This is a genomic window from Vibrio sp. Isolate33, assembly GCF_022397895.1.
Lineage (GTDB): Bacteria > Pseudomonadota > Gammaproteobacteria > Enterobacterales > Vibrionaceae > Vibrio > Vibrio pomeroyi.
In genome coordinates this window covers 115,343-173,013 of record NZ_JAKEUP010000006.1, presented here as the reverse complement: position 1 = coordinate 173,013, position 57,671 = coordinate 115,343, and the positions used below count along the sequence as shown (strand labels likewise).

The 57,671-nt window shown below is 42.2% G+C and carries 47 protein-coding genes and 4 pseudogenes (1 of these 51 cut by a window edge); 17 read left to right on the top strand and 34 right to left on the bottom strand.

Annotated features, from left to right (window positions below):
- The first annotated feature begins 202 nt into the window (after positions 1 to 202).
- The 3 genes from L1D37_RS11910 to L1D37_RS11900 all read left to right on the top strand — a co-directional run bounded on the left by L1D37_RS11910 (position 203) and on the right by L1D37_RS11900 (position 4,812).
- Positions 203 to 1,618 carry an SLC13 family permease gene (locus L1D37_RS11910; protein WP_239848020.1) on the top strand — a complete coding sequence of 472 codons (1,416 nt, stop codon included), beginning with the start codon at positions 203 to 205 and terminating at the stop codon, positions 1,616 to 1,618.
- 296 nt (positions 1,619 to 1,914) lie between these two features.
- Complete coding sequence (locus L1D37_RS11905; RefSeq protein WP_239848019.1) at positions 1,915 to 3,795, top strand: methyl-accepting chemotaxis protein; 1,881 nt, start codon at positions 1,915 to 1,917, stop codon at positions 3,793 to 3,795.
- Between the two features lie 129 nt (positions 3,796 to 3,924).
- Positions 3,925 to 4,812: a DMT family transporter gene (locus L1D37_RS11900; RefSeq protein ID WP_239848018.1), complete on the top strand. Its 888-nt coding sequence runs from the start codon at positions 3,925 to 3,927 to the stop codon at positions 4,810 to 4,812.
- 57 nt (positions 4,813 to 4,869) lie between these two features.
- Here L1D37_RS11900 and epmA read toward each other — a convergent pair whose 3' ends face one another.
- Positions 4,870 to 5,841, bottom strand: coding sequence for an elongation factor P--(R)-beta-lysine ligase (gene epmA / locus L1D37_RS11895; protein WP_239848017.1), 972 nt, complete (start codon positions 5,839 to 5,841; stop codon positions 4,870 to 4,872).
- 468 nt (positions 5,842 to 6,309) lie between these two features.
- Here epmA and frdA point away from each other — a divergent pair, with 468 nt between their 5' ends.
- Genes frdA through frdD form a run of 4 tightly spaced genes read left to right on the top strand, consistent with a single transcriptional unit; the run spans position 6,310 to position 9,690 of the window.
- Entirely contained in the window at positions 6,310 to 8,142 is a 1,833-nt protein-coding gene (gene frdA, locus L1D37_RS11890; protein WP_050619799.1) for a fumarate reductase (quinol) flavoprotein subunit, read from the top strand.
- A complete protein-coding gene (locus L1D37_RS11885) occupies positions 8,142 to 8,906 on the top strand; it encodes a succinate dehydrogenase/fumarate reductase iron-sulfur subunit (protein WP_017631312.1) in 765 nt (254 codons plus the stop codon). Before frdA ends, L1D37_RS11885 begins: the two co-directional genes overlap by 1 nt.
- Before the next feature lies 1 nt (position 8,907).
- Entirely contained in the window at positions 8,908 to 9,291 is a 384-nt protein-coding gene (frdC, locus tag L1D37_RS11880; protein ID WP_008219063.1) for a fumarate reductase subunit FrdC, read from the top strand.
- A 12-nt stretch (positions 9,292 to 9,303) separates the two neighbouring features.
- Positions 9,304 to 9,690 (top strand): fumarate reductase subunit FrdD, encoded by a 387-nt coding sequence (gene frdD / locus L1D37_RS11875; RefSeq protein ID WP_052880182.1) that lies wholly within the window; start codon positions 9,304 to 9,306, stop codon positions 9,688 to 9,690.
- A gap of 338 nt (positions 9,691 to 10,028) precedes the next feature.
- Here frdD and efp read toward each other — a convergent pair whose 3' ends face one another.
- A complete protein-coding gene (gene efp / locus L1D37_RS11870) occupies positions 10,029 to 10,595 on the bottom strand; it encodes an elongation factor P (protein WP_017067165.1) in 567 nt (188 codons plus the stop codon).
- 33 nt (positions 10,596 to 10,628) lie between these two features.
- Here efp and epmB point away from each other — a divergent pair, with 33 nt between their 5' ends.
- From epmB to L1D37_RS11855, 3 genes are all read left to right on the top strand, one after another.
- On the top strand, positions 10,629 to 11,651 hold the full coding sequence (gene epmB, locus L1D37_RS11865; RefSeq protein WP_239848016.1) for an EF-P beta-lysylation protein EpmB: 1,023 nt from the start codon (positions 10,629 to 10,631) through the stop codon (positions 11,649 to 11,651).
- A 13-nt stretch (positions 11,652 to 11,664) separates the two neighbouring features.
- The gene (locus L1D37_RS11860) at positions 11,665 to 12,192 is read left to right on the top strand and encodes a type II secretion system protein (RefSeq protein ID WP_239848015.1); all 528 of its coding nucleotides are present in this window, start codon (positions 11,665 to 11,667) and stop codon (positions 12,190 to 12,192) included.
- A 105-nt stretch (positions 12,193 to 12,297) separates the two neighbouring features.
- Positions 12,298 to 12,786 carry an MgtC/SapB family protein gene (locus tag L1D37_RS11855; RefSeq protein ID WP_048607785.1) on the top strand — a complete coding sequence of 163 codons (489 nt, stop codon included), beginning with the start codon at positions 12,298 to 12,300 and terminating at the stop codon, positions 12,784 to 12,786.
- 100 nt (positions 12,787 to 12,886) lie between these two features.
- Here the strand turns inward: L1D37_RS11855 and L1D37_RS11850 are convergent, their stop codons facing one another.
- From L1D37_RS11850 to L1D37_RS11830, 5 genes are all read right to left on the bottom strand, one after another.
- Entirely contained in the window at positions 12,887 to 14,311 is a 1,425-nt protein-coding gene (locus L1D37_RS11850) for a diguanylate cyclase (protein ID WP_239848039.1), read from the bottom strand.
- A 281-nt stretch (positions 14,312 to 14,592) separates the two neighbouring features.
- Entirely contained in the window at positions 14,593 to 15,150 is a 558-nt protein-coding gene (locus L1D37_RS11845; protein WP_239848014.1) for a phaC PHA synthase, read from the bottom strand.
- Positions 15,151 to 15,416: 266 nt separating this feature from the next.
- A complete protein-coding gene (locus tag L1D37_RS11840) occupies positions 15,417 to 15,758 on the bottom strand; it encodes a four helix bundle protein (protein WP_239848013.1) in 342 nt (113 codons plus the stop codon).
- Positions 15,759 to 16,087: 329 nt separating this feature from the next.
- A complete protein-coding gene (gene groL, locus L1D37_RS11835) occupies positions 16,088 to 17,734 on the bottom strand; it encodes a chaperonin GroEL (protein WP_048607778.1) in 1,647 nt (548 codons plus the stop codon).
- A gap of 51 nt (positions 17,735 to 17,785) precedes the next feature.
- Positions 17,786 to 18,076 carry a co-chaperone GroES gene (locus tag L1D37_RS11830; protein ID WP_017061289.1) on the bottom strand — a complete coding sequence of 97 codons (291 nt, stop codon included), beginning with the start codon at positions 18,074 to 18,076 and terminating at the stop codon, positions 17,786 to 17,788.
- Between the two features lie 615 nt (positions 18,077 to 18,691).
- Here L1D37_RS11830 and L1D37_RS11825 point away from each other — a divergent pair.
- A complete protein-coding gene (locus L1D37_RS11825; RefSeq protein ID WP_239848012.1) occupies positions 18,692 to 20,035 on the top strand; it encodes an MATE family efflux transporter in 1,344 nt (447 codons plus the stop codon).
- A 96-nt stretch (positions 20,036 to 20,131) separates the two neighbouring features.
- On the top strand, positions 20,132 to 20,560 hold the full coding sequence (locus L1D37_RS11820) for a methylated-DNA--[protein]-cysteine S-methyltransferase (protein ID WP_239848011.1): 429 nt from the start codon (positions 20,132 to 20,134) through the stop codon (positions 20,558 to 20,560).
- 202 nt (positions 20,561 to 20,762) lie between these two features.
- On the opposite strand, the gene gpmM is transcribed toward L1D37_RS11820, so the two are convergent.
- From gpmM to L1D37_RS11740, 16 genes and pseudogenes are all read right to left on the bottom strand, one after another.
- Positions 20,763 to 22,295, bottom strand: a complete 1,533-nt coding sequence (gpmM, locus tag L1D37_RS11815) for a 2,3-bisphosphoglycerate-independent phosphoglycerate mutase (RefSeq protein ID WP_239848010.1) — start codon at positions 22,293 to 22,295, stop codon at positions 20,763 to 20,765.
- Between the two features lie 553 nt (positions 22,296 to 22,848).
- Positions 22,849 to 24,792 carry a nucleoside-diphosphate sugar epimerase/dehydratase gene (locus L1D37_RS11810; RefSeq protein ID WP_239848009.1) on the bottom strand — a complete coding sequence of 648 codons (1,944 nt, stop codon included), beginning with the start codon at positions 24,790 to 24,792 and terminating at the stop codon, positions 22,849 to 22,851.
- Between the two features lie 306 nt (positions 24,793 to 25,098).
- The gene (locus L1D37_RS11805; RefSeq protein ID WP_239848008.1) at positions 25,099 to 25,647 is read right to left on the bottom strand and encodes a sugar transferase; all 549 of its coding nucleotides are present in this window, start codon (positions 25,645 to 25,647) and stop codon (positions 25,099 to 25,101) included.
- Positions 25,647 to 26,537: an NAD-dependent epimerase/dehydratase family protein gene (locus tag L1D37_RS11800; RefSeq protein WP_239848007.1), complete on the bottom strand. Its 891-nt coding sequence runs from the start codon at positions 26,535 to 26,537 to the stop codon at positions 25,647 to 25,649. Before L1D37_RS11800 ends, L1D37_RS11805 begins: the two co-directional genes overlap by 1 nt.
- On the bottom strand, positions 26,534 to 27,346 hold the full coding sequence (locus tag L1D37_RS11795) for a glycosyltransferase (protein WP_239848006.1): 813 nt from the start codon (positions 27,344 to 27,346) through the stop codon (positions 26,534 to 26,536). Before L1D37_RS11795 ends, L1D37_RS11800 begins: the two co-directional genes overlap by 4 nt.
- A gap of 58 nt (positions 27,347 to 27,404) precedes the next feature.
- Entirely contained in the window at positions 27,405 to 28,598 is a 1,194-nt protein-coding gene (locus tag L1D37_RS11790; RefSeq protein ID WP_239848005.1) for an O-antigen ligase family protein, read from the bottom strand.
- 4 nt (positions 28,599 to 28,602) lie between these two features.
- Positions 28,603 to 29,724 carry a hypothetical protein gene (locus L1D37_RS11785; protein ID WP_239848004.1) on the bottom strand — a complete coding sequence of 374 codons (1,122 nt, stop codon included), beginning with the start codon at positions 29,722 to 29,724 and terminating at the stop codon, positions 28,603 to 28,605.
- Positions 29,725 to 29,730: 6 nt separating this feature from the next.
- On the bottom strand, positions 29,731 to 31,200 hold the full coding sequence (locus L1D37_RS11780) for an asparagine synthase-related protein (RefSeq protein ID WP_239848003.1): 1,470 nt from the start codon (positions 31,198 to 31,200) through the stop codon (positions 29,731 to 29,733).
- A gap of 3 nt (positions 31,201 to 31,203) precedes the next feature.
- Entirely contained in the window at positions 31,204 to 32,274 is a 1,071-nt protein-coding gene (locus tag L1D37_RS11775) for a glycosyltransferase (RefSeq protein WP_239848002.1), read from the bottom strand.
- A gap of 1 nt (position 32,275) precedes the next feature.
- Positions 32,276 to 33,535, bottom strand: a complete 1,260-nt coding sequence (locus tag L1D37_RS11770; RefSeq protein WP_239848001.1) for an oligosaccharide flippase family protein — start codon at positions 33,533 to 33,535, stop codon at positions 32,276 to 32,278.
- Complete coding sequence (gene murB, locus L1D37_RS11765; RefSeq protein WP_239848000.1) at positions 33,528 to 34,505, bottom strand: UDP-N-acetylmuramate dehydrogenase; 978 nt, start codon at positions 34,503 to 34,505, stop codon at positions 33,528 to 33,530. Before murB ends, L1D37_RS11770 begins: the two co-directional genes overlap by 8 nt.
- The gene (locus tag L1D37_RS11760; protein ID WP_239847999.1) at positions 34,502 to 35,758 is read right to left on the bottom strand and encodes a UDP-N-acetylglucosamine 1-carboxyvinyltransferase; all 1,257 of its coding nucleotides are present in this window, start codon (positions 35,756 to 35,758) and stop codon (positions 34,502 to 34,504) included. The genes murB and L1D37_RS11760 overlap by 4 nt, the downstream gene beginning before the upstream one ends.
- The gene (locus L1D37_RS11755; RefSeq protein WP_239847998.1) at positions 35,748 to 36,788 is read right to left on the bottom strand and encodes an NAD-dependent epimerase/dehydratase family protein; all 1,041 of its coding nucleotides are present in this window, start codon (positions 36,786 to 36,788) and stop codon (positions 35,748 to 35,750) included. Before L1D37_RS11755 ends, L1D37_RS11760 begins: the two co-directional genes overlap by 11 nt.
- Positions 36,789 to 36,978: 190 nt before the next feature.
- On the bottom strand, positions 36,979 to 38,259 hold the full coding sequence (tviB, locus tag L1D37_RS11750; RefSeq protein WP_239847997.1) for a Vi polysaccharide biosynthesis UDP-N-acetylglucosamine C-6 dehydrogenase TviB: 1,281 nt from the start codon (positions 38,257 to 38,259) through the stop codon (positions 36,979 to 36,981).
- Positions 38,260 to 38,605: 346 nt separating this feature from the next.
- The gene (locus tag L1D37_RS11745) at positions 38,606 to 38,917 is read right to left on the bottom strand and encodes a hypothetical protein (RefSeq protein ID WP_239847996.1); all 312 of its coding nucleotides are present in this window, start codon (positions 38,915 to 38,917) and stop codon (positions 38,606 to 38,608) included.
- A 128-nt stretch (positions 38,918 to 39,045) separates the two neighbouring features.
- Positions 39,046 to 39,995, bottom strand: a pseudogene (locus tag L1D37_RS11740) (helix-turn-helix domain-containing protein); the annotation flags it as partial.
- Between the two features lie 453 nt (positions 39,996 to 40,448).
- Between L1D37_RS11740 and L1D37_RS11735 the strand changes: the two are divergent.
- The 3 genes and pseudogenes from L1D37_RS11735 to L1D37_RS11725 all read left to right on the top strand — a co-directional run bounded on the left by L1D37_RS11735 (position 40,449) and on the right by L1D37_RS11725 (position 41,867).
- A pseudogene (locus tag L1D37_RS11735) lies at positions 40,449 to 40,870 on the top strand (hypothetical protein).
- Positions 40,822 to 41,334 (top strand): N-acetylmuramoyl-L-alanine amidase, encoded by a 513-nt coding sequence (locus L1D37_RS11730; protein WP_239847995.1) that lies wholly within the window; start codon positions 40,822 to 40,824, stop codon positions 41,332 to 41,334. Before L1D37_RS11735 ends, L1D37_RS11730 begins: the two are co-directional and overlap by 49 nt.
- A gap of 209 nt (positions 41,335 to 41,543) precedes the next feature.
- Positions 41,544 to 41,867, top strand: a pseudogene (locus L1D37_RS11725) (hypothetical protein).
- A gap of 206 nt (positions 41,868 to 42,073) precedes the next feature.
- Here L1D37_RS11725 and L1D37_RS11720 read toward each other — a convergent pair.
- The 8 genes from L1D37_RS11720 to L1D37_RS11685 all read right to left on the bottom strand — a co-directional run bounded on the left by L1D37_RS11720 (position 42,074) and on the right by L1D37_RS11685 (position 52,627).
- The gene (locus L1D37_RS11720) at positions 42,074 to 44,245 is read right to left on the bottom strand and encodes a polysaccharide biosynthesis tyrosine autokinase (RefSeq protein WP_239847994.1); all 2,172 of its coding nucleotides are present in this window, start codon (positions 44,243 to 44,245) and stop codon (positions 42,074 to 42,076) included.
- A 155-nt stretch (positions 44,246 to 44,400) separates the two neighbouring features.
- On the bottom strand, positions 44,401 to 44,841 hold the full coding sequence (locus tag L1D37_RS11715; RefSeq protein WP_239847993.1) for a low molecular weight phosphotyrosine protein phosphatase: 441 nt from the start codon (positions 44,839 to 44,841) through the stop codon (positions 44,401 to 44,403).
- 136 nt (positions 44,842 to 44,977) lie between these two features.
- The gene (locus L1D37_RS11710; protein WP_239847992.1) at positions 44,978 to 46,114 is read right to left on the bottom strand and encodes a polysaccharide export protein; all 1,137 of its coding nucleotides are present in this window, start codon (positions 46,112 to 46,114) and stop codon (positions 44,978 to 44,980) included.
- Positions 46,115 to 46,796: 682 nt separating this feature from the next.
- Positions 46,797 to 49,064 (bottom strand): YjbH domain-containing protein, encoded by a 2,268-nt coding sequence (locus L1D37_RS11705; protein WP_239847991.1) that lies wholly within the window; start codon positions 49,062 to 49,064, stop codon positions 46,797 to 46,799.
- Positions 49,064 to 49,951, bottom strand: coding sequence for a capsule biosynthesis GfcC family protein (locus L1D37_RS11700; protein ID WP_239847990.1), 888 nt, complete (start codon positions 49,949 to 49,951; stop codon positions 49,064 to 49,066). The genes L1D37_RS11705 and L1D37_RS11700 overlap by 1 nt, the downstream gene beginning before the upstream one ends.
- Before the next feature lie 21 nt (positions 49,952 to 49,972).
- Entirely contained in the window at positions 49,973 to 50,677 is a 705-nt protein-coding gene (locus L1D37_RS11695) for a YjbF family lipoprotein (protein WP_239847989.1), read from the bottom strand.
- 120 nt (positions 50,678 to 50,797) lie between these two features.
- A complete protein-coding gene (locus L1D37_RS11690; protein WP_102383293.1) occupies positions 50,798 to 51,049 on the bottom strand; it encodes a hypothetical protein in 252 nt (83 codons plus the stop codon).
- Positions 51,050 to 51,502: 453 nt separating this feature from the next.
- Complete coding sequence (locus tag L1D37_RS11685) at positions 51,503 to 52,627, bottom strand: Wzz/FepE/Etk N-terminal domain-containing protein (protein WP_239847988.1); 1,125 nt, start codon at positions 52,625 to 52,627, stop codon at positions 51,503 to 51,505.
- A gap of 162 nt (positions 52,628 to 52,789) precedes the next feature.
- On the opposite strand from L1D37_RS11685, the pseudogene L1D37_RS11680 reads away from it, so the two are divergent.
- A pseudogene (locus tag L1D37_RS11680) lies at positions 52,790 to 53,031 on the top strand (MATE family efflux transporter); the annotation flags it as partial.
- 317 nt (positions 53,032 to 53,348) lie between these two features.
- A complete protein-coding gene (wecA, locus tag L1D37_RS11675) occupies positions 53,349 to 54,410 on the top strand; it encodes a UDP-N-acetylglucosamine--undecaprenyl-phosphate N-acetylglucosaminephosphotransferase (RefSeq protein WP_239847987.1) in 1,062 nt (353 codons plus the stop codon).
- A gap of 414 nt (positions 54,411 to 54,824) precedes the next feature.
- On the opposite strand, the gene L1D37_RS11670 is transcribed toward wecA, so the two are convergent.
- From L1D37_RS11670 to rfbC, 3 genes are all read right to left on the bottom strand, one after another.
- Positions 54,825 to 55,991 (bottom strand): O-antigen ligase family protein, encoded by a 1,167-nt coding sequence (locus L1D37_RS11670; RefSeq protein ID WP_239847986.1) that lies wholly within the window; start codon positions 55,989 to 55,991, stop codon positions 54,825 to 54,827.
- Positions 55,992 to 56,357: 366 nt separating this feature from the next.
- Positions 56,358 to 57,419: a DUF1972 domain-containing protein gene (locus L1D37_RS11665; protein WP_239847985.1), complete on the bottom strand. Its 1,062-nt coding sequence runs from the start codon at positions 57,417 to 57,419 to the stop codon at positions 56,358 to 56,360.
- On the bottom strand, positions 57,416 to 57,671 hold the 3' end of the coding sequence (rfbC, locus tag L1D37_RS11660) for a dTDP-4-dehydrorhamnose 3,5-epimerase (protein WP_239847984.1). Its footprint extends 302 nt past the window's final position; 256 of the gene's 558 nt are visible here — the last part of the coding sequence; its start codon lies beyond the right edge, outside the window; it ends in the stop codon at positions 57,416 to 57,418. Before rfbC ends, L1D37_RS11665 begins: the two co-directional genes overlap by 4 nt.

Sequence of the window (57,671 nt, the reverse complement as noted above, 5' to 3'; positions counted from 1 at the left end):
CTCAAGATTTCAATCAATCTAACTACCGACAACCTTGCTCTCAACGATCAGTACGTTGAATTCCCCAGAAAAAAGATTGACCAAAAACAAAACAACTGTCGAAACCTTAAACAACGTTTCGATTTTATAACCCGTCTCCAAGTACCAAAAAACCAGATAACTTATTCTATTTGAAGATATTTTATTCATAGGGTCTTTGTACATGCCTAAACTCAATGTTGGCGTTCTGGTCAAGCTGTTGATTTGTTTTGCGATTCCCTTAGGCGTGTTATTCATGCCGATAGACTCCATACCTATCGATGACCTAACGTTGATTCAACACCGCCTACTGGCGATATTCCTGCTTGCAGCACTGCTTTGGGTGCTTGAGCCCGTTCCAGTTTTCGCCACCTCGATACTGATCATTGCACTGGAACTGGTGATGATTTCCGACAAAGGCTTGCATCTATTTCGAACCCCACCAGCAGGACACGATCTCGGTGAGTTAATCAAATATACCGACATATTCGGTGCGTTTTCATCGCCAATCATCATTCTATTCATGGGTGGTTTCGCACTCGCGATCTCGGCATCTAAGTACGAACTCGATAACAACCTCGCTCGAGTACTGCTGAAACCATTTGGTACAGAGCCGCGCTTCATCATGCTCGGTTTAATGCTGATCACTGCTGTGTTCTCGATGTTCATGTCGAATACCGCAACCACAGTTATGATGCTGGCACTGCTCGGCCCTATCGTGGCATCTGCACCAAAGGGCGATATGGGGATCAAAGCGCTCGTGTTGTGTATTCCAATCGCGGCCAATACTGGCGGTATCGCGACACCCATCGGCACTCCACCCAATGCCATCGCACTGCAATACCTAACCGGTGAAAACACCATCGACTTCCTGAGTTGGATGATGATGGGCTTACCCTTTGTGATCATCCAACTCACTATAGCTTGGTTTCTTCTTCAGAAAATCTTTCCTTCCAAGCAGAAGAACATGGAGCTCAAACTCGATGGGCAATTTAGAAAGAGTTGGCGTGCGATCGTGGTTTACATCACCTTCGCGGCGACCATCTTGTTGTGGATGACCACCAAACTGCACGGCATGAACACCTACGTCGTCTCTATCATTCCACTGGCTGTGTTTACTCTGACTGGCATCATGGGCAAAGAAGAACTCAAGCTAATTAACTGGGATGTATTGTGGCTGGTTGCAGGTGGTATTGCGATTGGTATTGGCTTAGATAAAACAGGTTTAGCTGCGGCGTTAGCACACGCGATTGACTATGAGTCGCTCTCACCTGCTGCCGTAGTTCTCACGCTATCTATCGTGTGTTGGTTAATGGCGAACTTCATGTCGAACACCGCTACTGCCAACTTACTGATGCCAATAGCCGCTGCGATTGGTGCATCGATGGAAAGCCTAGTGGCGATTGGTGGATTACAAGGCTTGCTGGTTGTGGTTGCCTTCTCTGCATCACTCGGCATGATTCTTCCAGTATCGACACCACCAAACTCACTGGCCTACTCGACTGGACTTATCGAAAGCAAAGACATGGCTAAGATGGGTATCATCTTGGGGATTGTCGGCTTGTTGATGGTTTACCTCGCGTTGTTCATCATCACCTAATAGACGTTCAACGATCACCCATACTCCGGACTAAGGTGCTAAATGTAAATTTAGCGCCTATTCGCGCTGCATCATGGACAATTACCCGAACAAGTAACTGATTTTTAAATCAATTAATAACTGTGATTTTACTTCACTGTTTTACAAAAAGCAGAGTAAATATATTTAGAATTTATGATTTCAAACACATTCATTCTGCCTAAGACAGCGGCAGTATACGCCTATCAAAAACACATCAATTCATTATTAAGTACGTCACCGTAGTTAGGTTTTGTCTAATCAGAGAGGAATGGACCTTGAGACATACTATTAAATTTAAAATTCAGATCGCCATTGCGATCATTATCGCCGTCGTGAGTGGTACCCAAGCTTGGATATCGGTTACCCAACTCACTCAAGAGACTGAAGTCGCGATCAACCAAGAAATGAAGAATGTCAGTGTAGGCACAACTAATTACATTGCCGATTGGCTCTCGACTCGCAGTGATATGATGCTCGCCAATGAGCCGACCATTTCAAGCAGTAGTAACTCTGACCGCGAGTTATTGATCACCAAACAAGCCGGACAATTCCTATCGGTTTACGCCGGGTTCAGCGATGGCACGATCGCTTATGGCGATAAAACGGAAAGCTGGCCTACAGACTACGATCCTCGGACACGCCCATGGTACATAGATGCCAACGCCGCATCAGACCTGATAATTACTGAACCGTATCAAGACTTCGATGGCAGCATCGTCATCAGCTTTGCTAAAGCCTTCAATGGCCAAAAACAGGGTGTGCTTGCTGCAGATTTAACCGTCACCAGCATTATCGACACCGTTCTAAACGTAAAACTGGATAACGATGGCTTCGCCTTCTTAGTCGATGGCAACAACAATATCGTTGCGTACAGTGATGAAGCGTTAAGCCAGAAACCACTTACGAGTTTAAACCCAGAGTTAACCGAAAACCGAGTGTCACAACTGATTCAAAATCACACCATCACCACACTGACGTGGCCAGGTCAGGGCGATAAGTTGGTTTACATTGCCAACGTGCCAAACACAGATTGGTCTTTGGGCATTGTTATCGATAAAGAGTTGGCATTCTCTGCGGTATCTGACGCGATTCAGTTCATCGCGATTACCTCTCTGGTTCTGTACATCGTGATTTCAGTCGCCAGTACCATGGTCATCAACCGCTTGCTTTACCCGTTACAAACCTTATCTGAAGCACTCACTCAGCTTGCTCAAGGTCGAGGTGACCTCACTCAACGCATTGATATCACACGCATGGATGAGATTGGTAAGCTTGCCGAGCTTGTAAACCAGTTCTTGAGTCAGATGCAAAGCATGCTCAAAGGCGTTATCGAGCACAGCCATGATTTAAATAATCACGCAGAAAAAGCCAACCAATTGGCCACTCAATCCTCCATTCGAGTCGAGAATCAACAAAACGATATCAACCAAATTGCCACCGCGATTCATGAGATGTCAGCGACTGCTGCCGAAGTAGCAAGCCATGCAGAATTAACCGCATCCGCTTCTCAAGCTTCGGCGACTGCTTGTAACGATGGCCAAGAGGTAATCCAACAAAACCGCGATGCTATTACTAGCCTTGCAAGCCAAGTGGAAGACGCTGCCAATGTGATCCGAGAGTTGGAAAACAACGCGCAAAGCATCAACCAGATCCTGTCCACCATTCAAGGCATTGCTGAGCAAACTAATCTGTTGGCATTGAATGCGGCAATTGAAGCGGCGCGTGCGGGAGAACAAGGTCGTGGATTTGCGGTTGTTGCAGACGAGGTTCGAGTGCTAAGCCAAAGAACGCATGGCTCCACCGAAGAAATCCGCGTGATGATTGATACGCTGCAGAAGAATACCGAACATGCCGTCGAAAGCATGACCACCAGCACTCAACTGGCAGAGAACAGTGTTGGTTTTGCAGAGCAAGCTCATGGCAGCCTCACTAAAATCACGCAAGCCATCACCGAAATCAACGATATGGCCTTGCAGATAGCGAGTGCAGCCGAAGAGCAACGCGCGGTTAGCGAAGACATCAGCCGCAATACACAAGGAATCAAAGATGCCTCTGACGATCTTGCACAACAAGCAGAAAGCAGCCGTAATAGCTCAAATGAAATGAGCAGCGCTGCTGAGTCTATGCGTCGAGATGTGGAGCGCTTTAAAGTGTAATGCGTAATTAATAACATCAAGCCGAGCTGTAAACGTTCATGATTCTTTTGTTAAGAATCACTTTGTTCTCAGTTCGGTTTGATGCATATTGATGAGCTAATTTATCCCAGACACAAGGATGTTATTCAGATGGGATTCGAATGGTTAGCTCTTGCTGCCGCTTTTCTTTGGGCTATTGCAAGCCTAATGTCCGTAAAGCCTGCTCAACACTTAGGTTCTTTCGCCTATAGCCGCTGGCGCATGGGTTGTACCGCTATTATCTTATCGAGCATGGCTTGGTTTACGGGTGGCTGGTCAAGTGTCGAAGCAGACTTAGTCACGCCGATGATGCTGTCTGGCCTGATTGGTATCTTCATTGGCGATACCGCCCTATTTGCCTGTTTGAACCGCATGGGGCCACGCCAAGCTGGTTTGCTGTTCTCTTGTCACGCCGTCTTCTCGGCAATTCTCGGTTACTTCCTGTTTAGCGAAAGCATGACTTCTGGCGAGCTGATTGGATCTGCGTTGGTATTCAGTGGTGTGTTAACCGCGATCTTCTTTGGCCGTCGAGGCCAAGCCAACAACCAACTTGAAACCATCAAAGGTACCGTTTGGATTGGCGTCGCTCTCGGAATCACGGCGGCTATCTGCCAAGCATTGGGTGGGATCATCGCCAAACCCGTGATGCAAACCAGCATCGACCCAGTTGCCGCCTCTGCTATTCGAATGATCACCGCCTTTGTCGCCCACTCCGCATTTCGTTTAACGGGCGCTAAGCTTTCACGTGCACTGAATCCAATGAATGGTCAAATATTCGCGATTACCGCAGTGAACGGCTTTCTTGCTATGGCGGTGGGGATGACTCTGATCTTGTATGCACTACAGGAAGGGAATGTCGGCATGGTTGCTCTATTATCTTCAACCACACCTATCATGTTACTGCCAATTCTATGGCTTTACACCAAGCAGAGGCCAAATGCCTACGCTTGGATCGGTGCCATTGTTGCCGTAGTGGGAACCGGTATCTTGGTCAGCTAGTGAACCGGATTAAAAGCTGAGAGTTACTAGCTATTAGCTCTCAGTAAAAACAGAAAACTAAGAACGTGGGAACGGGAAAGCGGTCACGTCATCGATGTGGTCGTAACCCAAAGCGAGCATGATCAGTCTGTCGATACCTAAAGCAACACCCGCACAATCTGGTAAGCCTGCTTTTAATGCCTCAATCAAATGATGATCAATCGGTTGAGGCGACAAACCCATCTCAATTCGTTTGGCATTGTCGTCTTCAAAGCGCTTAAGTTGCTCTTGTGGCTTATCTAATTCATGGAATCCGTTTGCCAGTTCGATACCTTTGAAGTACACCTCAAAACGGTCAGCCACTCGCGAATCGCTCGGATTAATCTTAGCTAATGCCGCCTGTGAAGCTGGGAAGTCATAAACAAATGCAGGCACGGTTTGACCAATTTTTTCCTCAACACCCACGCTGAACAGGAGTTGCAGTAAGGTATCACGATCTTGTTCAGGGTCGGCAATGTCACTCAACCCCAATTTCGCTGCCGCTTGTTTTAGGGTATCCATCGAATCTTCAAGTGGACACACACCCAACACGTCAACAAAGGCTTGTTGGTAAGTCATGCGTTCTGCCTCGCCTGACTTCAAGACTTGCTGTAATAGCAGATCCATTTCATCCATCAGGTCATGATGATCAAAACCAACACGATACCACTCCAGCATAGTGAACTCAGGGTTGTGGTAACGGCCGTTCTCTTCATTACGAAACGACTTACAAATTTGGTAAATACAGCCACTTCCTGCTGCCAACAAGCGCTTCATATGAAATTCAGGACTTGTCATAAAGAACAGTGGTTGGCCTTGCGCATAGCCCGGACCGACGAATTCAGTTTTGAAGGTATGTAAATGCACATCCGTCACCGTAGCGTGACTCATTGCTGGCGTATCCACCTCCATCACGTCTCGCTCTGCAAAAAACTGGCGGATTTGATTAAGGATATCAGCACGTTGCTTTAACTGCTTAATGGTTGCGGCAGGTTGCCATGTTGAGTGCATTACTAAGTTCCATATCACTGAATTCTAGGCGACGAAAATTATCACTTTTCGTCGCTTTTGTAAGCTTCTATCTTTGTATTAATGAGGTCATCATACGGTTTTCATGAAGCCATAAAATCACGTTCTACAATACATTTATACATATTTGACCTCTCCCAGCATTGATAACAAAAATCATACTCAACAAGCCGTTAACACGAGCCTTGTGGGGGAATCGTTATCAACAATTGATTGCCGTGATTGCAGTCACATAACCTATAAATTCTATGCCTCCATATGCATTACCGAAGCAAAAACCTAAATACATCAATTTTTCAAACACCCTCCTCTCTTACACTGAACCTACCACTTAAGGCTTAGGGGTGATGATCGGTTGATGCCGTTTACGTACTATTAATTAGTAAGTGCTACCAATAAGCTTTTTTATAATAACAAGCGGAATACTCCGCATCACACTGGAGAATAACTGTGAAGACAATTACCACAGATATCGCAGTCATCGGCGCAGGCGGCGCTGGTCTTCGTACAGCTATTGCTGCGGCTGAAGCTAATCCTGAACTGGAAGTAGCACTGATTTCTAAAGTTTACCCAATGCGTTCGCACACGGTAGCAGCAGAAGGCGGTTCAGCAGCGGTAATTAAAGACGAAGATAGCTTAGATAACCACTTCAACGATACTGTTGGCGGTGGCGACTGGCTATGTGAACAGGATGTTGTTGAATACTTTGTTGAAAACGCGACTCGCGAAATGATCCAAATGGAACAATGGGGCTGCCCATGGAGTCGTAAAGAAAACGGTGAAGTAAACGTACGCCGATTCGGCGGTATGAAGGTAGAGAGAACGTGGTTCGCAGCGGATAAAACCGGCTTCCACATGCTTCATACTCTGTTCCAGACTTCGATGAAGTACGACACAATCAAACGATTTGATGAGTACTTTGTGGTGGATTTGATCGTTGAAGAGGGCGAAGTACAAGGCCTTATCGCGATTCATATGTCTGAAGGTGAGCTTGTTACCATTAAAGCGAAATCTGTTGTTCTAGCAACGGGTGGCGCAGGTCGTGTTTACCACTGTAATACTAACGGCGGCATCGTAACGGGCGACGGTATGGCAATGGCTTATCGCCACGGTGTACCACTGCGTGATATGGAGTTCGTTCAATACCACCCAACAGGCCTTCCAGGCACTGGCATCTTGATGACCGAAGGTTGTCGTGGTGAAGGCGGTATCATCGTCAACAAGAACGGCTACCGTTACCTGCAAGATTACGGCATGGGCCCTGAAACTCCAGTGGGCGAGCCGAAAAACAAATACATGGAACTGGGTCCTCGTGACAAGGTTTCTCAAGCATTCTGGCACGAGCAGCAAAAAGGCAACACCATCAAGCACCCGCTTGGTGATGTAGTACACCTTGACCTTCGCCACCTTGGTGAAGAGTACCTGCAAGAGCGTCTACCGTTTATCTGTGAGCTTGCAAAAGCCTACGTAAACGTCGACCCAGCAAAAGAGCCAATCCCAATCCGCCCGACGGTTCACTACACCATGGGTGGTATTGAAACTAACGGTACTTGTGAAACTCGCATCAAAGGCCTATTCGCTGTTGGTGAATGTGCTTCTGTTGGCCTACACGGTGCAAACCGCCTAGGTTCTAACTCTCTGGCTGAGTTCGTAGTATTTGGTCGCGTAGCTGGTGAAGAAGCGGTGAAACGCGCTGCTGAATTCAAAGGCTGGAATGAAGAGTCTATCGCTAAGCAAGTTAAAGCGGTTGAAGATCGCATCGCTGGTCTACTAAACCAAGAAGGCGATGAAAACTGGGCTGATATCCGTACTGAAATGGGTCACACCATGGAAGCGGGTTGTGGTATCTATCGTCAAGAAGACTTGATGCAAGAGACCATCAACAAGATCACTGAACTGAAAGCGCGCTACAAGAAGATCAGCATTAAAGACAAAGGCAAGGTGTTCAACACCGACCTACTTTACGCTATCGAAGTCGGCTATGGCCTAGAAGTAGCAGAAGCGATGGTTCACTCAGCGATCCTTCGCAAAGAGTCTCGTGGTGCACACCAACGTCTAGACGACAACTGCACAGAACGTGATGACGTGAACTTCCTGAAACACTCTCTATCGTTCTACAACGAAGATGCAGCACCAACTATCGACTACAGCGGCGTGAAGATTACTAAATCTCAACCTAAAGCTCGTCTATACGGTGAAGCAGCAGAGAAAGCCGCTGCCGCTGAAAAAGCTGCAGAAGCGAATGCTAAGAAAGATGAGAAGAGCGAAGAGGAGCAAGCATAATGTCAGCGAACCGTATCCAAAAAGTAGACATTCTGCGCTACGACCCAGAGAAAGATGCAGAACCTTACATGCAGACTTTCGAAGTCCCATTCGATGAAACCATGTCAGTGCTTGATGCGATTGGTTACATCAAAGACCACCAAGACAAAGACCTTTCATACCGTTGGTCTTGTCGTATGGCGATCTGTGGCTCTTGCGGCATCATGGTTGATGGTGTGCCTAAGCTAGCGTGTAAGAGCTTCTTACGTGACTACCCGAACGGCCTAACTATCGAGCCGCTTGCTAACTTCCCAATCGAAAAAGATTTGATTGTCGACATGACGCCGTTCATCGAGCGCCTTGAAGCGATTAAGCCTTACATCATTGGTAACGACCGTAAGCCTGAAGACGGCACTAACATTCAGACTCCTGAGCAAATGGCGAAGTACAAACAGTTCGCTGGTTGTATCAACTGTGGTCTTTGTTACGCAGCGTGTCCTCAATTCGGTTTGAACCCGGAGTTCATCGGCCCAGCGGCACTGACTCTTGCTCACCGTTACAACCTAGATAGCCGTGACAACGGTAAAGCTGAACGTATGAAGCTTATCAACGGTGAAAACGGCGCTTGGGGCTGTACGTTCGTTGGTTACTGTTCTGAAGTATGTCCGAAGAAAGTAGACCCAGCAGCAGCAGTGAACCAAGGTAAAGTTGAGTCTTCAATGGACTTCGTTATCTCGATGTTCAAGCCAGACGGGTCGCAAGTAAAAACAGCAGAGGAGGCATAATATGAGCAATCGTAAGCCTTATGTTCGTGAGATGAAGAGAACGTGGTGGAGCAACCATCCGTTCTACCGCTTCTACATGCTACGTGAAGCAACTGTACTGCCTTTGATTCTGTTCACTGTGTTCCTAACCTTTGGTTTAGGTGCGCTAGTGAAAGGCCCTGAAGCGTGGGCGGGTTGGTTGAGCTTTATGGCGAACCCTATCATTGTCGGTATTAATATCGTGGCACTGCTAGGTAGCTTAATGCACGCTCAAACCTTCTTCAGCATGATGCCTCAAGTAATGCCAATCCGCCTGAAAGGTAAATTGGTTGATAAGAGAATCATCGTACTGACTCAGTGGGCAGCGGTGGCTTTTATTTCTTTAATCGTTCTTGTTGTGGTGTAAGGAGCTTTCGTTATGAACACAAATTACAAAGTGAAACCTGTTAACCACAATCCTCAACGCTCTGATGAGCCAATCTGGTGGGGTCTATTTGGCGCTGGCGGTACTTGGTTCGCGATGATCACGCCAATCACTATCTTAGTGCTAGGTATCTTAGTGCCAATGGGCATCATCGATGCGGACGCAATGAGCTACGAGCGTGTGTCTGAATTCGCCACCAGCATTATCGGTGCGCTATTTATCATCGGTACGCTAGCACTGCCAATGTGGCACGCAATGCACCGTCTTCACCACGGCATGCACGACCTTAAGTTCCACGTCGGCGTTGCAGGTAAAGTGGGTTGCTACTTCTTTGCAGGCCTAATTAGTGCGTTGTCTGTTATTTTCATCTTTATGATTTAATAGTTAAGAGCAGATTCGAGATTCGGGTAAACGAGTATCGAAGAGCTAAAAGCAGATTCGAGTATCGGGTAATCGAGATTCGAAAAGCTTAAGAGCGAAAAGACTAGAAGCAGAGCAGGGTTATCTTGTTCTGCTTTTTTGTTGCTTGTCGAATAGCACACATCTCACTAACTCGCTCTTGATCTTCCAGCTCTTCGCATCCCGTTTACTCGTATCTGCCCTTCTAGCTCTTCGCATCCCGCATCTCGTTTACGCGTATCTTCCTCTTCCACTCTTCCCCGATCTCCAGATACAAAAAAAGGCCGCCTAGGCGACCTTTTTCAGATACTTGAAGTAAATTACTTCACACGACCAACGTATTCGCCAGTACGAGTATCAACTTTAACAACTTCACCGATTGCGATGAATAGAGGTACGCGAACTACCGCGCCAGTTGCTAGAGTTGCAGGCTTACCGCCAGTACCTTGTGTGTCGCCTTTAAGGCCAGGATCGGTTTCTGTTACTGCGATCTCAACAAAGTTTGGTGGAGTTACTGTGATAGGGTTATCATTCCACAACGTTAGAGTACATACGTCGTTTTCAACTAACCATTTAGAAGTCTCGCCTACTGCTTTTGCATCAGCAGCGATTTGCTCGAATGTTTCGTTGTTCATGAAGTGGTAGAATTCGCCATCGCTGTATAGGTAGCCTAGTTCAACGTCTACAACGTCCGCTAGTTCTACTGTATCGCCTGACTTAAATGTTTTCTCTAACACTTTGCCTGACAGCAGTTTACGAAGTTTAACACGGTTAAACGCTTGGCCTTTACCTGGCTTAACGTATTCATTTTCGATAATTGAGCAAGGCTCGTTATCCATCATGAATTTTAAACCGCCTTTGAATTCATTGGTGCTTACTGACGCCATGATTTTCTCTTCCACATCTTTGAGTTAATTTCAATGCCGCATATCATAACCCGAAAAGTCGAATCTGTTGAGCAAAACTGGCTCAAACAACTATCGAATGCGATCTCTGACCCGACAAAACTGCTTGAGGCATTAGAAATAGACCCAACACTGTGGCAAGCAGGCTTTGCTGCACGTGAGTTATTTGCGCTTCGGGTTCCTCTTAGCTTTGTCGAACGAATGGAAAAAGGCAACCCACACGACCCTTTGCTGCGACAGGTTTTACCGCTAAGTGAAGAGTTTGAAGTTCATCAGGGCTATTCTGCTGATCCATTGGAAGAACAAGACAACGCTATTCCCGGGCTACTGCACAAATACAAAAATCGTGCACTGATGATTGTGAAAGGTGGTTGCGCGATTAACTGCCGCTATTGCTTCCGTCGTCATTTTCCGTATCAAGATAACAAGGGCTCAAAGTCGGTTTGGCAAACCAGTCTCGACTACGTAGCGGCGCACCCAGAGATCAACGAAGTTATCTTATCCGGTGGCGATCCTCTGATGGCCAAAGACAGCGAACTAGATTGGCTTATCAATGCCATCGAACAGATACCGCATGTGAAAACGGTTCGTATCCATAGCCGATTACCAGTCGTGATTCCAGCGCGAGTGACTGACGCACTGTGCCAAACATTAACCAACACTCGCCTTAATGTAGTGATGGTTAGCCACATTAATCACGCCAATGAGATCAATGAAGAGCTCAAACAAGCTTTCCAAAAACTTAAGCAAACTGGCGCGACTCTGCTTAATCAAGGCGTGATGCTAAAAGGTGTCAATGATAGCGCTAACTCATTGAAAAATTTAAGTGAAAAGCTATTCGATGCCGGTATTTTACCTTACTATATGCATGTACTTGATAAGGTTCAGGGCGCTGCGCACTTCTATATTTCGGATGAAGAAGCAAAGCACCACTTCAAGGGGTTGATCTCTGAGGTTTCTGGCTATCTAGTACCCAAACTCACTCGCGAGATCGGCGGTCGCACTAGCAAGACTCCACTCGACCTACACATTGAATAGAGAAGTCGTATCAATGAAACGCAATGCCTCAGTTATGCCACCAGCGATAAAACACCTTTCAAAAGGCTTCACCATTATCGAACTGGTGTTGGTGATCGTAATTCTGGGTATTGTGTCAGTCACTGCGGCTTCTAAGTTTCTCAACCTTCAAAGCGATGCTCGCATCTCGACATTAAATGGCCTCAAGGGCGGGATGGAAGGCGCAAGTGCTATGCTTTATGGTAAGACATCAGCATTAGGCTTAGATAAAGCAGCGAGTGCGTCAGTAAATGTTGAGGGCGACGATATATTAGTGGCCTATGGCTACCCTGCAGCGATGAATAAACAGACTTGGTCACAACTCATCGAATCCACCTTCTTAGATGCGGTTTGGGATACAGGTCGAGCAGACTGGTTCTTTACCAATGTAAGTGCCGGAGATGGAACAATTATCTATGCTCCTTCTAGCCGAAAAAATCAGTCTGATAACTGCTACCTGGAGTATCAAGAAGCTACTGAGACCACTACACCAGTATTCACGTTAACAACAGACGGTTGCTAGATTTTAAGTCATCTTTATCAATCGTTAAGACAAAAAGTTTTTGTTCGATCGTCCGGTCTATTATTAGCATACTCGGCTCTATTCTAAATTTTTAGGAGGGGTGATATGACACAATTTATAGAACAAACTCTCAACCTTGCCCCCTTTAGCTGGGCAGGCCTTGCAGTGTGTATGTTGTGTGGTTCGTTAATCGGCATCGAGCGACAAACACGCGGTAAACCAGTAGGCATCAGAACCTCGATTCTGATCATCAGCGGTACTTACTTCTTCCTGACCATGGCGATTAGCCTTTCCCCTAACACGCTCGATCAAGCTCGTGTGCTTGGTCAGATCATTACTGGGGTGGGTTTCCTTGGTGCAGGCGTGATGATGACGCTCGACGGCAAGATTCATGGCGTGACCTCAGCAGCCATTATCTGGGTGCTTGCCGCGCTCGGGATGATGATTGCCCTTGGCCACCTTTCTCAATCGGTCATTATCACACTAATGGCGCTAGTGATTTTGCTTGGTGTCGATAAGGTGGAAAACAGCTTTCAGAGCTTGCGTCGTGGTGTTCACCAGAAGTGGATGCGTAAAGGCCGCGTGAAGAAGTAATACCGCTCTTTATAGCCTTTTGTCTCAAGACCTCAATGCACGACCACTGATACAAAGAAGCCTAGTCAATCGACTAGGCTTTTCGTTATTTGGTGAGTTGCTAATACACCTCAATACAGACTTGATTCTTACCCGCAGCCTTAGCTTTGTAGAGCTGTTCATCAGACGAACGAATACTCTGGTTTTCCCACAAGTGTCCGACACTGTCGAATTTATACAGAGAGTAGAGCGTCGCTCCGCCAGAGACCGATATACTGATTTTATCGCCTGTTGGGCATCGGTAGCTCTGCAAGCTGATGTCGTTCTGAATTCGCTCAAAGATCGATGAAAGCAATTCAGATGACTCACCCGTGATCGCGACGACAAACTCCTCACCGCCAAAGCGAGCCACAATGTCTTGTTGCCTAACACTGTTCATCATCAGTTGAGCAACGTGGCAGATCACCTCATCCCCTACCTTATGACCATGTTGATCGTTCACCACCTTGAAGTCATCGATATCAAACACACCAACCCCAATAATCGGCTCTTCATCTTGTGCCAATAACCGAGCTTCAAAACCGCGTCGATTCAATAACCCTGTCAGAGGGTCTTGCATCGCTAAATCGTTTAAACGCTTATGTTCTTGTTTGGTATAGAAGCGCCACAGCGACAACGCGGAGACTAGATACAAAGCCAGCAATATGAACAACTGAACACGCTCCATCTCCAACACATGTAAGAAGTGCTCGCTCTTATCCTCTTCGATAGTCAGGTATAGCTGTGTGTTGATGCCATCGACATACAAAGGTCGTGAGTGGGTAAAGTCCATCAGGCCATATTTGTTGGCACCTCTGACACTCGTCACCTCATAACCATGTGTTGGATTCGATACGAGATTAGAGACATAACCATCAACGCCTAACACACCTTTGAACTCGCCGTCGACGTATATCCCCTTGGTTAAGGTCACGACTTTTTTTCCGGTCAGGTAGTCATCATATTGCCCGGTATACACCACCTGCTCTTTGCCCTGAGAGAGACCAAAGCGAATCGTATTCACCCAATAAGGACGGCTATTCACCACTGAATCAAAGGTATCGCCCTTAATGTAACTCGCAAAATCAGAAGGCGAAGAGATGATGAACTTCTCTTTCGAGATGAAGTAAATCGCAGAGATGGTCTCTATAGTATTGGCAAAATAAGCCATGGTAGGTGCGATGAATAAGCGCTTGGCCGCTTCAGAATAAAGTTCTGAATTAGGGTCACACATCTCGCTCGGGCCAGAGAACATAAAGTCAAAACGAGGGGCTTGCTGCTCGTCACTAATGAAGTAACACGTCTCACCCTCTACCTTTTTGTCATGCGAAAATACATAAGTATCTCCATGCAATGGGTAAAGCGCAGTGATGTTGTACTCAAGCGCATTAATGATCTGTGTGAGCTCGGTTAAAGAGCGTGTCACGCCTTGGTTTTCAATTCCATACTGTTTATCTGATTCTTCCGCTGAATCAACGAGCAACAAGCTCAAAACTACTAAAAAAATGGCGGTCAGGCTTAAGAAAGCCCTTTTAAAATCGACGGTATGGTGATTAATCAAAGCATATAAATCATCGTTGGGAATTTATCGAACATTGTACTTATAAATAAAAATGTCGCAACATTAAATATAAAACAACATGCTTATTGGGTAACTTGCGGGGATTGGATGAAAGTTACGACTACAACTAATCACGCCTAAGCAAAAAAGCCTAGGCGTGAGAATAGCTTTAAATCTAGATAAGAAAGTCGCTCGCCGATAGTGAAACTAAAGGTTCAGATACCGTCTTATTTAGCAAAGTTCACAATCGGGAAGCACGGGAAGAAACCGTTGTCAGCACAGTTGATCAGACCAATCTGTACGCCTTCGATTTTGTTGGTTTTGTTGAAGATACCAACCTGAACCGTAGACACTTCTGAAAGGTTAGCTGCGCCAACATCGACCATAGTGTCGCCCTCAGAGTAGTTTACGAAACTCACGTTCGCGCCTTTCACATCGTTAGTGATGTTCACGGCACCTAAGTTAAGACCCGTTGTTTGGCCTGTGTTCCAGTTGAAGAAACCCAGTGACGCACCTGTCATCTCTTGGTTCACTTTAGATGCACCAAAAATACCTAGGTTCACACCTGTTGTGGTTTGTGTTTCTGACATACCAACAACCGCAAGATCAAGACCTTTAAGATCGTTAACTTGTCCGTGAAGTAAAGCCAAGCGCACACCACCAACTGCATCTGAATCAGGTGCGTTGAAGCCGTTGATTGTTGAAAACATAACTGGCGAAGAAGCGAATGCCGCAGGTGCCATTACCGCTGCCGACACAGCAAGTACTGAAAGTAGTTTTTTCATTGGGGAGTCTCCACTGACTTATTGTTAACTTGATTTATACATTATCAATCAAGCATTTATTGTCCTTTATTCAACAGCTATCCATGTTAAATCGATGTCATAACTGTACTGTTGAATATAAGACTGTAAATCATAAAGAGCAATGATTAAGAGCAGATACGGGATTCGAGATGCGAAATGCGAAATGCGAAATGCGAAATGCGAAATGCGAAAAGAATAAGAGCGGATAAGAGATACAAGTAAAAGAGATGCAAAGAACAAAAGGTTTATTGTTCTAGTGATTTGATTAAGGCGCCTAACATGCGAGATATATGAAGTGCTTCAGATTGCCATTGTGTACCGTTCTCCTTGGAAATGAACCCAACTTCAGAGCCTATGTCAGTTTGAGTTGCAAACTCACCGATGGAGCCCTTTGCGATGGCAAAGAAGTGTTTACGCTCTTTAAGAGACTTTCTCTCACAGCCTTCAGCGATATTGCTAGGTACAGATAAAGCACTGCGAGTAATCTGATCTTTGAAACCGTAATCACGACAACAAACCATCTCCCGGTAAACAGAGATAGACAGCAGACGACTGCGCTGCCAAACATCAAGTTTTCTATAAAGCACAATTTCTACCTAAAGATCGAAAACCTAATCATCTCAAAAGCACCCAATAGAAAAGTTCTAGAAAAGTACCAAACCTAGAGACTTCTGTTCAATGGTCGCTTGTAATTTCGAACTTACTCTTAATCTTTTCGTACCCCGCTCACTCGAATCTCGTATCCGTTCTTACGCTCTTCGCATCCCGATTGCCCGCATCTCGAATCTGCTTTTCAGGCTCTTCGTATCACGCTTACTCGCATCCCGTATCTGCTCTTTAAACATAAAAAACGGAGACCGAAGTCTCCGCTTTAAAGCTTATGTATGGCTTTCTCTGCTATAAAGAAAGGGGATGATTACATCATACCGCCCATTCCACCCATACCGCCCATACCGCCCATATCAGGCATTGCAGGAGCTGAATCTTGAGGCTTGTCTGTTACCATTGCTTCTGTTGTGATCATAAGACCAGCAACTGATGCTGCGAATTGTAATGCAGAACGAGTCACCTTAGTTGGATCTAGGATACCCATTGCAATCATGTCGCCGTATTCGCCAGTCGCCGCGTTGTAACCGTAGTTACCTTCGCCAGCACGAACGTTGTTAGCAACCACAGACTCTTCATCGCCTGCGTTCTTAGTGATTTGACGGATAGGCGCTTCCATTGCACGTAGTGCAACACGGATACCTACGTTTTGCTCTTCGTTGTCACCTTCAAGGTTAGCAACTTTAGACGCAGCACGGATAAGTGCAACACCACCACCAGCAACCACACCTTCTTCAACTGCAGCACGAGTTGCGTGAAGTGCATCTTCTACGCGGTCTTTCTTCTCTTTCATCTCAACTTCAGTAGCAGCACCCACTTTGATTACTGCAACACCGCCAGCTAGCTTAGCTACGCGCTCTTGAAGCTTCTCTTTGTCGTAGTCTGAAGTTGCGTCTTCGATTTGTTGACGGATTTGAGAAACGCGACCTTGGATCATCACTTCGTCGCCCGCACCATCGATGATAGTCGAGTTTTCTTTAGTGATCGTAATGCGCTTAGCTTGACCTAGGTCTTCTAGCGTTACTTTCTCAAGGTCTAGACCGATCTCTTCAGAGATAACCGTACCGCCCGTTAGAATCGCGATATCTTGAAGCATAGACTTACGACGATCACCGAAACCAGGTGCTTTAACCGCTGCCACTTTTACGATGCCACGCATGTTGTTCACAACTAGAGTTGCAAGCGCTTCGCCTTCTACGTCTTCAGCGATGATAAGAAGTGGACGAGATGCCTTAGCAACCGCTTCTAGAGTCGGAAGAAGTTCACGGATGTTCGAAACTTTCTTGTCAATAAGAAGAATGAATGGGCTTTCTAGATCAACAGAACCCGCTTCTTGGTTATTGATGAAGTAAGGAGATAGGTAACCGCGGTCGAACTGCATACCTTCAACTACGTCTAGCTCGTCTTGTAGAGCCTGACCTTCTTCAACTGTGATTACGCCATCACGACCTACTTTTTCCATCGCTTCAGCAATGATGTTACCCACTGTCGAATCAGAGTTCGCAGAGATAGTACCAACTTGAGCGATAGCTTTTGTATCAGAACATGGAACAGAAAGGCCTTTAAGCTCTTCAACTGCAGCGATAACCGCTTTGTCGATACCGCGCTTAAGATCCATTGGGTTCATGCCAGCAGCTACGGCTTTTAGGCCTTCAGTGATGATAGCTTGAGCAAGAACGGTTGCTGTCGTTGTACCGTCGCCCGCTGCGTCATTCGCTTGCGAAGCCACTTCTTTAACCATTTGCGCGCCCATGTTTTGGAACTTGTCTTCAAGTTCAATTTCACGTGCAACAGAAACACCATCTTTCGTGATTGTTGGTGCGCCAAATGATTTGTCTAGAACAACGTTACGGCCTTTAGGACCAAGCGTTACTTTTACAGCGTCAGCCAGAACGTTTACACCTTCTAGCATTTTAATACGTGCGTCGTTACCAAATTTAACGTCTTTAGCAGCCATCTTTATTTCCTTTAAATTCTTTATTCAGTCAGTTCAGTTTTATGGGTCGGATTACTCAACGATCGCCATGATGTCGTTTTCAGACATGATCAGAACTTCTTTACCGTCGATCTTTTCTGATTTAGTGCCGTAGCCTTCAGCAAAGATAACAGTGTCGCCAACTTTAACGTCCAATGGTTGTACTGAACCGTTTTCTAGAATGCGGCCTTTGCCAACAGCTAGAATTGTACCGCGAGTTGATTTTTCAGCGGCAGAACCAGTTAGAACGATGCCACCAGCAGATTTAGATTCAACTTCTTGGCGCTCAACGATAACTCGGTCGTGTAGAGGACGGATATTCATCGGTCGTATCTCCTGATAATTTCCATTTAATTTGATAGTTGCCACGATTGGCATGGGGTTAAAGAGTATGTTGGGGCGATGCCGAAGATCCCAAGGGGTGAAAGAGAAAAATTGTGATCTAAGGGGCAGATACGGGATGCGAGTAAACGAGTAGCGAAGAGAATAAGAGCAGCGACGGGATTCGGGTAAACGAGTGGCGAAGAGCAAAAGGCAAGAGCAGGTAGAAAGTAAGATATCCTTCTTTGTTTTTGCTTTTCGTATCTCGAATCACGTTACCCTCGTCTAATTCTTTGTATCTACTCTTCAAGCTCTTCGCATCCCGAATCCCGTTTACTCGTATCTGCTCTTTCGTGTCTGGAATCTCAAACAGCACATGGATAACTAGATAGTCGCCAGAGATTCCCAACTGCGCTCGTTCCTCGCTGTAGGGAATGACGAAGTCAGTTGAGAATGCTCTAAGCGGTGTGTAAATGTCTGAATACTTTTATCAGGCCTCAAATTCGCCCTTGAGATCTTCGATACTCGTTTACCCGCATCTCGTATCTGTTCTTTAAGCTATTCCCTTCCCGACCACATCTGTTTATCCTACTCCTTTCGTTTCAGCCGGCGTTTTACATGCAAGATAAACACGGGCTTCTTACAGCCCCGATAGCAGACACTCTGCGCACTATGACAATACCGACTATCTTCGGTATGGTGGCGATCTTGATGTTTAACCTTGTCGATACCTTCTTTATTTCATTACTCGGCACACAAGCTCTTGCTGCCGTAAGCTTTACCTTTCCAGTCACCTTCGCCATCAACTGCATCACAATGGGCATCGGCATCGGCTTATCGACATGTATCGGACGGTTACTGGGTCAAGGCTGCGCGCAAAATGCAGCTCGCTTTACTTGTCATGGTTTATTACTTGCGGTGCTGCTTGTGGGTTTTGCATCAACACTGGGGCTCGTAACGCTAGAGCCTATGTTTACACTGTTGGGAGCAGAACCTGAGTTACTGCCATTAATATCCGAGTACATGTCGGTCTGGTATTTAGCGATACCACTGCTTGTCATTCCTATGGCAGGCAACAGCTCAATACGAGCCAGTGGTGATACCAAAACACCCGCCAAGATCATGATGTTGGCCGGCCTTATTAACGGTATTCTCGACCCACTGCTGATCTTCGGTTACGGACCTTTTCCTGAACTAGGAATTCAAGGCGCAGCCATTGCTAGCGGATTCAGTTGGTTTGGGGCGTTGTGTGGCTCACTGTATGTGTTAACCATGCGAGAAAAGCTGCTTGCTCCACCTAAGCTAAAAAACATCATCGATGACTGGAAACAGATCTTAACCATCGGTACACCTGCTGCTCTTTCTAATGCCCTAAACCCAATCGCTGGTGCCATTATCATGATGATGTTAGCCAAACAAGGAACAGAAGCCGTGGCGGCTTACGGAGCAGCCCAACGTATTGAATCGATTCTGATCATCGTGTTGATGTCTTTAACCTCTGCTCTCACGCCTTTTATGGCACAAAACTTTGGTGCTGATAACCCACAACGCAGTTTTAAAGCCCTGTTCTTAAGCATGCGTTTTGCTGTGCTATTTCAGGGTTTGATTTTCTTGATGATGGTGCCATTGAGCATCCCTTTAGCCGCCCTCTTTTCTCAAGAAGAATCCGTACGAGGCATTTTGTGGCACTACCTGTTAGTTGTCCCATTTAGCTATGGATTCCAAGGCATTGTAATGATGCTAATCAGCGCTATGAATGCAATGCATCAACCACTCAAAGCCTTTCAATGGAGCTTCATGCGCCTGTTTGTGTTTACCTTGCCGTTCGCTTGGGCCGGCAGCCAAATCGATGGTGTTGAAGGGTTGTTTATTGGCTTAGCCTTGGGGAACATCATGGGTGGTGTGTCAGGGTACTTGTTTGCTCTTCGTGTAAGAGCTAAAGCAGCTGCGGGATGCGAGTAAACGAGATACGAAGAGCTTGAAAAGCAGATGAGAGATTCGGGTATCGAGATGAGAAGATCTTACAAACGGAAAAGAGACAAAAAGAAGGAAGATGACATGGAAGACACCACTTACAAAATGCTTTATGACGCACCGATTGGCAAGATGATCATTGTGAGTAATGGTGTGTCGCTTATTGAAATTGAACATATAAATCACGAAGAGCTAATGACTAGCAATCCAGATGACCTTTGCCAACTGGCGGTGAAACAGTTAGATGAGTACTTCGCAGGGAAACGTACAAATTTTGATTTGCCATTAAGAGCGACAAAAGGCACGGACTTTCAAAAAGCAGCTTGGCTGGCTTTAACGACCATTCCTTATGGCGAAACCATCAGCTACGGTGAGCAAGCGAAAAGAATGGATAACCCAAAAGCAGTAAGAGCTGTGGGTGGTGCTAATGGAACATTAACCGGCTATACCGGCGGCATGAACCGCAAAGAGCGGTTACTGGATTTTGAGCGTTCGGTTTTGAAAGCAAAATGATAGTAGCGAGTGACGGATACGAACAGAAACAAAGAAGGATTTCTTTCTCTGCTTTTAGTCCTGTCACGACCCGTATCCCGAATCTGCTCTTCGCTCTTCGCATCCCGCTTACTCGTATCTCGCATCTATACTCAAATTCTAGATACAAAAAAACGGCTACACTCGCGCGCAGCCGTTCTAGTATTCGATGAAAGTTAAGTGATTACTTAACGATCACATCACCTGACATCTCAGCTGGGATTGCGATACCAGATAGAGAAAGCATTGTTGGTGCAAGGTCAGACAGCTTACCGCCTTCTTTGAACTCAACGTCTTTGCTACCTACATAGATTAGTGGAACTGGTAGGTTAGTATGCGCTGTGTGGATGCCGCCCGTTTCTGGGTTAACCATCATTTCTGCGTTACCGTGGTCTGCTGTGATAAGCAGTTGGCCGTCAGCTTCTTTGATTGCTTCAACCACTTTACCAAGACACTCGTCTAGAGACTCTACGGCTTTCACTGCTGCATTGTAAACGCCAGTGTGGCCAACCATGTCACAGTTAGGGAAGTTACAAACGATAGCGTCATATTTGCCGCCTTTGATTGCTGCAACTAGCTTTTCAGTCAGCTCTGGTGCGCTCATTTCTGGCTGTAGATCGTAAGTTGCTACTTTTGGAGAAGCAACAAGTTGACGCTCTTCGCCTTCGAACTCGTCTTCGATACCGCCATTGAAGAAGAAAGTAACGTGCGCGTATTTCTCTGTTTCAGAGATACGTAGTTGAGTTTTGCCTTCCTTCGATAACCATTCGCCGTAAGTGTTCTCTAGAGAAGCCGGTGGGAATGCACATAGAAGAGGAATGTCTGCTGCGTATTGAGTCAACATCACGAAATCGATCGCTGGGAATACGTTACGAGCAAAACCATCGAAATCAGGAACGAATGCACGTGTGATTTCACGAGCACGGTCAGCACGGTAGTTCATAAAGATAACCGCATCGCCATCAACGATAGCTGCAGACTCTTCGCCTTCCGCTTTGATTTCCGTCGCTTTAACGAACTCATCGTTTTCGTCACGAGCATAAGCTGCTTCTAGACCAGCAACTGCAGTGTCGAATGTAAACTCAGCTTTTGCTTGAGTCAGCAGGTCGTAAGACTCTTGAACGCGATCCCAGTTGTTATCACGATCCATTGCGTAGTAACGACCAATAAGAGAAGCAACACGACCTTTACCTAACTTAGCGAACAACTCTTGGAAGCGCGCTAATGTGTTTTCTGCGCTACGTGGCGGTGTATCACGACCGTCTAGGAAAGCGTGTAGGTAGATTTTCTCTGCGCCACGCTCTGCTGCCATTTCAACAGCTGCGTAGATGTGATCTTCATGAGAGTGAACGCCACCTGGCGACATAAGGCCCATGATGTGAACCGCTTTGTCTGCTTTAACCGCTTTATCAATAGCGTTAACTAGCGTTTCAGTTTGGCCAAACTCACCATCTGAAATTGACTTAGTAATACGAGTAAGATCTTGATATACCACGCGACCCGCACCGATGTTGGTGTGACCCACTTCAGAGTTACCCATTTGGCCATCTGGTAGGCCTACATCTAAGCCAGAAGCCGAGATTAGCGTGTTAGGTTGGTTAGCAATAAGACCGTCTAATACAGGTGTATTAGCGTTCGCGATAGCGTTGTCTTGGTTGTCTTCACGGTAACCGTAACCGTCAAGGATCACTAGAGCCATAGGCTTCTTAGCTGACATAGGACTGACCTCGTTCAATTCAAAATAAATCGGTATAAAAACAAATTAGCGTAATTTTACTACAGTTTACAGTCAAAACTGTAGCGGAAGATCAAGAAACGTCGCAGGTAGGCGGATCGGATGTGAAAAAAAATATCATTTTAGGAGGGTGTGAAGTAGGGATATGAACACTTATATCCCCACCATCTATATTGAAAAAGCGGAACAACAATAACCTCATAGCTTTTCAGTTTAGAAGATTAATCTCAGTGTCATGATCTTCATCATCGCCCTGTGACTGTAGATCATGCACCACTGGTTGCTCTATCACTGTGGTTTTGTTGGTAACATATTGAAAGCTAAAATCATCCCACAATATTTGATCCAAACTTTCTTCAATTTCTCGATTAGATGAAATATCTATTATCATGATTACTGCCTCATATCGCTATTAAAGCTCACAGTAATTATGGACAATAAACAGAACACCTTCGAAAGAATTGTGTAAAAAACACGCCAACAGAAAGTCATAATTCAAATAACCGAATTCAATATAGGTTCTAGGTTCTAGGTTCTAGGTTCTAGGTTCTAGAAAAAACATATCTTGTGACTGAGCAGCATTCCAAACCAAATCACCAATCCCGTCTGTCGGCTTAAAGCCTGTTGGCGCATCAAGCAGAAGCTGACGAATCGTATCATGCTCTAAGTTATGACAAGCAAAATCCAAAGATTCCAGCAGTGTGTCATATTCGTTAATCGGTAAGAACACTTCTTGTGCAGTCATGATTCGCTCATGAGCGGTTGGGGCTACGTTATCGCCAATCAACAACTCTTCATAGAGCTTCTCACCAGGGCGTAGGCCCGAGAATTGGATCTCAATATCACCATGGGGGTTCTCTTCATTTTTAACAGAGAGACCTGAAAGGTTGATCAAGTTTTCAGCAAGGTCAGTAATTTTCACCGATTCGCCCATATCAAGAACAAACACATCGCCGCCTTTGCCCATGGCACCCGCCTGAATAACCAATTGCGCCGCTTCAGGGATGGTCATAAAGAAACGAGTAATATCGCGGTGAGTCACGGTGAGTGGGCCTCCGGCTTTAATCTGCCTTTTAAACAGAGGAATGACCGAACCAGACGATCCAAGCACATTGCCAAAGCGAACCATACAGAAACGTGTGCCATGCTCTTTTTGATTCTCTTGTTGCGCTAAAGCCTGCAGGCCTAATTCTGCCATACGTTTAGTTGTGCCCATCACGTTGGTAGGGCGTACCGCTTTGTCTGTCGAGATAAGCACAAAAGATTCAACACCAGCTTCAATCGCCGCTTTCGCCGTATAGTAGGTGCCGTACACATTGTTGCGTACCCCTTCGACTACATTGTACTCAACCAACGGAACATGTTTGTAAGCCGCAGCGTGATAGACCGTTTGTACGCCAAAAGACTGCATTGAGGTTAATAAGCGATGTGAGCGCTGAACGGAACCTAGTAAAGGCACAATTTCAACATCATAACCTTTGGTTTCTTTCACTAAAGAAAGCTCGCGATCAATTTGGTACAAGCCAAACTCAGACACTTCAAACAACACTAATGTTTTAGGTTGTTGTTTTAGGATCTGACGACAAAGTTCAGAACCAATAGAGCCGCCCGCACCGGTCACCATCACCACTTTGCCTTTGGTGTTAGCCTCCATCAGAACTTGCTGAGGTGCGACCGCATCACGACCGAGCAAATCTTCGATAGGTACATCGGTCAGTTCATCAATTTTCGCTTTACCTGAAACAATATCGACCATTTCAGGAACAGTTTGAATCTCAACAGGCAACTTCGCCAGCAAATCCAACACTTGCTTACGGCGAGCGCGAGAAGCGCTGGGGATCGCGAGCAAGATTTTAGAAACGTTGTGCTTTTCAATCAATCTTTCGGCTTTGTCTAATACAATAACTGGCAAGCCTAAAATCATGGTATTGGTGAGCGTTTTGTCTTCATCAATAAAGGCGCGTACTCGATAGTTTTCAGATGCTCTTAACGCGACAGCCAATTGTCGACCGCCAGAACCCGCACCGTAAATCAATACTTCTTCACGTGAATCTTTCGACGGTGAAGTCGTCGCGACAAGATTGCGAACAACCAAACGAGAACCACCACATAACAAGGCTAAATAAGCACCGTAAATAATAGGCACCGTACGAGGGACTGGTTCTTGCAAATAATAAGCAAACAGAGCCAAAGAGATTGCCGACAATATTGCGCCTGCAGTTACCACAAACAGCGCTTGAAAGGTGAGATACCTAAGTACTGCGCGATAAAGCCCTAATTTGGTAAAAATAAGCACCGTCGTTATTACTGTTAAGCCTGTCAGTAATAAATTATCACCATCATTCAAAAATTGGAAATCGCCTAGCCTTGTCCACAAAGCAATGTGCAGAGAAAATATAATGAGTAAAGCATCAATAGAAACACTGATAACCCGCTTTTTTAAACGAGAAAGGTGCCAAATGAAGTTTAGACGTTGCATAAAGTTATTCTTATTTATGAGTATTTAATAAACCACAAAGACTGCATGAGTGGGATGTGTTGAACATGATTTAAGTTCGCAAAGAGAATTAGCAAAAGATAACCCGAATATTTAATTCGCGCTTTAATTTTTTATTGATATAAATACCCCAACGGTTCGACAATTTTCAAATATTGGGGTATTTGGACCGGATTAAGAAAGGAGTTTACACTAACAATACTCTCATGCCTGAAGCTCTCAAATCACTAGGCCAATGATTAGAAGAACAAGAGTCGAAAGAATAAGGACTAGTTCTAAGAATGAAGATTATTTAACTGCATCACCAGAACCACTGCCGGTCGCTGTCATCAAAATGTACTTGAAGTAATATTTTAGATTTAATGTATCAATCATATATTTATCTGTTCTAGCCAACAACTCTGGTGTAGACATATCAATATTTTGAACTTGAGCTAAGCCTGTTACACCAGGTAAAACATCATACACACCTCGTGCATCACGCGCTCTAATCAACTCTGCTTGATTCAACAAGTTTGGGCGAGGGCCGACTAAACTCATTTCACCCTTCACAACATTGATTAATTGCGGTAGCTCATCAATTTTAGTTTTACGTAAAAAACCACCAAACTTTGTGATGGAAGCCTCACTAGCTAAATGACTTGCTACTGATTTTGTCTCAACCGACATGGTGCGAAACTTGATGAGTTTAAATGTTTTTTTATTGCGACCCACGCGTTCTTGAATAAAAATTGGTGAACCGGTATCAAAAAGACCAATAATGACAACAACTAGTAGTATCGGCCACAAGAGCAGTAAACCGAAAAGCGCTGCTAAAAAATCTAAAATACGTATCATTACTTGCTCTCTTTAGTTTGTTTTTTTAAAAGCGCCATTGACTCTTCCATCGTATATGGGGGAACCCAACCTAACACTTTTGCCAAGTCCGATGAATCCACTTGCAAATTACCTACCAACTGTTCAACCATCGCAGACTTGCCAAGCAACTTACCAGCGAATCGCATTAGGCTTATGGGGACAGGCAGTTGGTAGACTTCTTTACCAAGGCCTTTAGCTATTTTGTTTGTAAATTCTTTGGTGGAAACCGTTTCACTTTCTGAAGCGAGAAAAGTGTGACCTGCTGCGTCTTGGTGTGAAGCACAAGCAATGAGAAGATCAGCTAAATTCATCAACGATATGAAATCACGCTTATTATTTACTAGAGCAAAAGGTAACATAGGCAGTCTATTTACTAAGCGAGTCAATGCACCAAAGTTTCCAGGGGCGTTTAGCCCATACACTAAAGTAGGGCGTACGATAACCACTTCCAAACCTGTGTCTTGTGAAATTTTTTTTAAGCCGATCTCTGCTCTATGTTTGGACTGTGCGAAATGGTTATGTAACGATGGTTCAGAAGTAATTGTAAATGGCTCTTCAAAAGTTGCAATACCATTTACACCGATTGAGCTGACAAATACAAAACGTTTAACTCCAGCTTTCACAGCTTTAATTGCTAACTGTAAAGTTCCGTCAACATTAACTGATTGATATTCTTCTTCAGAAAAAGAACTAGAGTGAGCAAGACCAGCAAGATGGATAATTGTATCTATATCCTTGTTAAAACGGTCCAAATTCGCTTCTTTTAAAATGTCATTTCTGGATAAAGTATAGCAATCGCAATTCAATACATCACAAAGAGCTGAACCAATAAAACCAGAACTGCCAGAAATAGCAATTCTACCTCTCATACCTCTCTCCTGGTTAATAAATATACCTTTGCCAAAACTGGCTTAGGCAATAATCGAGGAATTGATCTTAGAAAAAAATACCTTATGGACAATAGCTTACGCTCGGGAAATAATGCCATTTTTTTCCTTGTCAAAGAAAATTCATACCCAATATATTTAAACCCAGAGCGTCTTTGCATCATTTCTAGACCAGTTCTAGCTTTAACTAAATCCTTTTGTATATTGGTGCACTCATAATTTTTTGCTAGAATTCGTATCCAAAGGTACCAATCCTCCATCGAAGTCATATCCATATAGTTTCCAACAGCTTGGACAACTTCTTTTTTAAACATTACCGTCATATGATTAAACGGATTACGTTTAATACAGGTTCTCATTATTTCACAATGGCTTTCAGGAACATTCCTATTGGAAATAAAAGACAAGTCCGAACAGTTTACCTCTTTAATATTTGATCCGCAAACAGCTAGATTAATACTATTTTCAAACTCTAACAATTGAAGTTCAAACCTGTTTCTTTCATTTATGTCATCTGTATCTACACGAGCAATCAAATCATATTTACAGGCTTTCAAGCCAGCATTCAATGCTATTCCTAAACCTCTATTTTCAGGCAATACAACCTGAACTATATTTAACTTTAAACTCCAGGCGTCAATTACATCGTAAAGCCCCTTATTCAAAGGTCCATCATGAACAATAACAACCTCGTTAGGTTTCACTGTCTGTTCAAACAGACTCCTCATAGCATCATTAAAATAATTAGGCTGTTCTCTATGATATAAAGACATTAAAACAGAAAAATTCATCGACAATCCAATTCCAAGCGATTACAAAAACAAAGATAAGAAATAAAAAACATAATATTTAATGGCACAACCTTGTATTCCTAGATTTAAGATTAATGGTTGTGATAAAAAGAATCATATAGTGTAATTTATCAAAATACTGAATCTGACCAAAAATATCTGCAACAAAAAAACCGGTCATACATATAGCTTGTTGTAAATATAGATTACTTCCAGTTCTCAAAAATTTATATATTTTACTTGTAAAAAATTGAGCGTATGAAAATAAAAATAAGCAAAGACCAACAGCCCCTAGTTCGATCCAATACCTAAAAACTATGCTATGTGACATCTGCCCTTGGAAATATTTTTTATATGTATAGATTTCACTAGTCATACCGTGACCAAAGATAGGATAGATATCAACTAATTCAAGTGCTTGTTTCCAAAGAAATGTTCTTGATGACGTCCCTTCCCCTGTAGAAAAATCAATATCAAACGCACCTAATATATAGCCTTCTAGGTAATCCCAATATGCTACAGAAAAAATAATACCTATATTAATAAAAACCAATGAAGAATATATTTTTTGTTTCCTATTAAACGTAAAGACGAAGCTCATGAGCATTATAAATAACATTGCTCCTATATTGGCTCTCGTAAATACAGCAAAGGGAACTAGTGATATTAATATAAGACTAAAAAAAGAAATCTTCTTCATCCAAGATTCAAGTTTGGTGTTGGAAAAATTCAATATAACCAGATATATAAAAATTATTAATGCATACGTTCCAACTGCATTAGGATTTAAACTGCCGAATGATGCAGCTGATTTAATAGATGCTGATGTTTTCATATCAGCGAGATTTATTTGGTTTAAGTAGAAAAAGACTTGTAAAGAAAAAACAACTGCAGAAAAGACAACCCCTATATGTAACATTCTTCGATAACGTTCACTCATCAACCACACAGGTAAAACAAATAGGTGAGGTAGTGATCCCAAAAACTTGAAAAGATAATAGTTAGATATTTTTTCGGGATGAATTAATGCAACAAAAAAAAGCGACAATGTTGCATAAACGAAAAGAACACTAAATATTGCATAATCAAAGCTATTTATTAACTTATTGAAGTGATAAATACATTCTCTAATATTTGCAACAAAGAAAAAATAAATAATTAGATCGTCTAGCCTTAAATTTATAGATCCGACAGAAATTGCTGAAGATGGAACAGAGAAAGCTATAAAAAAAAGGAGGGGTAAATATAACATTTCTCTACCTTGTCAATTTAAATCTGAATAACTTAAATAGAGTCACACCTAGACCTAGTAATATATCGAAAGCACTATTAAACGTTTCTGGTTTTGCGTAATCAAACACACGACGATAAAGTTCAGGAGCCCGCTCAACTGATAAATGGTCATTAAAGTAAGACTTAGAAAAATTATTATTTTCCAAAATAAGTGATCTATTATTGGCTACCGCACCTCTTACTCTAGGGGAGAAATTAGCATAGGCGATATCTTTCGAAGTTTCTTTTCTAAAAAAAACCAATTCATTAGTAAGTGTCGAAGGAATTGCTACATTCTTATTCAACGACAACGCTTCCATAGCACTTCTACCACAACCAATATATAAGTCTGCATAGTGAACAAATCTACTACTCATATAGGTATGCACTGTATCAGTAAGAAAAACCACATTTGATTCCGACTTTTTTTGGAGCATATCTAAAATATTAGAGTCTTCAACTACACCGATTATAACTAACAGTAAGTTTTCCTCTGGAAAATCTAGCCTTATCCTTTTAAATTCATCTAAGGTAAGCTGCAGACTATCATGATAATTTTCACCGATTCTTGATATACGCATACATAGGAAATATTCATCTGCCAACCGTGATAATATTTCACTATTTTCTGATAATATTTTTGGTGATACTCGATTAGGAATAACATAAAGCGATGTTCTAGAGAATTTTGAGGACTTTCTAAAATGCTTGTCATTCTCTTCGCTAAAATTGACGAGCGAGTTACAATAAGGGAAATACCTTAATGGATTAGGCCCCCCTGCCTTTATTAGCACGATTTTGATGTTGCAGAGCAATGAAGCAACTCGCAAATAGCTATACGACTCCGTATCAACGCACAGTATCTCATCAAAACCTTCTCTTTTTACATATTTAACTAAAGATCTGATTATGGAAAAAGTAGTATTATCATTGAGGCTATAAAACCTTCCATCCCTAATACTATTTAGAGCACTTTCTGAAAACCCCAAATTAATTAACTCAACATCTCCGTGTTTTTTAAATTCATCGTATAGTGTAGTTATCGAAACACAATGCCCACCCATACCATGAGTGTATGAAAAGAATGCCAACAATCTTTTAGACATATTTTATTAAACCCTTTTAAGTCTATGCTTATAAGCAAGATAAAGCTCGGTATAAGCCTTCCCCTTTAATGCAAATATACTACTATAGGGATCACAAGTTTTCGCATGGCCTTCTGTATACTGTAGGTTGTATCGATTTGAAAAAATGGAAAATGATGCTAACCATGAAAACTTCTCATCTAAACGGTCGCTCACTAAAGCTTTATTCTGTAGCCAAGAATTAGATATCAGCTTTAGCGCTTGCATATTGAATAATCCAGTATTCTCAATGGTACCATCAAAGATTAAATTTAGCACATCTGTACTACAATCCTGTCTTAGCCACTTTCCATAGTGATTGTGTGATGATTCAAATGAGTCCAACTCCAAACCAATGTTAGGGTAAATTTTCCCGTTTCGAGCCCATGGTATTGTTAAGAGGTTCCCAGGTAAACTAGCCAGAAGTTTAGTATAGATGTCATTACTTCTTACCAAAGGGGTTAATGACCACATCAATTCCACCACAGGGGACGCCGTAAACATCTGATATAATGGAATATTATCATCTATCACATCCATACAAGCACCTAACTGGCGTCTCATATAATGACCTTGCCGTTCTAACTCATACTCTTGCCATGGGGCCTTCCTGTCAAACTTAGCTTTAAATACCTTATTGATTTCTAATATATTTGATTCAGAGGACTGAAATGCTTTTCTATTGAGTAAATCAAATTTGTTAAAATCTATGCTCAAGACACTCTTGATTTTAGTAACATGCTGACCAGAATACTCAGCTCTACCGATACTGTCTCCGTAACTACCAGCTAAAACACCGTCCAACCCTCTAGTAGTAGATATATTATGCATTGCATGAAGGTGTAAGGGTGAATATTCCGCGCCCCTTTCGGCCGTCAAAGTAATATTATTATACAAAGTTTCAGCATCTAGTTCAAAGTGAACAAAATCCCAACAAAAAAGCTTAGAAATACGTTCCGCATATACCACATCACGTGTGCCTTTTGCTCCCCAAGTCAAAGCAACAATACGTCCAGTATATAACCCTTGGTTTTGAAGTTCTCTTAATATACCAGCAACTATTCTACTATCCATACCGCCAGATAATAAAATACCTACGGAGCTTTTCCCCTCTAAAAAACTTATTGCTTCTTCTTTTAAAAGGCACCTCAGAGAGTTAGCCACATTCTCTGGTGCTAGGGTTTTATTATCATGCTTAGGTATACTTCTGATAACAAAGCCTTTCTTATCAGCATCATATTCATGCATCCAAGGCGTTTTCTTAACACCACTGACTAGGGTATCATCCCCAACTATATAGTTTCTTTGCATTATACTATATAATGAATCTATGTTGACTTTATTACTGCTCTTAGCGTCTACAATAGAATCGATATTATTCCCTCTTATAGTACAATTACCCTCAAAATAATACTCCGAGCGTTTAGACAAACTTGAATTATTAGAAAAATCGCACACATCTCACCCCATAATGCTTTTATAAATATTTGAATAATTTAGTGCCATAGTACTCACCGAGAAATGAGTGTTCAAAGACTCTTGGTAGTAAGATGGATGCGTTTTAACAATCTTTTTCTCTAGTTTTTTTATGGCACGCTCTAAGTCGTTAGAATCATCATTATCAAACAACTCCGAGACTGAAGGAACCTTTTCATTAATTGATGAATGAGATGGGATTCTTGATAATAACACAGGCCTTTCAACCAGTAACGATTCTAGGACTATATTAGGTAATCCTTCATGTCTTGATGCTGTCAAAAAGCAGTCAGCTTCGGCTATAACTGAAAAAATATTTGACACATGCCCGAGAAACTTTATGTTTTTAACTCCTTGGTAATGCCCCATCAACCCGCTATCGATTCCGCCTATAACAGTGAGTGTTTTGTCCGCATAAAAGTCTCGCTTAGAAAACTCTTGCAGCAAAAACGAAACATTTTTCCCCGGATTATAAGAGGAGCACGTTACAAAATTAATAATAGGTCTATTTAAGTTGTTACCCTTGTATAAATGAGAATCACTAGAGTGAACGGCATTATCAACAACTTCAGATTTAATTCCAAAGTGAGAAAGATGCTCCTTCACGCCCTCTGAGCAAGAAACAACTTGGTTAAATCGATTAATAGTAACAAGGTGAAATAAAGCCAGTATACATCCAATTAGACCTTTTTCGCTCCAATTCAAAAAGGTCATATTCCTAACCGTGACGACTTTTTTTACATCGCTTAATATCGAACTCAACAAATCACAGCGAAATCCAGATGAATGAACTACTCCAATGGACTTTTCCTTAACATACTTCTTTAAAAAGTATACTCCTTTGAGAATTGACATCAAGCCACTAGTATTGAGATAAATGACTTCACATTTATTCGAAATTAATTTTTCGTTATAACTATCCACTTTTCGACCAAGTACTAAAACTGTACAATTTACCTCTTTGGGCATATTCGTAACAATATATCTAAGTTGATTATTCGGCCCTAAATCCCCAAGATGAGAAGAAACAAACATAACATTAATATTATTGGTCAAACTATGCCTCCATACTTTTTGTTTTTAATAAATTCAAAGTCAAATAACTACTAAAAAAGTAACTAAAAGCCAAGCCTAAAGAAAACAAAAATAGGCAAACCTCAACGCTAAGTGAAAAATAATAAGAAGAAACAAAGACAAGAATAATAACGGAAAACCTCATAAGATTTATATAAAAAAACCAGTTATTTTTTTCATATACATTCAATATAAACATAAGTGGTGACGCCAACAAGTTAGAAACAACATAGATTGACATAATACTAGCTAACTCTCCTGAGAGTTGCCATTCAGTTCCAAATGTTATAGTAAAAATATCCTCACCGAATAAATAAATTATAGCGAATGGGATGAGACTGAAAAAAAACAATTTTTTCAGTAATCCAATGGATAACATACGAATTTTTCTTGTTTTACTAGTGCCCAAACGTGCGACTTCGGAGTAAAAAACCTGACCAATTGATTTACCAACGATTCCGACTGGTATATTTAACATTGAGTAGGCAAGAGAAAATTGTCCGGCCAAATTACTACCATATATATTAAGTATAAAAACAACAGGAATACTAGTTGAAAGAACCAACAAAACTTGAGACGGCAATCGATAAAGTGGGACATCGAGGTTGGTTTTTAACAGATGCAATGCATAAGCTCTATCTATATTTTGCAACGAGCCAAACATGTTCTTTATAAAAACAAAAAACATCATTAATGATTGTACTAATTGTGAAGACACATGCGAAACAATAAGGAAAACAGGTGGTAGCCCTATTATTCCACTGATTATTTTCAGTGTAGCATTAACTACCGAGCCTATTAAATTATTAATAGCTAAAGAATTAAACTTTGCTTCTTTTACAAACCATAAAGAAAATATTTCAAAAACACTATATAACAAGAAAGCAAAAGGAAATAAAAACCATAGCCAATTAGGAATCTCTATATTTACAGCATCTAAAATATAATCATGAAAAAATGCAAACAAGAACAAAAAAACAAAGAAGAATGAGAAAATAAAAAGAAAACATGCAAATATTAAATTCACCATCTCTTTTGAAGTTTTCATTATAGGTATTAGTATTGAGTACCTAAGACTAGAAAAAGAAACTGCGACTGTAACAATTGCGATAAAACTATTAAGATTCCCTAAATCCTCAGGAGAATAATACCTTGTAATGACAGGCATAGCAGTTAACAATACTAACCGACTAGCTAAACTACTAGTTATTAGTTTAATTAGATTTTTATAAAAACTATTCATTGTCTAATTTATTTGAAAGTGCTGATTTATTCAAAAATTCATCTAAATAATAGACCTCTGTTGGGAGTTTTAGGTTGGATAGTTTATAAAAATCGTCTCTAACCCTTTTTACTAAACTAATAATATCTTCACTACTTGCATCACCTTTGTTTATAATGAAATTGGCATGCTTATTTGATATCTGTGCCCCTCCAACACTTAGGCCTTTTAAACCCAACTCTTCGATAATTTTCCCAGGAGGTCCATACATTTCGAAAACGTTAGTCTTTGATTGAAATACAGACCCACAAGAAGGGTAATCTAAGGGAAATTTACTTCTACGATCCCGCAAAGTACTTAACATTTCAGCCTTCAAAGCCCTTGTGTTGTTAATACGAGCAACATTAATTGTAACAGATAAGATTAAATAGTCGTCTGATTGAAATATTGAGCTTCTATATGAAAATAAACATTCACTATTATAAAGCTCGACTACACTTAATGTTTTATAACAAAATGCTTTAACTTTAACGATGTTATCTCCTATAGCTTTCCTTTGTGCTCCCCCATTCATATAGACTAACCCCCCCATAGTACCAGGAATTCCGATACAATGTTCAATCCCTTGGTAACCTCTAGCACCCAAAACATAAGCAGTCCAAGGTACAGAACTAGACGCACCAACTTCAAATTCACTATCACTAACCTTCTTGATGTATGCAAAGACATCCGATAATATAATCAAAACACCTGAGATTTTAGAGCTAGTAAATAATAAATTTGAAGCATTGCCGATAACTTCATAGTCCAAGTTATTGTTTTTACATACATTGATCGAGACTTCTATATCTTTGACAGATCGAGGATATATAATAAAATCACATGCACCTCCAACCTTCCAGTATGCGATATCCTTAACATCAACATCTTTATATACTTTACAAGTAGTAAATTTTAGCAACTCAACTATGTCGTTATCATCTTTAATCACTCGAAATTAGCTCCCAAAGCTTTTAGTTTTGACCATATATCACAATAGCCTCTCTCGATTTGCCAAGCGTTAGATATTTTTGTCTCACCATTTTTACTTGCAAGTCCCAGAAGTGTTAATGCTATTCCTGCTCTTAGATCAGTAGCCTCGACTTCACCTCCAATAATTGCATTTCTACCATTACCTTTAATTTTGAGCATCATATCTCTTACTTCTGTTGAAATATTCAGTTTCTCAAATTGTTCAGCATAAGCATACCTTCCAACGAAACGAAGATCGACGATAGTTGTTTCTCCATAAGCACAAGCAGCAAAAGCGGCTAAAATTGGTTGCATGTCCGAGTTTATTCCAGGATAAGGCCCTGTACTAATATCTAGTGGATAGATTTCACTAGGAGCGATTATCGCACTATTACCATTACGATAAATATTTGCTCCTGATTCTCTAAGATAGATTAATGGAAGCTCTAGATGTTCAAAAGGAAAGTTTTCTATTTTAACCGTTCCGCCTGTAATTAACGCACCAACACACCAAGTTAATGCCTCCATATTATCAAGAATAGTTTTTTGTTTAACAGATTTTAATTTTCTTGTTCCATGTACAATAATTCGCTCTTGGCCTTTAACGACAATATTCGCTCCCATATTGTTTAACATCTCAATCATGTTAATAATTTCAGGTCTAATATGTGGATTCCAAATATTAGAGGTACCGTTAGCTAAAGATGCTATTAATATAGCATTTTCTGTAGCTCCTGTAGACCTCATTGGTAAATGGATATCAGTTCCCTTCAAAGGCCCTTTTCTTTCGACACTTAACGTGTTTTCGGTTTCAGTAATCTCTCCACCAAACGCTTCAAGGATCGCTAAATGAATATCAAACTTTCTATCACCTAACTTACACCCGCCTGGGTGTGGGACGGTCATTTTCCCAAGCTTTGCAAAACCAGCTCCAAGTATTAGAAGAGTATTTCTAATTGAACGACCACTCCAGTTTAGTTCATTGGATAATTCATTTTCTTGCGTTATATAGACACGTTTGCTTTCTACATCTACAGTAGTTTTTTTTCCTAATACTTCTAGCATTTCCAAATGAATCAAAGCGTCTGAGAGTGTGTGAGGAAAGTTACTTATTTCTACATCTTCATCGGTTAATATTGATGCAGCTAATAATTTAAGTACTGCATTTTTTGCTCCCGATAATTCCACGTCACCTTCTAGTTTAGATGGTCTAACAATTAAATTACTCTGCATTTTTACTCTCATTAATCATATTTAAATACCAAGGCATAGACTTATTTATTCCTTGTTTTATACGATAGATTGGCTCATAACCAAGCGATCGTTTCGATTTACTTATATCAGCTTGTGAATGCCTAACGTCACCAACTCGGAACTCTCTATAAATAGGAGCAGACATAACTTCAGAGCCATGTTCAATCAATGCATTTTTTATTGCATAGAATAGCTCGTTGAGAGTCGTTCTATCTCCAACTGCTACATTGTAGACCTCGTCTTTTGCTACACTTTCCGCTGTCGCTGCTAATATGTTCATTTGTAAGACATTATCAATGTAGCAGAAATCTCGACTTGTCTCGCCGTCGCCATTGATGAAAATGTCTTCGCCTTTGATCATGGCAGCGGACCATTTGGGAATAACAGCAGCATAAGCGCCGTTTGGATCTTGCCTACGGCCAAATACATTAAAATAACGTAACCCAATAGCCTTACACCCATATGTGCTAGCGTATACGCCTGCGTAAAGCTCGTTTACGTACTTTGTTACTGCGTATGGTGATAGTGGATTGCCGATATTTTCTTCTACTTTAGGCAGTGCTTGATGGTCACCGTATGTTGAGCTAGAAGCGGCATATGTAAAGCTTTTCACCCGCTCTTCTTTCGCTGCGTCTAGCATATTTAAAAAGCCGGTAATGTTCACAGCATTCGTGGTAAGTGGATCCGCGATAGAGCGAGGTACAGAACCTAGGGCAGCTTGGTGCAACACAAAATCAACGCCTTGAACGGCTTTCTGGCAGGCTTTGGGGTCACGGATGTCCCCTTCCAAAAAATTGAAGCGAGACCATTGCTCTTCTGATACTAGGCTTTTAACTTCATCTAAGTTGTGTTGGTGACCAGTTGCGAAATTGTCTAAGCCCATTACAGTCTGGTTGAGTTTTAGTAACTTCTCTAATAGATTTGAGCCGATGAAGCCAGCGACACCAGTTACTAACCACATTTTTGGTGATTCCAGTAACTCTTGTTGGATTTGTTCGTATTTGGTCATTATGTTTTCCGTGTGGAGGGAATAAACGTTAATAGTTAAGGTGGGCGCGGTATGTCGGTAGATTCTGAATCACGCTCGCTTCTCGCTGTTCAGAATGACGAGATTTAGGCTCACAGGACAGAGGCAGTTTTCATACCTCATGATAAAACTCAGGAGTCCTTGTCCTGGGCTCCTGAATTTTAATTTGAAACTAGAGACGCATATCTACGCTTTCTTTGTCTAGAACGTACTTCAGGTCATATAGTACATGTGCTGGCTTACCAAGTGCGCGGATCTTATTTACGCCCATTGCTTTAAACTCATCGTGAGATACAGCCATAATGATTGCATCGTAATCACCTTGTTGTGGTTCTTCAGATAGAGTCAAACCATACTCATGTTGAGCTTCAACGTTTGAACACCATGGGTCCACAATGTCTACATTGATATTGTACTCTTTAAGTTCAGCGACAATATCAACCACTTTAGTATTACGTAAGTCTGGGCAGTTCTCTTTAAAGGTTAGGCCCATCACTAGTACGTTTGCACCCTCAACGTGGATACGTTTCTTCATCATTGCCTTCACAAGCTGAGATACAACATATTGGCCCATGCCATCATTGAGTCGGCGACCCGCTAAGATCATCTCCGGATGATAACCCACAGTTTGAGCTTTATGCGTTAGGTAGTAAGGATCCACACCAATACAATGACCACCCACCAAACCTGGGCGGAATGGAAGGAAGTTCCATTTTGTACCCGCAGCTTCAAGTACCTCGAGAGTATCGATACCTAGTTTGTTGAAGATGATAGAAAGCTCATTGATAAGCGCAATATTGACGTCACGTTGTGTGTTTTCAATCACTTTTGCCGCTTCTGCTACTTTGATAGACGATGCTTTATGTGTGCCTGCTGTGATGATGCTCTTGTAAAGCTGGTCAACGTATTCTGCAACTTCAGGAGTAGAACCACTTGTTACTTTTAAGATATTCGTAACGCGGTGTTCTTTGTCACCTGGGTTAATACGTTCTGGTGAGTAGCCAGCAAAGAAATCTTGGTTAAATTTAAGGCCAGAAACACGCTCGACTACTGGGATACAGTCTTCTTCCGTCGCACCTGGGTATACTGTTGATTCATAGATGATCACATCACCTTCAGAGATCACTGTACCCAATGCTTCAGAAGCTTTTATTAGCGGTGTTAGATCCGGTTGTTTATGTTCATCAATCGGTGTTGGAACCGTCACAATGTAAACATTACACTCTTTTAAGTCTTCAAGAGATGCGGTGTAAGAAAGGTGAGTTGCTTCTGCAAGTTCATTGTCACTGCACTCTAGTGTGCTATCACGCCCTATTGCCAGTTCATCAATACGTACTTGGTTTATATCAAAGCCAATCGTTGGCGACTTTTTACCGAACTCTACAGCCAAAGGTAACCCAACGTAACCTAAACCAATGATTGCAATTCTTGCATTTTCTACCGACATATTCATAAGTAATAAAACCTAATTATTAATAATTATTTTCTCGAGGCCTCGACCTTTCACTCGGTTCCGTTTAACCTAGTGGTATAAAAACCTCAAGATGCCTCAGTACGCTTTTGGTTACTCGGCATGTTTAATTTCGTTTAAGAAGATATATTTGACGCGCAGACTAGGCGGGCCATCTGCATTTGGGTACGCTACCGCCCTTAGGTTTGGCTCCTACAGGCAATGAAGCGCAATTTTTCACTGTGCTTCAGGTTTATGCGTTTTTCATACGGTTTCTAATTTGCTGCGCATTCTAGCAAAGTAAGTGCATATTGGCCAGTTTGAAATTTACCCTATTTAGACAAACCTCTCACCACGCGTTTATCCAGCGAAAGTATTGTAGAAGCTGAGTCCCTATGTGGTAGCGGTTTTCTTGTGCTGTATTGCAATAACGCTTTTCTATATCAATAAAAATGTCGCCGTTTCTGTACAGCGAAACGAAGCTTGGGTTGTTGTTTACCGCCAAAGTTTCTTTAATTTCTGTACGTGTTAGTCCTTTGGGATAGTGGTTAACGAGCAGTTTCAAGAACTCGTCGGTGCGCCCTTCCACTCTCGCTATCTCATTTTCAAAAATGGTGACTTTTTCTTTTGTTGTCAGTTTTTTTAGGCTGCTATAGTCCATTTTGCCTCTCCTAATTCTACTTTTGTCTCTTGACGTTTTTTGTCTGTATTCGAGTTTGGTCTGCCCTAGCCTTTGGTTTTCCTAAGCTTTGGGCTGTGTTAACTAGCGCTTAGTCTGTGAATGGTCACTGCTTGGTAGTCCGCTAGGCCCTGAGAGACAGGCGTGGGGTGTTGAGACTTGCTTTCTAGCTTGATTGCTTAAAGGCAGGCAAAGAGCCTTGTTTGGTCTTAGCTTGGGCGCTTCTTCTTAGTCTGCCATTCTCAAAATGGTCAATGTGCTCAAAAGGCTTACGCTTGTCGGGATTGATGTAGAGCCACGCTTGCATGGCATGCAATTCTTGCAGCACATCTAACTTTGGGTAGGTGTATTCTAATATTTTGTAGAACTCATGATAAATCGGTGTGCTGCCTTCTTTGGTAAGCAGGTGAGTCACGGTTTCATTCTGTTGACTTACAGGAGTGGTGGTATTGGTTTGAGCTGTCGTAACTCTTTTTCAAGAACTGGGCGGTTTCAAAGAGCGGTGCTTTTCAAAGGTATTTTCTGTTGCAGAGATTGGGGCTGTTTTACAAGGAGTATATGCTTTATGTTCTTTATGAAAGATTATGTGTGCAAGGTAATCACTCTCCGTGTTGGAGCTTGAGTCACCCAGGTGGGTATCTGAATGATATGTTTTCTGTGCATCCTCTTTTTTCTGGGGACGATAGGCTGACGGTAAGTCTGTTTGTTCTACAGTGGCGTTATCTTGACTCGTTTGGCCTAGGTCGCTCTGTTTACCTTGGTCTAGATCGGCCTGCTGAATATGGCTGTCGTTGAGTAGGCGCAGCTGGTATATGTTGTTTCGCTGATGTCCTGAATCATCAAACCGCTTTATCCGCTTCACAAAGCCTTGTTTTTCGAGCTCGTTAATGTGTCGTTTAACGGTTCTTAACGATACTTCGCAATATTGCGCTAAATAACATAACGAAGGTGAAAACACGCCGCGCGCGTCTGCATTATCGGCCAATTTTAATAGTACTAACTTGCTGATCGGCGAGCCGGTTTTTAATGAGATGAAAGAAAGTATTAGAGAAACACACATGGTTAACGCTCCTTGCTAATTGGTATTGGTCTAGTGATTACCTTGATCTATCTATTACCCTTAATTTGGTGATTGGGCTGATCTGTCTAGAGCCATTCGGTGCATAACAAGTTATTAACACCACTTTTTTAGGCCTTGGGGGCGAAGGGGAGGCGGGATAAAAAGTAACAAAAGTGTTTTCCTGCTTACTCTCACCAATATGCAATAAGAGCAGTACCAAAACTGATAACCTTCGAAGCATCTCTCACTTTTCTGTGTTCCTCCGTTTTCGCGTTATTACCTCCAACCCCAATCAAGAATGTTGAAGTACATTGCCCTCCCCATGCAGCAATAAGGTGCTTAAAGAAGGCGATAGTTTCTCTTTTTATTTCAGCGTATAAACCCGGTATGGTGAGCGTCGAGTGCCGTGCTAACTCCCTCATTCAGTCGCGCCATATTGCTATGTGATGACCAATATGGCGACGAGACCAGTGAAGCTAGGTTTTATAAGACAAAGGTTATGAGGACAGGGACTATGAAGATAAGCATTTCGAAGACCTGCACTTTGAAGAGTCTGATTTTGAAGATGCTTGTTTTGAAAATCTGTTCTTTAAAGATGCTCGCTTTGAAAATCCTAGTTATGAAGATATTTGTTAGATGATCAGCCGAGCACGACGCAGCCAGCCACTGGATTATTGCGTATGTATTTCCGCTATGTAAGCCACCACCTCGGTTATGCGAAAATCGTAGCCGCCAGTTTGATTCAGCAAGTCGCATTACACCCAGAGTTGAAAGGTTCGTTATCAACGTCTTTAGTCACTTGGTTACAACAACACGAGGATTTATTTTGTCAAACACTCCACCAGCAACTGACAGAGTTCCACACCAGCCTTTAGAAGCGCTTGCTGTTTTGCAAGAGCGGACTTCTTCACAAGAGCCTTGCTTATCTCCTGCTTCCTATTCTCTAAGCTTGGTTTCAGTTTTACTCCGCTTACCTTTTTGTCCGCCATATTCTTTTATCACTGTGCACTGTAGCGCCACGCCGCCACAGCACGATGTAGACGTAGCCGAGATTCGCCGATGGCATAAAAAGAGAGGCTGGCGCGATGTCGGGTATCACTTTGTTATTCGTCGCAATGGGGATGTCGAACTTGGTAGGCCACTGTCACAAACCGGCGCACATGTGAAAGGACACAACAAGAGCAACATTGGAGTTTGTATGATCGGCGGCTGTAACGCCGAACTGCAACCAGAAGATAACTTCACACTTGCCCAGCGTAAAGCACTGTTCGGTTTAATAGCTGCACTGCAAGAGCAGCTCTTGATTTCAGATCAGAATGTTAAGGGGCATAAAGATTAGGGCGTGAATACGGCGTGTCCGGTTATGAAGATAAGAGACTAAAAGCAGATGCGGGATTCGGGTAAACGAGATGCGAAGAGCAGGAAGTGCGGATGCGAGTGACGAGTAGAGAGATTCGAAGAGCTGAAAAGCAGAGATGAAGAGCGAGAGGGTTATACAGTCAAAGGCTATACATACGGTCAAAGCCAATCAATAAACCAAGGAGAAGCATGACATTGTTCGGGAGAATATTTGGGAGCCAGTCTTCTATTAACAAAGGGTTAGATACACTCACCAACACAGGAGATGCGATGTTTTTTACTGATGAAGAAAAAGCGAAGCACAATCTGGCACTGCTTAAAGCGTATGAACCTTTTAAGTTGGTACAGCGCTAAATTGTGTTGTTCACCATTCCTTATGCGGCATTACATGTGATGGTGATTCTGGGTTGTATGCATTGTTACGATTGGAAACCATTAGAGGAAATGACCAATGAAGCGTTTGGTTATCCGGTGATAGCGGCGATTGGATTGTATTTGACGGGGGGGGTATAAAAAAGTAGATGCTAGTAGCCGGTAAACGGGATGCGAAGAGCTAAAAGAGCAGATGCGAAGAGCTAAAAGAGCAGATGCGAAGAGCGGCGCTTTTCGTATCTGCCATTTAGCTCTTATCTTTTCGATACTCGATGACTCGTATCCCGCATCTGCCTTTCTGCTCTTCGTTTACCCGGTTACTCGCATCTCGTTACTGCTCTTTAACTTTATTTCTTGTCGCTCGAATATGCGTAGTTGTAGTAGCCGTAGCCATATGAGCTTGATGCTTTCTTCTCGATGGCGTTGAAGATAACGCCTTTCACTTCGATACCTGATTGTTCGAAACGGTTACGAGCCACTTCGATCTCTTTAATGGTGTTTTGGCCGTAACGAGCAACCATTAGTGTAGTACCAGCGAAGGCGCCGACGATGCTTGGATCGGTTACCGCGAGTACTGGTGGGGTATCGACAATTACCAAGTCATACTCTTTTGAAGCCCATTCCATTAGCTCTGCAAAGCGTGGGTGCATCAACAACTCAGATGGGTTAGGTGGCACTTGGCCACGTGTAATAATGTCGAGGTTTTCAATTGGCGTCGACTTCACTGATTGAGCGAACTCTTGCTTGCTGCTCAATACATCAGAAAGGCCGTTATCCCAGTTCACACCAAAGCTTTGTTGTAGGTAACCTTTACGCATATCGGCATCAATCAGCAGTACTTTTTGGCCTGTTTTTGCAGCTACTGCAGCAAAGTTGGTAGAGATGAATGATTTACCGATACCCGGCGCAGGGCCAGAGATCATCAAGACGTTATTTTTCGCTTCTAGCATCGCAAAGTGCAAGCTGGTACGAAGGCCACGCAGTGCTTCAACTGAAAGATCAGCAGGGTTCGATTCGGCAAGCAGTGCCTGAACGCCTTTTGTTTGTACTTTCTTCGATTTAAAGCGGTTAGTCAGTTCAATTTGTAAATCAGATTTTGGTACGGCTGCGTAAACCGGAAGGCCGATTTGTTCAATTTGGTCTGGGCTTTCAACGCCACGGTGGAACGCCGCTTTAACTAATACAAACGCGACACTTAGCATGCCACCCAATAGCGTTGCTAATACAACAATCAATGACTTCTTCGGTTTTACAGCGCGAGCATAGGCTTGCGCGTCATCTAAAATACGAACGTTACCTACGGTACCAGCTTTAATGATGCTCAGCTCTTGAACCTTGTTTAAAAGCTGAATGTAGATCTGTTGGTTTACTTCAACATCACGTGTCATACGCAGTACTTCGCGTTGTGTTTTCGGTAATTTTTGTACTTGCTTGTTTAGGCGCTCTTTCTCACTCAGTAGCGTTTTACGCTTATCAAGCAGGGCTTTATATGCTGGATGATCTTTAGTGAAGCGTTGGCTGATTTCACTTTCTTTAAACGTCAGTTCATTTAATTGCGCTTCAAGCTCTACCATTACCTTCAAAGTTGATTGTGCTTCTAAGCCCAAGTCTATCGATTCGTTCTTTTGACGGTAATTGTTTAATACGTCTTCATAGCCAGTTAGCTCAGATTTAATGCCCGGAAGGTGACTCTCTAAGAACTCTAGGCTCTTTTCTGCTTCTGCTGAGTTACGCTTCACGTTTTGTAAGAAGTAAATTTGACTAATGTGGTTAAGTAGCCCAGAAATCTGCTGCTTGTTTTCACCTTCAAAGCTCAGCTTCAAAATACCGGTTTGCTTGCCTTGCTCAGAAAGAGACAAAGAAGATTTCAACCATTCGATAGCTTGTAATCGGCTACGTTGACCAATTGAGAACACAAAACCGTTATGCGATTCAAAACCGGCCACAAACAAACTGTAATCATCGGATGTTGCTAGCTCACCCACTTTGCCTTGCAAAATAACGCGCTCATCGTCACGAACCAGTTGGTAAGTGCCTTGCTCTGCATCGAGAATCTGAATAGTGTGCCCGTAATCGCTCGCATAACTTGGCAAGGTAAAGCGACTCACAACAATGTGGTTGATGTCGCCGGTTAAGCGCGCGAACCCTTTACCCACAATTGGCGCATAGTTTGGAGAAGTTACGGTGGTTAAATTGAATTTATCAACCGTCTCACCCAAGATCATACGCGATTTGATGATCTCAACTTCTGTCGTCGCAGAGGATTCCTGAGAGAACAATTCGCCCATATCACCAACCATTGATGAAATACCACCAGAGCTCTTCTCTTCAATTTGAATTAGGGCATCGGCTTTATATATCGGTGTTGAAAGCAGGGAAAACGCAATACCAAACACAGCAAAAGCAAATGTGGTGAGTATGATTAGCCATTTAGCATCTAATAAGATGCCAAGCAGTTTTCCTAAATCTATCTCATCAGAATTATCTGTGTGTGATTGCTGAGATGGTTGTGTTGTCATCAGATTGCTACTTCCTAAATTATTGCTATTTAAGAGACGATATATACGCTCCGCGTACTTCTCTTTTATATGATTCTGTTGGTGGCTTAGCCACGCCTACGTTTAGAGCATGACATTTAAAAAGCTGTCTATTTAAACCTATGGTATTTTTAAACCTACAGCTTTTTTGCCCAAGCTTGCGCCGCTTCGTCAATCAGCTTGTAAGCATATTCAAACGCTTCACGGCTTTGACGGTGCGGATCGGGAATGTCTTTCTGGCCAATCCACTGACCAAATAGCATGGTTTTACCACGCACTTCCGGTGATATTTGAGTGAGCGCCTCCATATGCCCCTTCTCCATCACCAATATCAAATCATACTGGATACAAAGCTGTGGAGTAACTTGCTGCGACTGATGATTTTCAACATCAACACCATTTTCAGCGGCAATTAAAATCGCCGTGTCGTCTGCTGGCTTGCCAATTAAACGGCTTTTTTCAGCAGCGATGCCAGCAGAGGCAACCTCTTTGTTAGGCAGTAATTTTTGAAGAACGCGCTCTCCCGTAGGGGAACGACAAATGTTACCCACGCAGACCACTAAAATTTTATTAAACATAACTGACTTCTAACTGTAATTGGCTTATAAACTAAATATACTTACAAACCGAATGCACTTCATAAACCAAATGCACCACTAAACATAAAAATCAGGCCACACGTGAAGTGCGACCTGACTGCTGTTCTATCTTAGCCTAAGGCCAATTACGAATACGCAATGCACCTTCGGTTAAGTTATTAAATCCGTTGATGGTTGGAAGCAACTGTCCCACAACACGGTTCCAACGGCTGATTGGCGCAGCGGTAACATAAACAATATCGTAAGGTTTTAAATCAAACTCGGTGCCAATCACCAATGCTGATACATCTTCTATATTGAGCTGGTAGATATCTGCCATACGTTCGGATTTATCATCCGAAGTGCGAATCACAAACACGCCAGTTGCATCCGCTGTCAGTTCATTTATTCCACCAACATTACTGAGCGCTTCCGTCAGGCTCATTCCTACGCGATCAATCTTTAATAACTTAGGCTCTTTAACTTCACCCATCACGAACACTTTCTGCTTATCATTACGCGGCACGTGAACAATGTCACCTGCTTGCAGTAAGCGGTTTTGAGTTAGGTCACCACGTTGCATTAAACCGTAAAGTGAGAGGTTTTCTTCTACGCCATTACGCGTTAATGAAACATTACGCCAATCGGCATTTTCAGACAAACCGCCCGAGCGGTTCACGGCATCCAATAACGTTAAAGGAATATTAGTGATCGGCTGTTGGCCAGGTTGAGCCACTTCGCCAGTAATATAAGTTTTCTTAGAGCGGAAAGCGGCGACGTTAACATCAACTTGAGGGCTTTCGATGTACTTAGCTAAGCGGCTTGCGATATCAGTACGCACTTCACGAACGGTTTTTCCCGCGACTTCTACTGTACCAATGTATGGGTAGAAGATGGTGCCGTCTGCATGAACCCAGTTACCTGCTTCGGTGCTACTACGGTAAGAGCCAGCAGGAATGGTCAGTTCAGGGTGATCCCAAATGGTGATATTTAAGATGTCACCAACGCCCACTTGGTATTCATACTTTGCAATATCAACATCTAACGTCGGGTTAGCTTGGGAAACTGATAAAGATTCATTTCGGTAACTCGATACTGATTGAGCTGTCAGTGGGTAAAGGTTAACCACATCAGAGATATCAGATTCTTGCTGTTCCTCTGAAGGCTGAATCACATTCTTGTTGCCAGTAGAAAGGTGAGTTCCTGGAGTAGTACACCCTGCAAGCAATGCAGGAAGGAGCGCTAAAAGGAGACGATTTTTATTAATCTTCATGTTAACCAAGTCATAGAAACGGAATGTGTCATGATATCCCAAAGGACACCCAAAGAAGTTAGAACAAACAATTTTATCAGCTACGCAGTATTTAAGAGAGTTAAGGAGAGTCATTACCGTGATCTCGCTTCCATCTTAATATCAAAGATAGGAACGCTACCGCCCCTTGATATTCCGCGACATCACACTGCGTAGTTAATCTGCCCCTATCAATATGGAATTTGAATAGGCGTATTTTGTCTAAAACGTAGCAATAAAGTGCGCTTGCATACGGTTAGTTTAATCCGTAAGCATTATCCACAAATTGTGGTTATTATCAACCTAGTTGAATGGTTTTAAGTGTAGATAAGAGCGGATTCGAGATACGAGTTAACGAAGAGCAGGTAAAGCCATAGTGGGGGGCTTTTAGCTCCTCCCCTTTATCACAGCTGTTGCTTGGCAGAAAATACCAACATAAGGGGAGGCAGAGAGGGGTTGGTAACACATAGATTAACATCCCCCTCTAACTCCCCCCTTTGATGAACATCACCGTTCAAAAACGAACGGCGTTCAAGGGGGAGAACCAAAAGCTATGCCTAATTAATATCACGAAGTCTTAAGCTATTCGTTACTCGTTTATTCGAAACGGCTCTTTCCCCGCTCTTCGCATCCCGCCAACTCGTTACCCGCATCTGCTTTCGATCTACTTAACGCTACTCGGTCTTTGGAACCAAGGTGAGCGAGCATCGGTTTGATCGAACAAGTTGTACTGTTTATTCAACACTTGTCCGCCATCACGCGTGATCGGTAACCAAGTAAAACCTGCGCGGCTTGATCTTGGTTTCACGGTGACTAAATCAAACGGAATCGATACGTAGAAGCCTTTGGTGTAGCTGCCCTCACCGTATTCTTCGGTTGTCATGTCGGTTAAGCTGACAAATGCGCCGGCAATCACGCCGCTCTTAAACTGTTTAGAGAAATCGACACGAGTACCGATATCACCGGCAAGGAATTTACCGACGCCCACTTTCAGCAAGGTATCACTCAAGAAATCCCATTGTGGGGTGTAGTAACCGGTGATGAAGCCCGTCGTGCCTTTATCAATCACTTTGTACGTTCGGCTGCTGTCGTCTGGGTTGACTTGGATCTCTTCATCAAACGTACCAAACCAGCTTTCAGGATCGCGTTGGCTTATTGCCGTAATGTCTGCGCCAATCGCCCAATTTTGGTTGAATGGACGATAAAGGATTTCGCCACCCACACCCGCGAACATGCTCTCTAGGTATCCACCGTAGGCTTGGGTGTAGACACCGCTGCCATAGTCTTCAAACCAAGTCAGTTGTAAACGGTCTAAACGAACTGGATCATCCACATAAGAGCGGAACAAGGTTCTTACTCTTGGCGTTTGGTCAGTGCCGTCGGATGGGATTTCGTAATTAAACTTGTCGTAGTTATCAATTAAGTTAACGTAAAGCGAACCCGACAGTTCGACATTGTTTAACGCCCAGAACGAAGCATTGGTGTATAAACCCAAACTGTATAAGTAGAAGTTTTCAGCAGAACCGAACGATTGAGCTAAGTTTGGTGAAATCGACACATCGAATCGTTCACGCCCATCATGATAAATAACGGATTTCTTGCGCTCTAATTCGTGAGTGTTTGCTGCATCACTGATTTGAGCATTGAGATAACTATTGTTAGCTGCCGCTTTGAACGCTTGCGCATCTACCGTTGTCTCGGTGAGTTCCAACGATTTGTCGTTTTCAATGATTTTGTAGGTGTCGATGTAACTCGGTACCGCATTGGCAATCACGGTCGCACCGCGCTCAAGGGCGATATCTCTGTCTCGGTATTTAACCTGAGTGCCCTTTACCACAATACTATTATCGTCGACCAAGATTTGTGCTTGTTCATAGCCAGCGATCGTTTCAAGCTCTTCCGCGAGAGCCACCATGTCAATATCGTCAACCGTCTCGACGTCGCTTGGGCGCAATTCTGCTGTTTCAGTATCTCGCCACACAGAATACATTTCATTGAAGTTAGTCGAGAGGTCAAAGCCAAGGGTTAAAGTATCGCCTCGCTCATAGCTGACTTTCGCTGAGCCCCAATCAGTGAAACGGTACACAGCACCCACGTTCCAAGGCGTGTGTTGTGTCATGTCGACACCACCACGTACTACTGGGTAATCTTGAGAGTAATCATTACTATCATATTCAAGCTTTAAAGTTAGCGGCTTATAAGGGGTTTGGTATTCAAAGCCGCCATAAATAGCAGCATCACCTTTAAACCAGCGTTCAAAATCGACACTGCCGCCATTACCTTTAAAATCAGACGGACGTTCACAATACTTATCACTGGCTTTGCACAGTGGATTAGTGAAGTTTCCACTGGTGCCCATGTATCCCCAAGCCATGCCCAAGGTAAAATCAACAGGACCAAAGCGTTTGGTGGCCGCAACAAATTCGCCATCAAACAAGCCTGTACCACCGAAGTCACGCACGCCTACCGACACTTCCGGCAAGTAGTATCCTTCTTCGATTAAACGCAGTTTAAAGTCGATGCCTTTGTCAGCAAGTTTGTTACAACCACTGAATGAGTTTTGTGAACAATCTTGGTCTCCACCTCCGCTATAAAGCAGATCTTGCACTTGTGTATAACGAATCGTGGTTTCAAGCCAAGGCATCACCTGCAGGCTGACATTATAAAAATGGTATTCGTTATTAAACGAAGCGCTAAAGTTAAACTCCCCTTCTGGCGCCATTCGGCCTGTTGGCATTTGCATTAAACCAACACCACCAAAGTTCATTTGCGACGTTCTGTATTCTGTGTCGTCGAATGATGATTTCTCTGCTCTGATCGAAGAGGAATCAATGGCTGTTTCGGCAAAAGCCGACACACTACTGGTCACTAACAAGGCGTAGGTAACCGATGTGCACACTGCCGATAGAGGGAATGATTTCTGTTTCAGCATTACAGGCCAACCTTATGACGTAGCAAATCGACAATATCTTGGTTCAACGTTGAGTATTCCGATGGCAAAGAGTAAAACGCCATAAATACGATGGCACCTGGTGCTAAATAAACCGGCTGTTCGTTCCAGTAGGCATATTGAATGGTTTGTACCACGCCATCTGGCTGAACAACATAAGCCACGCTTTTATCTGCAGATTCATCAATAAAGCCATCCGGCAATGCATCGAGATAATCATTCAACGTTCCATGCTCAATCAGATTTATTGTTACCGACTCTTTCATTACACCCATCAACTGAATAGATGTTGGTCGTTGTGGTAAGTACAGGAAAAAGGCTTGAGTTTGGCTGTCTGACGGCTTGTTAGTATGAGAAGTTGAAACAAGTAATGGGTTCTTATCTGATTGCGAGATAACCGCATTGCGGTCTAACTCAATAAAAACTCGATTGAGATATTGGAAAGAAGCTAATTGTTGCTTTACTGATGTTGCTTCTGGTTCTTCTACCGAGAAAGCGTCAAGTTGGTTAAATACATTGCGCTTTTTGGCTTCGATAGCTTTATTAGATTCGTTAGCTTCAGTATGGGTTGTATCAAACAGTTGAGCTGAAAGGGGGAAATAACCAATACTGCCGCTAGCGTTCGCGTCGTCTAACACCTGAAGCAATCGAACGTTAGCTTTATACTCAAGCGTCACACCTTGAAGAGGAATTTCGATTGTTGTTTTAATCGAAGGCGTAACAACGTTAGATGCCGTAGAAGCGTAGCTAAAAGTACACAGAGATAACAACGCACTCAACGTCAACAGAGATCTCACCGTTAACAAAGTTCTCACCAATGACAACCGACGCCCCGTCATTTTTGATGCGTGACTAATATAATTCATCATTTTAATTCATTACCCTGTTCGTTAATTGCTTTGATAATGCTTAAGGACGGTTAACTCAAGCCTTGTCATATCTGGGCCTAAATACTGTATGGTTTTGACTACTTTGCCTTTGTTGTCGACCCAATATTCATTGGTGATCTCTTGCTCTAACATAGGGAAATAAATCTTTTCTTGGAACTTCTTAGTATCGATAGACGCTAACGGTGTTTCGACCGTTTCATTTCCCGCATACGTTCGGGTGATATTTGCTTTATAGCCGAATCGATAGTTGGGTTGCCAGTCGTAAACCGCTTGCCACTTTTGGGCACCGGGGTTAACTGACACATCAAACGCAGAAGAAGAGCCTGCTGACGAGTTACTTGCAGACGAGTACTCATCCAACGGTTGGAATGCTAAGCCAGAAAGGTTTTCGTAAGGAAGCAATAGCGTTTGTACGATGCGTCCATTTTCAGTGACGATCATCGCTTTGTCAGAAGACATCCACTTTAACTGTTCCACACCCGTTTGCGGGTTTTCACCGACGTACGCTAAGACCATGAAGATTTTACCTTGGTCATTCACTTCCGCGTAAATACTGGAGTACGGTAAAGTTTGAATGTATTCCTTGGATAGCTCAACATCGGAGCTTCCAAAAAAGGCTTCATCAAAAGTGGAATTAACGTCTTGAAACTGCTGAGAACAACCAACAAGAAAAAGACCAAGAGATATGATTAGAGGTTTAAGCATGACGAGTTCTGCTTCCTAGCAATCTGGTTGCTGCTGTCCAAGATGGAAAATTAATCAATAAGATACAAAAAAACCACTTTATGCTTTCACATAAAATGGTTTTAAACGCCGACTCAAAAATTATCGAGTAGTTGTTGTAGTTGTTGCACCGCTTTCGTTAGAAGCAACCGCTACAGCTGCTGCTGCTGCTACTGCTGCTGTCGCTACTGCAACTGTTGTTGCTGTGCCAGCTGCTGCTGCAGATGCACCAGCGCCTGCTGCTGCGCCTGAGCTTGCGCCAGTACCAGTGCCAGCTGCCGCTGTAGTTTCAGCTGCAAACGCAGCACCTGAGAAGCTAACTGCTAATGCAGCCGCTAGAGCCATCTTTTTCATAATAATTTCCATTAATATAAACGTTTATATGTAGAAGATGATTTTCACATCCTCAAACAGTTGCTCAGCTTAAACAACTGATTGATCATCATAGATAATAACCGCAATCAAGTAAATGGATAAATCATAAACGATACCTTATAAAGTATTATTTAGGAAATAGCGTCACATAAAGAGGACCTTCGAGGGTATTTGCAGCACTATAAAACTACATTGGTACAATACAGAAACTAGAGCAGAGCAGAGTGCCACACAAAAACTAAGAGTATAAGTTCATTATTGAGCTTTAAGATAAACCGCAGCCAACTGTTCGCTATTAGTGAACAACTAGACTCTATCGCCAGAGCCTTTGCCTAATACGGTTTGAGTAATGTTTGGAGGTCAGTCTGGCATTCTATGTGTTAAGGGTAGAAAAAATGGCTAGTGTATATAGACACTAGCCATTAAAGCTAATTAATCTTCTTTTATAAATAAAAATCGAATTAAAACTACTGCAAAGCCCAACATACCACCGAATAATGTACCAAGAACAATAATCAAAGCACGCTTAGGTTTATCTCGAGTTATCGGCTGCTCAATATTTTCTAGATAACGGAACGTTTGAAAATCAGCAGTGCGGTCAATCTCAAGGTTATTAAGCATATCCAACTTTGCGTTAATCTGCTGAAGACGAGGTTCAATAACACTCAGATTTTTAATAGATTCTAAAGCCTTGACTTTTGCATCTAAACCTTTAGCGCCCAAATCAATACTAAACAGCTCCTTTTCATTACCGGTTTGGATTGGTCTATCGACACCTGCAGACTTAGCAATTTGGGAAGCGTATTTTGCTCGCTCAGTTTCGACCAATAATTGATTGCTTGCCTGACTTTCTAAGATTCTTTTTTGTTGAATCAACTCATTTTTTTTGCCACTAACTACGGCATGTAAATTATTGAACGCATCTTGATGCACTTTTGATTCTGTAGCCAAAACGTAATCTGTTAATAAATTGAAACTGCTCTCTTTGGTTGTTGTTTGAAAAGTAATGATATACGGTGACTTAGGGTCATTCCTATCAACTTTAGAGGCGGAGACTCTATCGAACCATTTATTATACAACACTCTAGTTTCATCGGTACTACTCTCAGAGCTACTGCTAGATACAGAATCTTTAAACTCTTGGAATTCGGTATTTTTATCTAAGAAAGCTTTCTTATTATTAGTTGAGTTAAATGCATTTACAAAGCGTTGGAATAACACCTCTGAACTCACCAAACGATTAAGTTCGTTGCTAACAAGGACCGTGCCGTCTTCTTGATAGAGATCAAAAACAGGTTGAAACTGCTTCACTTGGCGCTGATACGCGGCCAAGTTTTGAGGTTGAGCCTCGGTGATCTTTGCATTTGAAGACCACCATTCTTGAGACAGAAAAGCCAAACCAAGACTACTAACAAAAAATAAAGCAGTAACCAATATCACAATTAATTTTCCGTACCACAAGGCTCCAAACAGCTCCCTCATATTAACGTCATCATTCGTTGCGTACATTGGTGAATTTTGCGGGGAGTACGATTGTGGTTGTGTCTGCTGCTTCACTGTAAGTCTCTCAAAACATCTGAATTAATAACGGCAGGATGCTATCACACCGTATGCTTTTAATCTTGTGTGGTTTGTAAACGTTATGAAAACGGTTTTCAGACTACTCACAATTGACTGTATTCTAATTCAATCGGCACTTTGCATGCAAGATAGTCACAGGCCGTTAACTTAACTTTCCGAGTAACCTTCGCCATCAACTGTATCTGTATGGGCATCAGTTTAGGGTTTTCTACGTATAATTAGGCGGTTGCTCGCCTAGGGTAGTGGACAAGATGCCGATCGTTTTACTCTCCATGGATTGCTGCTTGCGGTGATGCTTGTTGGTTTTGCATCAACACTCGGGCTGATTTTTAGCAATACCGCGGCTTGTTATACCAATGGTAGGTAGCAGTGCTATTCGAAAGATTGTTGAACGACTTCCTAGCTAGCATAAGACTGAACTCGTTCAATTCAAAAAAACGGTGTTAAAAAATTCGCGCAATATTTGCTCCAGTTTACAGTCAAAACTGGAATTCAAGATCAAGAAACGTCTTAGATTAAAGGAGCGAGTATGAAAAAATACGGTTTACATTCACCTCATAAAAAGGCTTACCAGTTATGGGGGAGTTCCAATTAGAGCTTAACTGCGATAGAGAAAGATCACGTAGATCATTCCCCCTGCTTTTATCTAGCAGCCAAATACACTAAAATAGTTCCAAATACATTATTAGGCTGAATCGTGCTCATTTCATTTATTGACCTCTCTTTCCTGTTTTTCTTTTCCCTTGCAACAACTTTTACAATGCGTAAATTTGCAAAAAAAATAGGGTTAGTTGACAAGCCAAATGCTCGTAAGTTGCACAATGGCGCTATTCCCTTAGTTGGTGGGCTATCCATTTGTATCTCTATACTTTATTTCTTATTCAATAACCCAACCATTCTACCGTATACCGAGCTATACGCCGCGTGTATATTCATACTTGTTAGCGTTGGAGTTTTGGATGATAAATACGACATCAGCTTTAAATTAAGGTTTGCAGTGCAAGCAGGTCTTTCTATCGTTATGATGATTGTTGGCGGCATTGAACTTAGTACTATAGGAGATGTATTTGGTAGCGGTGATGTCATTACACTAGGTTGGTTTGGTTACTTTGTAACCATGATTGCGGTCGTGGGAGCGATCAATGCATTCAATATGGTCGACGGAATTGATGGCCTGCTGGGCGGGTTATCTATCGTAACCTTTGGTGGGTTAGGAATAATGCTTAACCATGATGGTCAATCGAGTTTAGCCTACATTTGTTTAGTATTGGTCGTTGTGATTATTCCGTATATCCTGTTAAACCTTGGTGCCTTTGGCCGAAAAAGAAAGGTATTTATGGGGGACGCTGGGAGTATGTTGATTGGTTTTACTGTTATCTGGCTATTGCTGCTATCTAGTCAGAATGGAAGCACTCCACCACTGCGTCCTGTTACCGCGTTATGGCTAATTGCAGTGCCGTTGATGGACATGGCTGCTATTATGATTCGTAGAATAAGAAGAGGGGACTCTCCTTTTAAGCCTGATCGTGAGCATTTACATCACATTTTCCAACGTCTAGGTTTAAGCTCAACACAAACACTTATCGTTATTTGTAGTATTGCAACTCTCTACGCGGCAGTCGGAATTTCTGGTGAAATACTAAACATCCCAGAATATGTCATGTTCTACGCGTTTGTAATTTGCTTTACAATCTATCTTGCGCTTCTAAGTAATGTCTGGAAGATTCTATCCTATCTTAGAACGAAATGTGCCAAATGACAATTAATCCTAATTCAAGTTACTGCTGTTTAGTATTTATCTAAAATAACAAGTTGGACATATATCGACATGCATATTATTGCCCAAGCGGCAATATGCACATAGTTACCTACTGGGCAATAATATATTCTAAAATACTCACTTTAATCAAGTTAATTCATGCCTAGGCATGCAGCTAAGTTCCCACCTGGGTTTTAACTTACGACACCCTTTAGGAGCCAAAGTGATATGCACTTAAACAAACCAAAGAACTAAAATTTAGAAACTAATAAATCTCAATCCACATCCCCCAAGAAAAGCAGATAGATGACAAGCGTGTTTTAGCTGGTTTTACTTTCGGAAAATAATATAAAACAACCGTTAATTGGCTTCATTTCCAGCCTAGTATACATTTTTCAGAATAGGCAACTCGAACTATTTGAAACATCTACATCGGTAAAGTAAACCAATTACAACCAAATATACAATAAGCGTTTGACCATGATACATAGGAATATCTGTTAATCCTGATACAATATATATAATCGGTATACTAATGAGTAAGTCCTTTCCTAATAAAGATAAATCTTTGAAAAAAAACACTGGGAACAACATGAAGCTCAGATATATCAAAACTCCTCCCCCTCCTTGTTGAACAAGTTTGTTTAATATTTCATTGTGTGGATGAGGAGCCGTAATTACATTTTTTGTCAACTCACCTTTATCGTATAACTTTTTCAATTCAGACTTATAATCTTTAACCCCCAAGATAGGGCTACCATCAGCTATACTTATAGCGGTGTTCCATAATTGTAGTCGAACACCAATAGAGGTACTTAGGTTACCTTGTTCGATTGCAGAGAATTCAGATATAGTTCTTTGATATCGGTCATATACAAAACCTTTACTAAACAATGCTATAATAGAAAAAACAACAACAACCATTAACACAATGGTTTTACTGAACTTTATTCTCTTTATGTTCTTTATCGAGACTACCATTACAGCAAAAGCCAAAGCAAGCCACACACCACGACTCTCACTCAATAAAACACTTGAAGTTGCAAGGGAGAACCCACAAAAAAGAAGTAGTGCCTGACTTTTACTCTGTTCATATATAGCTAATATAAAAGCCGTTATAGCAAATGAAGCTCCGAGTGTTGCATAAGGTATAGGGTTGACAGGCAGCGACATTCGAGATTTACCTAAGTAAACTTGATAGTAAACTGAAACACCCATTATACAAACAGAACCTAAAATCACTAAAGCCTGCAAGTGTAGAACTTTTAACCTATCATAAGGCAAAAAAAGCATAATAAAAAATGCACCTATCGCAGCGCGAGCCTCTCGCCCGCTAAAGTCCCCCTTATATACATAACTTACACCAATAAAAAACAAATAGAGTACAATTAGATATAACCACCAATTATTACTCAAGTTAGTCCGAATCATAGTAGTACGGTAAATAAAAAAAGAAGTAGCTATAGTGATAATTATAATAACTGAAAGAACTTTATCGCCATTTTCAAAGATAAATAAGCCACTAAAAATCCAAACAAATGGTAGGAAAAAAAATATATTTAAAGCCTGTTTCTTAATCATAACAAAACCTTGGACTGTGCCAACTTGATATTCGACACCAATAACTAACCACCTTTTTAGTTAGGGGTAACATCATTAATAAAACCACTCGAGCTAAAATCTCTTTATTTCAGGAGATACATGTGAGACTTTCTAACCAGCTTTTATCATCAACAAAAACACAGGATATGGATAATTTACTGTCAATTATTGGTCACTTCTAAAATTTGTTGTAATCATTATTTTCATCTTAAATGGTTAGTCTGAGTGATGCACCGAAGAGAAAACAGGCATCTCTTCTTGTAATTTAATATAAACCTCTTATCAAACTTATCGTAAGCGATACATCAGACGAAAGGCTATATATGACTTTCAACTACTCGTAGATTAAATGTAAGTACTTTCATATTGCCGTGAAACTTTATCCCAAGTATAACGCTTAAGCGCTATCGCCTTCATTGCTTTACCATTCAACTCTAAGCCACATAATCCTTTGGTGCTCAAAATAAGGTTAAGCAAACTATCGCTACTACTGAAATACAATGCACTATCCTCAGTACTGTAACGATTGAAGCTACAGTCAAATGCGAAAACAGGAACACCAAAATGCATCATCTCAACTAACGAAGGATTAGTGCCGCCGGCCGAATGACCATGAAGATACAAAGAGCAACCTTGACGAAGCTTGTATAGTTCATCAATGTCATAAATAGGATCCAATAGTTCAATATTGGAAAATTTGGCGTATTGAACTCTAATTTTACGTCCGTATTCGCTTGCAGCCCAATTACCGACAAATTTTATTGGAAATGAAGTTCTTGAATAAGCCTCAAGAATCATCTCTACATTATTTTCTGGCTCTATACGACACAATCCTAAAGCATAAGTTTGAGAATTAATAGATTGAGGTTGGGTTTCTGGTTTTGCGTGATCACCACCGTAAGCTATTGTTTCCGAATTTAACCCATATTCTTTATAGACGTAATCTGTAATAGCTTGGTTATCAGTAACAACAACATCAGAATACTTGACAGCCATTGATTCAGAGAACTTCAAGAAACGTTTCACGAGCCCTCCCCACTTCTCCCGCTTCCACTCTAAACCATCAATATTTGTCACTATTTTTGCTTTGGAGAATAGCTTAAAAATGGGAAGAAAAATACAACCAGAAACGCCTAAAATAAGAACCACATCAGGTTTTATGTTCCAAGACTTTATCAGCGATAGTATATCATAGAAGATGCTTTGAGCCCCGTTAGCTCTTAATGGTAAATAATGCAATTGGGCTTGGTTATACTCTTGCATACGTGTCTGATAGCTTTTTGACGAACAAAAAACAATGTACTGAGTTCCACTATCTTTATTTAAAGTCAAGTTCTCAACAAGCGACTCAAAGCCACCATAACACGCTGGTATTCCAACAGTGCCAACAACTATTACGCGCTTCATCTTAGTTTAGTAACCTCACTCAGTGAGAGTCCATTCATATCCTTATTAGAAAGTAATGGTGTGTTATTAGACGGTATTAAAGGCCACGATATATCAACTAGCTGATCGTCCCATGCTAATGATTGCTCAGCGCTAGGGTTATAAAAGTCGGTACATTTATAGACAAACTCAGCCTCGTTACTCGTCACGTAAAAACCATGAGCAAAACCTTGCGGGACCCAAAGTTGGCGCTTGTTCTCTGCAGATAAATAC

Excerpts from the sequence above, each read along its gene's own strand:
- L1D37_RS11910 (WP_239848020.1), top strand. The coding sequence starts at position 203 with ATGCCTAAACTCAATGTTGGCGTTCTGGTCAAGCTGTTGATTTGTTTT.
- L1D37_RS11900 (WP_239848018.1), top strand. The coding sequence starts at position 3,925 with ATGGGATTCGAATGGTTAGCTCTTGCTGCCGCTTTTCTTTGGGCTATT.
- epmA (WP_239848017.1), bottom strand. The coding sequence starts at position 5,841 with ATGCACTCAACATGGCAACCTGCCGCAACCATTAAGCAGTTAAAGCAA.
- L1D37_RS11885 (WP_017631312.1), top strand. The coding sequence starts at position 8,142 with ATGTCAGCGAACCGTATCCAAAAAGTAGACATTCTGCGCTACGACCCA.
- frdC (WP_008219063.1), top strand. The coding sequence starts at position 8,908 with ATGAGCAATCGTAAGCCTTATGTTCGTGAGATGAAGAGAACGTGGTGG.
- frdD (WP_052880182.1), top strand. The coding sequence starts at position 9,304 with ATGAACACAAATTACAAAGTGAAACCTGTTAACCACAATCCTCAACGC.
- efp (WP_017067165.1), bottom strand. The coding sequence starts at position 10,595 with ATGGCGTCAGTAAGCACCAATGAATTCAAAGGCGGTTTAAAATTCATG.
- epmB (WP_239848016.1), top strand. The coding sequence starts at position 10,629 with ATGCCGCATATCATAACCCGAAAAGTCGAATCTGTTGAGCAAAACTGG.
- L1D37_RS11860 (WP_239848015.1), top strand. The coding sequence starts at position 11,665 with ATGAAACGCAATGCCTCAGTTATGCCACCAGCGATAAAACACCTTTCA.
- L1D37_RS11855 (WP_048607785.1), top strand. The coding sequence starts at position 12,298 with ATGACACAATTTATAGAACAAACTCTCAACCTTGCCCCCTTTAGCTGG.
- L1D37_RS11845 (WP_239848014.1), bottom strand. The coding sequence starts at position 15,150 with ATGAAAAAACTACTTTCAGTACTTGCTGTGTCGGCAGCGGTAATGGCA.
- groL (WP_048607778.1), bottom strand. The coding sequence starts at position 17,734 with ATGGCTGCTAAAGACGTTAAATTTGGTAACGACGCACGTATTAAAATG.
- L1D37_RS11830 (WP_017061289.1), bottom strand. The coding sequence starts at position 18,076 with ATGAATATCCGTCCTCTACACGACCGAGTTATCGTTGAGCGCCAAGAA.
- L1D37_RS11825 (WP_239848012.1), top strand. The coding sequence starts at position 18,692 with ATGCAAGATAAACACGGGCTTCTTACAGCCCCGATAGCAGACACTCTG.
- L1D37_RS11820 (WP_239848011.1), top strand. The coding sequence starts at position 20,132 with ATGGAAGACACCACTTACAAAATGCTTTATGACGCACCGATTGGCAAG.
- gpmM (WP_239848010.1), bottom strand. The coding sequence starts at position 22,295 with ATGTCAGCTAAGAAGCCTATGGCTCTAGTGATCCTTGACGGTTACGGT.
- L1D37_RS11810 (WP_239848009.1), bottom strand. The coding sequence starts at position 24,792 with ATGCAACGTCTAAACTTCATTTGGCACCTTTCTCGTTTAAAAAAGCGG.
- L1D37_RS11805 (WP_239848008.1), bottom strand. The coding sequence starts at position 25,647 with ATGATACGTATTTTAGATTTTTTAGCAGCGCTTTTCGGTTTACTGCTC.
- L1D37_RS11800 (WP_239848007.1), bottom strand. The coding sequence starts at position 26,537 with ATGAGAGGTAGAATTGCTATTTCTGGCAGTTCTGGTTTTATTGGTTCA.
- L1D37_RS11795 (WP_239848006.1), bottom strand. The coding sequence starts at position 27,346 with ATGAATTTTTCTGTTTTAATGTCTTTATATCATAGAGAACAGCCTAAT.
- L1D37_RS11790 (WP_239848005.1), bottom strand. The coding sequence starts at position 28,598 with ATGTTATATTTACCCCTCCTTTTTTTTATAGCTTTCTCTGTTCCATCT.
- L1D37_RS11785 (WP_239848004.1), bottom strand. The coding sequence starts at position 29,724 with ATGTCTAAAAGATTGTTGGCATTCTTTTCATACACTCATGGTATGGGT.
- L1D37_RS11770 (WP_239848001.1), bottom strand. The coding sequence starts at position 33,535 with ATGAATAGTTTTTATAAAAATCTAATTAAACTAATAACTAGTAGTTTA.
- L1D37_RS11760 (WP_239847999.1), bottom strand. The coding sequence starts at position 35,758 with ATGCAGAGTAATTTAATTGTTAGACCATCTAAACTAGAAGGTGACGTG.
- L1D37_RS11755 (WP_239847998.1), bottom strand. The coding sequence starts at position 36,788 with ATGACCAAATACGAACAAATCCAACAAGAGTTACTGGAATCACCAAAA.
- tviB (WP_239847997.1), bottom strand. The coding sequence starts at position 38,259 with ATGAATATGTCGGTAGAAAATGCAAGAATTGCAATCATTGGTTTAGGT.
- L1D37_RS11745 (WP_239847996.1), bottom strand. The coding sequence starts at position 38,917 with ATGGACTATAGCAGCCTAAAAAAACTGACAACAAAAGAAAAAGTCACC.
- L1D37_RS11720 (WP_239847994.1), bottom strand. The coding sequence starts at position 44,245 with ATGACAACACAACCATCTCAGCAATCACACACAGATAATTCTGATGAG.
- L1D37_RS11715 (WP_239847993.1), bottom strand. The coding sequence starts at position 44,841 with ATGTTTAATAAAATTTTAGTGGTCTGCGTGGGTAACATTTGTCGTTCC.
- L1D37_RS11710 (WP_239847992.1), bottom strand. The coding sequence starts at position 46,114 with ATGAAGATTAATAAAAATCGTCTCCTTTTAGCGCTCCTTCCTGCATTG.
- L1D37_RS11705 (WP_239847991.1), bottom strand. The coding sequence starts at position 49,064 with ATGCTGAAACAGAAATCATTCCCTCTATCGGCAGTGTGCACATCGGTT.
- L1D37_RS11700 (WP_239847990.1), bottom strand. The coding sequence starts at position 49,951 with ATGATGAATTATATTAGTCACGCATCAAAAATGACGGGGCGTCGGTTG.
- L1D37_RS11695 (WP_239847989.1), bottom strand. The coding sequence starts at position 50,677 with ATGCTTAAACCTCTAATCATATCTCTTGGTCTTTTTCTTGTTGGTTGT.
- L1D37_RS11690 (WP_102383293.1), bottom strand. The coding sequence starts at position 51,049 with ATGAAAAAGATGGCTCTAGCGGCTGCATTAGCAGTTAGCTTCTCAGGT.
- L1D37_RS11670 (WP_239847986.1), bottom strand. The coding sequence starts at position 55,991 with ATGATTAAGAAACAGGCTTTAAATATATTTTTTTTCCTACCATTTGTT.
- L1D37_RS11665 (WP_239847985.1), bottom strand. The coding sequence starts at position 57,419 with ATGAAGCGCGTAATAGTTGTTGGCACTGTTGGAATACCAGCGTGTTAT.